The organism is Paenibacillus tepidiphilus, from assembly GCF_008635795.1.
Classification (GTDB): Bacteria; Bacillota; Bacilli; order Paenibacillales; family Paenibacillaceae; genus Paenibacillus_AQ; species Paenibacillus_AQ tepidiphilus.
Genome location: NZ_VWRQ01000011.1, coordinates 1 through 57,671, shown reverse-complemented (window position 1 = coordinate 57,671; position 57,671 = coordinate 1). Strand labels below are relative to the sequence as shown.

Here is a 57,671-nt window from a genome sequence, read left to right as displayed (position 1 = left end):
CGGTGAAGATGGCCGGCGGATAAGCACCGGGCTCGTCCGATACGGGACGCCCTTCATCCTGCCATTTCTTCAATCCGCCCTCCAGAACGGCGACCCGGTCGAAGCCTTCCAGGCGGAGCTGCCACCACAGGCGGGATGCCCAGGCGCTGGGACCAACGCCCTGGTCGTATACAACTACATAAACATCGTCGCCTCCGACGCCGAGCTGACCGATCTTCTCGGCGAAATAATCGTGGCCGGGAACGGTAAAGGGGTATGCGCCGTCCGGATCGGCCAATTCCAGATGCAGATCCGCAAACACAGCGCCGGGGATATGTCCTTGTTTATAGGTTTCCCGGCCGGAGTTGACTTTGTAGTAGCCTCCATCCTCCGGGAACTGCAGGTAGGTGGTCGCGTCGAGCAAGCGCAGTGCAGGATCTTCTAACCTCTCGGCCAACCAGTCCGTGTTTACTGTCAAAGGCAATGAGCTCATTCGTATAACCTCCTCAAGAATAGTAGAAAAGTGCTTATGCTTAAAATACCACATATCCTATCGGAAATAAAGTATATACCTTTCCGAACCCATCTTAATGCAATCTTAATGTTGCCATGCAAATCTTAACGCGGTGTTAATGCCACAGATGATATACTCGCAGCAATATGGCTTCTTGCGCCATTTAGCTGTATTAAATAAACAACAAGTGGTGAAACCCGTGATCTCATTTCTAAAAAGATTCTTGATCGGAAGGCCTTTAAAGTCCACAGAGCTGGGGGAGCAGAAACTAAACAAAAAGAAAGCCTTGGCCATTCTTTCATCCGATGCCTTATCATCCGTTGCGTACGGCCCGGAACAGATTCTGATTGTACTGTTCACCATCGGTGCAGCTGCCTTCTGGTATTCCATTCCGATTGCAATAGGCGTATTGGTGTTGCTGACCGCACTAATTCTATCCTACCGGCAAATTATCTTCGCCTATTCGCATGGCGGGGGAGCGTATGTGGTATCCAAGGAGAATTTGGGCCGCTACCCGGGGCTCATAGCCGGAGGGTCCTTGCTGGTGGACTACATTCTGACGGTAGCTGTAAGTGTATCGGCCGGAACCGATGCGATTACCTCAGCGTTTCCCGGTCTGCATGAGCATAAAGTAATCATTGCCGCCGGATTCGTGCTGCTGATTACCGTGCTTAACTTAAGAGGGGTAACGGAATCCGCTTCCGTATTGGCTTATCCCGTATATTTATTCGTCCTGGCCCTGGCCATCCTGATCGGTACAGGCTTGTATAACATTCTGACGGGGAATGTTCCGGCAGAGCTGCATACACCCATAGGTACTCCGGTGGCAGGCATTAGCTTATTCCTTCTGCTGAGGGCCTTTTCTTCCGGAAGCTCAGCGCTGACCGGCGTCGAGGCCATCTCTAATGCCATTCCGAACTTCAAGCATCCCGCAGCTTCCAACGCAGCCAAAACCCTGCTGGCCATGGGGGCAATCCTGGCGGTCTTGTTCTCGGGGATTGTGGTGCTGGCCTATTATTACGGGGTAGCCCCGCGCGGCGATGTCACTGTGGTCTCACAGATTGCAGAGCAGACCTTCGGACGGAACGCGATGTACTATTTCATCCAGGGTACGACGGCATTAATCTTGATTCTAGCCGCCAATACTGGCTATTCGGCTTTTCCTTTGCTCGCTGTAAACTTGGCCAAGGACAAGTACATTCCGCGAATGTTCACGGTGAGAGGGGACCGGCTCGGGTACTCCAACGGGATTATTATACTGGGGCTTCTCTCGATTGTCCTTATTTACGTCTTTGAGGGGGAAACTGAACAGCTGATCCCGCTTTATGCTGTCGGCGTGTTCATTCCCTTTACGTTATCGCAGACCGGCATGATGGTGAAATGGCTGCGGGAGAAGCCGGCCGGCTGGACGCAGAAGTTTGTCATCAACACGGTCGGCGCATTGATCAGCCTCATTGTGACGCTCATGTTCTTTTTGACCAAGTTCACACAGGTGTGGCCCGTGTTTGTGTTCTTACCGCTGCTACTGCTGATCTTCGACCGGATTCACAAGCATTATGAGGCGGTTGCCGATCAGCTCAGAATAACAACCTGCGAGGAAACCGCACGGATTGAGGGAAATGTAATTATACTGCCGGTAGCAGGGATTACCCACGTGGTTATGAATTCTCTGGAGTATGCCAAATCGCTGTCCCCGCAGCAGATTATCGCCGTTTATGTTCCTTTTGAACGAGAGGAAGAGGCTGCGTTTGAGGAGAAGTGGAACAGGGTTCTGCCGGATGTGCGTCTGGTGACGCTGTATACGCCTTACCGCAGTATTTTGCAGCCGCTGATCAAGTTTATTGATACGGTCCAGTGGAAGGCTGCCGAGTCGAATCACAAGGTAACTGTTATTATTCCGCAATTCATTCCGAAGAAAGGCTGGCAGAACATCCTGCATAACCAGTCCAGCCTGCTGATCCGTGCGCATTTATTATTCCGCAGAGATGTGATCGTTACGACCGTGCCTTATCATCTTAAAAAATAAAACAAAGGGCTTGCCTCAACCAACAGGATTGAGGCAAGCCTTTTATTATTGTCCAATCAAAGACTGCGGCGAATTAAGAAGATGCTGCCCCTCTAAGAAAGATATGGACCAGCCTTTGTGCAAATTCACGAAAGGACCCGTATTTCTGAGCGGGAATTTCCCGGTTCCCCATGAGCATTAAGGTAGAGAAGGTCTCCGCCAGGAACAGGGGATCGTCCTCGCGCAGCAGCTGCCGGTCCATCGCCACCCGGAAATGGGCGGCTAACACTTCGTGGATCTTAAGCTCGGCATCGCGGATTTGTTGAATTTGATCATATTCAAGGAAGGGCTCTGCCTTCTTGATCATCGTCTCCACTTCTGCATGAGGATTCGCCAAGCTGGCTTCGGCTAAGTTTATTAGCCCGGTCTCCAGAGTATCGGCTGAGTCAAGCATACTTGAGGTTAACTGGCGGATACTCTGAAACATGGTGATCATCGCTATCGTGAATAGCTCGGGTTTGCTGGCGAAATGATAGTATATGGTCGGCTTGGTCACCCGGCACCGCTCACCAATCTGTCCAAGACTTACAGCATCGTAGCCATTCTCCATGAACAATTGAGAGGCGGTCTGAATGATCGCGGCCTGAATCGAAAGCTTGTTATCCGCTTGCTTGGGCCTTCCGGGCAGACGCCTGGTGGGTTTCTCTGACATTGCACACTCCCCTTTACCATGATTTTATGACAAACCTTCCTCACAAGTAAATATAGCTTGTAAATATTATTACCGGTAAGTATAATTAATTTCAAATCTAAGATAAACAGTAAAGGTGGTATAACGGTTGAAAAGCACACAACGCAGAATAAACTGGAAGAAAGTAATGATATGGGCAGGTGCTTCTGTAGTTATTATTGCAGCTGGACTCCTTATATATCTGCAATCCATTATGTACAGTCCGTCCGAACGGGCTGAAGCCGCTATGCAGAGTGATGATCAGATCGAAGTCGCCAAGATCAAAGAGGGATACCGGTTTGAACCCGTGGAGGGAGAGACGACGGGGCCAAATATCATTATTTATCCTGGCGGACTGGTGGAGCCGTCAAGCTACTCTCCGATGGCCCGGAAGCTGGCAGAGAAGGGGCACAGAGTATATATAGCTGAGATGCCGTTCAATTTGGCCATGTTCGGCCAGAACAAGGCGGATGCTTTTATCGCAGAACATCCTGACGAGTCCTTTGTCATCGGCGGCCATTCGCTGGGCGGCGTCTTTGCCTCCAGGTATGCAGCGGAACACACTGATAGCTTGGATGGTGTCTTCTTCCTGGCCTCCTATGCGGATGACAGCGGAAGCTTAACGGATTCCAGCCTGTCCGCCCTGCAGATCACAGGGACAGATGACGGTGTGCTGAACCTCGAACGGTGGAAGGACGCCAAGAAGAATCTTCCGGAAGGCACGACCTATGTCAGTGTCGAAGGCGGAAACCATGGCCAGTTCGGTTCATACGGCAATCAAAAGGGAGACCGCGCGCCGGAAATTTCGGATGAGCAGCAGTGGGATGAAGTAGTGGATGCTCTGGAAGACTGGTTCAAGCAGTAAACCGTAAGTGCTCCATTTCCTCGACCGTTTCTGGGTTTTTGTCTACCGACAACCCCAAGAAATTAAACTATGATAACCCTATCAACTAATTTTAGGGTGAGCGAGGGATGAAGTTGCTAACAACCATCGATAAAAGAAACATTAAACTGCTTCCGGGTATCTTCCGGGAACGATTTAATAAGAACAGAGAATACCTGATGGAGCTGGATACGCAGTGCCTGCTGCAGAATTTCTATCTGGAAGCGGGAATTATTATGCCGGGGCTTCAGGTTGTCGATAATCCGGAAACCGCTAAATTGCATTGGGGCTGGGAAGCGCCGACCTGCCAGCTCAGAGGTCATTTTCTGGGCCATTGGCTCTCCGCTGCGGCATCATATGTGGCCACCGAGCGCGATATGGAGCTGAAGGCCAAGCTGGATAAAATCATTGCAGAATTAGCCAGATGCCAGGAATTGAACGGGGGAGAGTGGGTAGGCTCCATCCCTGAAAAGTACTTTCAAAAATTAGCCGATGATCAGCATATCTGGTCACCGCAATATGTAATGCATAAAACGATTATGGGGCTTACTCACGCCTATACAGACGCCGGCAATGAGCAGGCTCTGGACATCCTGGATCATCTGAGCGACTGGTATCTCCGCTGGATCAACGCAATGCTGAAGAAGAACCCACATGCCGTATACAGCGGGGAAGAGGGCGGCATGCTTGAAATATGGGTCACCTTGTACGAAGTCACCAAGAAAGATAAATATATGTTCCTGGCAGAGCGCTACCGCAATCCCAGCCTGTTCCGAAAGCTGCAGGAGGGCAAAGACGCGCTGACCAACTGCCATGCCAATGCGAGCATTCCTTTATCTCACGGTGCAGCCAAGCTCTATGAGGTCACCGGAGGGGAGAAGTGGCGCCATATCACGGAGCTGTTCTGGAAGAACGCGGTTACAGATAGAGGAACGTATTGTACCTGCGGCCAGAATGCAGGCGAATTCTGGGAGCCTCCGTTTATGTTAGGACAATTCCTCGGGGAGAGGAATCAGGAATTCTGCACCGTATACAATATGGTCAGAACAGCTTCCTATCTGTATAAATGGACAAGCAATACCGAATATGCGGATTATATCGAAAGAAGCCTGTATAACGGCTTCCTTGCCCAGCAGAATGCCGAAACAGGCATGCCTGCATACTTTCTGCCGTTGTCAGCGGGTAGCCGTAAACGGTGGGGAACTAAAACAAGAGATTTCTGGTGCTGCCACGGAACAATGGTCCAGGCCCAGGCTTTATATGGCGACTTAATCTATTTCGAGGATCGTGAAGCGGGCCAGCTGATTGTCAGCCAATACATTCCCTCAAGACTGGAATATCGCCGCGGGGAAACTGATATTTGCATTGAGCAGACTACGGATATGAAAACCTACAATGCCCAAGCCTTCTTCGACGAGCACGATGACAGCCAAATGTCGAGATGGTCCTTGAAATTCAGTGTGACCTCGTCAGCTTCAGAATCATTTACGCTGCGCTTCCGCGTGCCCGCATGGGTCAAAGGAACACCCGTGGTCCAAGTTAACGGGCAAGAGGTTGCCTCACCTGATATTCACGGCGGATATCTGAATATTACAAAAGAATGGCAGGATGATACGATCAACCTCTTCTTCCCGAGCACTCTTTCGATGGAGGCGCTGCCCGATATGCCTGAGCTTGCCGCCGTAGTTGACGGGCCAATTGTACTTGCGGGTCTAACGGACAGCGACTGCGGTCTTACGGGTGACTTCAGCAATCCGAAGACATTCCTGATGCCGCAGGCCGAACATACCTATGAAACGTATCCTTGGAAGCAGAACAGCTACCGGACACGCCATCAAGCGAAGAACATCATGCTGAAGCCGCTTTACGAAATTACCGATGAACCCTACACGGTCTATTTCAGCCATAAACCAAGCTAATTCATGATGAGCCTCACATTTTGTGAAAAGCATTTTTATACTGTAGGGGAGTCATCCCTTCATACATTTTGAACAGCTTCATAAAATATTTCTCATCCCGGAAGCCGCATGAATATGCGGCTTCTTTGATGCTGATATTATTGCTGGACAAGAGGTTCTTCGAAATTTCGATCCGCGATTTATTCAAGAAATAGATCAGCTTCATGCCGGTTTCTTTTTTAAAGAGTGAGGACAGGTATTCGGCATTATAGTGAAATTCTCCGGCAATGTCCTGTAAGGTGAGCGGCTGGTGGCAATTGGATTTAACCCATTCCATGATCGAATAAATAACAGGTGATATATGATTAGAGCGATTGTATAAACCATCGATAAATTGTTGTGTAATCTCCATAGCAAGCAGACTCATGGCGTAAGAAAGCATTGCTTCGGTGTAAAGATTCTCCTGGCGTGAGAAATCAATAAGCTGATGAAACAGCAGGCTAATGCGCTGCGGATTTCTTGAAGTACCATGTTCGGGAATGCAATAAGAATAGAAGGCAGAGGACTCAAAGCCGCTGCTGTTCAATCCGGTATGCCATGGCGTATCGGAAGAGAAATGGACCCACAGATAGGCCAGCTTCCCCGTTGATGGCTTATGCCCGTAATGCTCATCCCCCCCTCTCAGGAAGATATATTGCCCGGAAGCCACCGAATGCGGTACATCCGCCTGGGTAATATTCAAGGTTCCTTCAAGCACGAAAATCAGCACATGGTAGTCGAATATCCGCCTGTGGTGAAGAAACCCATCCTTGCTCAGCAGATTTCCGCAAGTAGAATAAGATAACGGCTTGGCTGTATATGTACAGAAATACTTCATTGCTAATCACCCGGAAATATATGAATTATAAATACCCTCGTAAACATAAGAGGATAATATCATATTGTTACCGGGCAAGCGAATACAACCAAGCGAATTGTACTTTGTTCCTTTCGTTTGGCGATTGGCGCATTCCGCCAGTCCGTTGTCACGCTCTGCTAGTTACTTCCCGGAGCATTAAGGGTATCATAATACCCGTAAGCCAGACCGAAGGAGGTGCACACCGATGAAACCCCATTATCTTGACCGCGTCAAAATGCCGGCGGGCTTCTGGGAAGGATTGCGGCAATTGGGGATCGCCCCCCATGATGTAGCCCGCAAAGCCGGCTTGCCGCTCACCATCATATCGGAGCCGGCTGTGACCACCGCCCAATATTATGCCATCTGGGAGGCCTACTCCAGCCTGGCAGGCGATATGGCCCATGGGATCATTAAACTGGTGACCATTTATGAAACCACCCAGTTTCCGCCTCCCGTTATGGCCACCTATCATGCCCGCGATTATCGCGATGCACTGCACCGGATGGTCCGGTATAAACAGCTTTGTCCTCCAGAAAGCCTGAGGATGCAGGAAGATGGAGAAGAATGTGCCATCGAGCTGGAATGGCTCGTGAACGGCCAATCCTGCCCGCCGTTGCTGGTAGGAATTACACTGGCATTCCTGCTTGAATTGGGACGGCGGGGCACAGGTCAGCACCTGACGGCCAGCACAATAGAATTCGCGCAGCCGATGGGCGATGTACAGGCTCTGGAAGCCTATTTCGGTTGCCGGGTCCTGACGGATGCCGGCCGCAACCGGCTGACACTACACCGGAAGGATCTGGATCGTCCGTTCCTTACCTATAACGAAGAGTTACTGGAGATTCTGACCCCTGCCCTGGACCGTACGCTGCACGAACATCAAGGCAACCGTTCCTTGCCGGAGAGGGTGAAATGGATCATGAAGCGCAGCTTCAGCGGCGGGCGTCCCGATATCCAGATGGTCGCCAAGGAATTAGGGATGAGCGACCGCACGCTGCAGCGCCGGCTGACCGGGGAGAACACAAGCTTCGTCCATCTGCTTACAGAGGCCAGACATGAACAGGCACGTATGTATCTGGCCGATCTTTCACTCGATATTAAGGAAGTGGCCTTCCTGATTGGGTATGAAGACCAAAATTCGTTCTACCGTGCATTCCGCATCTGGGAAGGCGACACGCCTGCCCACTGGCGCAGCGAGCATGCAGGCGTCTAACCGTAACCATCAGGCGAACACAAACTACAACTAGATTAAACCAAAGGAGAAATGCATCATGGATATGGGATTGATCAACAAGACAGCGCTGGTAACAGGATCAACGAAAGGAATCGGCAAAGCCATTGCCATTGAATTGGCCAAAGAAGGGGTCAACGTTCTGATCAATGGCCGGAATCACGAGGAGGCAGAACGCGTGGTTGACGAAATCAAGGCTGCCTATCCGAATACTTCACCCCAGAATGCGGTAGCCGATATCGTCAATGTCACGGAGCGGGAAGCTTTGTTCGCCAAGTTCCCGCAAGTGGACATTCTGGTAAACAACACCGGGATTTACGAAATCATGTCCTATGATGAAGTAGACGACGCCGTATGGGAGAAGTATTTTCAGACCAATGTGCTCGCCGCAAACGCGCTGTCCAAATTCTACATGCCGGGTATGCTTAGTGGCGGCTTTGGCCGGATCCTCTTTATTGCCAGCGAGGAAGCGGTGATGCCATCCGGACAAATGCCGCAATATGCGGTAACCAAATCCATGCTGCTCTCTTTGTCGAAGAGTCTATCGAAACTTACAGCTGGGACGGAGGTTACCGTCAATACGATTATGCCGGGGCCTACTCTATCGGAGAATGTACAGCAAATTATTGAGAGTGTCTTTCCGGACGTGAATATGACCTTTGAGCAAAAAGAAAAAACCTTCATGGCCGCCAATCTCCCGCAATCCGAATTACAGCGGTTCATCAGACCGGGCGAAATCGGCAGACTTGCAGCATTCGTATGCAGCCCTTACGCCACACCTTTCAAAGGTTCACCGATCCGTATGGACGGGGGAATGGTCCCGACGATTTACTAACCTCCAGATAAATTATGGAAACGTCTCTCTATTTATAACGTATAAATTTTAAACATTAAAAATGGAGGGATTTGTAACCATGAACGTTTCGGACAAGAAATGTACGGCATGCGGGGGGAGTTCATTCGTACAAGCTACGGATTTCATCAATCTCCGGCCGTTGGACAAGAAAATGGCTATAGGCTCTGAAAGGATCTACACGATTTGTCTGGATTGCGGAGAAGTAGCTTCAATCCATGTGAAGAACCCGGAGAAGTTATTGAAATAATTGCCAATCATCATAATCATGAATCATCTCATTCATAAAAGGTTAATAACTGGTATTAGGAGGAGCCCCGCAGCGCGGGCTCTTTTTGTTTGATAACAATCAGGGAGGAGCGATCATTATTTATGCCGGAAAATAGGCTGTTTCACGATCTGCCGAAATATTACAAGTTAAATTAACGCATACTAAGCAAGAGCTGTTAACAATTCAATGATTTATGGAGGTACATTGATGGTCTTCACCATTGCTATTACCATAGTGGCGCTATTTGCAATATGGGGAGCGGTCGCTCCTGACCAACTGGCGGATACGGCTAATGTCGCTTACAATTTCTCCATCCACAATTTCGGCTGGTTTTATTTACTGGCCACTTTATTCTTCTTAATATTCGCTTTCTACTTAGCATTCAGCAGGTTTGGCGGGATCAGGCTTGGAGATGACGATGATGAACCGGAATATTCCACACTTTCCTGGCTGTCGATGCTTTTTAGCGCTGGTATGGGGATCGGACTTGTATTCTGGGGGGTGGCGGAGCCCTTATCCCACTATTTATCTCCGCCGGAGGGCGTAGAAGGAGGTACAGCAGAAGCAGCAAGGCTGTCCATGCGGTATTCCTTTTTTCACTGGGGACTGCATCCGTGGGCTATATACACCGTCATAGGATTAGCGCTTGCCTATTTCCAGTTCCGTAAAGGATATAAAGGGTTGATCAGTTCAACGTTTATTCCTTTATTGGGCGAACGTCTAGCTTCCGGCTGGCTGGGCAAGACTATCGATATCCTGGCGGTGATTGCCACGATCTTTGGGGTTGCAACTTCACTGGGACTCGGTGCACTTCAAATCGGCGGAGGATTGGACTATTTATTCGGGATTCCGAACTCCGTTACAACCCAGGTTATAGTCATTGCTATAGTGACTGTGTTGTTTCTCATCTCAGCCACTACAGGCCTGGATAAAGGAATCAAAACCCTCAGCAACACCAATCTGGTTATTGCCATACTATTAATGCTATTCGTATGGGCAACTGGTCCGACTTCCTTTATTTTCGACACGTTTACAACAACGTTAGGCAGCTACCTGCAAAATATCATCAATATGAGTTTGCGGTTAACTCCTTTCTCAAGAGGCACTTGGGTCGGCGCATGGACGTTATTCTATTGGGCCTGGTGGATCGCCTGGGCTCCCTTTGTCGGGACTTTTATTGCAAGAGTATCCAAGAGCAGGACGATCAAAGAGTTTGTCATCTGTGTCATGATTATTCCGAGTCTGTTCGGGTTTATCTGGTTTTCGGTATTCGGAGGGACGGGACTTCACCTGGAATTGTTCGATGCCGCCGAACTGGCTCAAGCCGTTAAAGAAGATACCACTACCGCTCTGTTTATCACACTGGAACAGCTGCCCTTAGGTACGATCATCGCGCTTATTGCTACGCTCCTGATTATGATGTTTTTTATCACATCAGCCGATTCAGCTACCTTTGTGCTGGGCATGCTGACTTCGGACGGCAAGCTGAATCCCAGTGCAAGAGTGAAATTAACCTGGGGCATCCTGCAATCCGCCATAGCGGTAGTGTTGCTGATTAGCGGCGGGTTAAGCGGACTTCAGACGGCCTCCATTGTGGCCGCCTTACCATTTGCCATTGTTCTGATCGGCATGTGTATCTCCCTGCTTAAGGCTTTGCAGGCTGAGGACAAGGAGCGGCGGCAAAGGGAAAAACGTCAACGCCAAAAGCTGAAGCGATTGCTGGAGGAGCAAGAACCATTCAAGAATGAAATTCCAGCGAAGTGAGGGCGGGGGCAGGCTTTTTGACTTGCGGGTATTCTCTAATCCGCCATTCTGCGGATTCTTGCGTATTGCCGGGGCAGAAAAGGTTCTGTAAGGAACTGAATTTCCGTGTAACCACCTTCCATATATAGTTCATTTTCTTCGCCCGGGACCTGAGCCCGGGAAATCTTTACAGGGGAAGAGACCATCGCTTGCTCCAGACCCCACCCCAGCATTAACATTAGAACGAACAAAGCAGCACAGATCATTATTTTGTATCTTTGTACGAACACGGGAGACACCTCCTTTTACAACAGGCTCCTCTAATCATTTTCAGACTATACCCAAGCAGATCGCTTTACTTTCTTTACGGTTGACTATATAATGTCACTAATTGTATACGCACCAAACCGGAGGAGCCTGCCAACAGCAGGCTCTTTTTATTGTTTTTTAATGGAATAATTTAACTTTCAAGGAGGCTTCTAAATGGAAACACGCGCAGAGGGTATCATGGTATGTGTACACTACGGTCCCCATGGACAGCGGCTGATTCACCGGGGAGGGGAGCTCGCAAGACGACTACAGGCTCCGCTGATTGTACTTACGGTAGATGCAATTGGAGACAATGAATATAACATGCAAAAGCAGCATTACCTTTCCGCGTGGGAGAACCAGACGAAGGAAGCGGGAGGACAGTTTTTAATACGTAAATGTAACGGAAGAAAGACTGTGGATATTATTGTCGAAGCTGCCAAAGAGAACGGGGTTACTCAGATTGTACTCGGACAATCAATCCGGACTCTTTGGCAGGAAATCACCAAGGGTAATTTCATCAATGATTTAATGGAACAGGCAGGAACAATTGATCTGCATATCGTAGCAGTCCAGCGGTATCCGGAAATGCTGGAGCAAACCCATGAGCAAGGCTCCACTGCATATCTGGTCAAAGAGGGCGGGCGTTACATTCTCGCAGAGGAGGCTGCCGGCAGCGAAACGATCAAAGGCGTATTCTACCGCGAGCTGGACACGGATTTTAACACTGGCTTATTTAAGCTGGTAAAGAACGGTGAAGCACAATACTTAAGGATTGTTCAGAATGAATGGGTAAAGCCCGTTTAAATACACAGATCAGAATAGAGGGGGGACTAAGCTTTGCTGCATACAGCTGTTTTGCTTCCGTTTTTACTATCAATAATCATACTGCTCATCAAACGAACTAAGCTTGTTCATCCGGGGTGGGTTGTTCTACCGCTTCCGGCGGCCCTCTTCGTGTATTTCCTGACGGAGATTCATACGGTCCGGACGGAAGATAGCATAGTATCCACTATTGCCTGGATGCCGAAGCTGGGAATTGACATTACCCTGGTATTGGACGGACTGAGTCTGCTGTTTGTTCTGTTGATTACCGGGATGGGTGCGCTTGTTGTGCTATATTCTATTCATTATCTGGATAAGCATACCGAAGGGATTCACCAATTCTATATCTATCTGCTCATGTTCATGGGAGCGATGCTGGGCGTCGTCCTCTCGGATAACCTGATGGTGCTGTACGGCTTCTGGGAGCTTACGAGCATTTCGTCTTTCCTGCTCATAGCATTCTGGTATGGGCGGGAGAGATCCCGTTACGGAGCCCTGAAATCCATGCTGATTACCGTCTTCGGCGGTCTGGCGATGTTTGCCGGCTTCAATATGCTATATTTAATGACCGGATCATACAGCATCCGCGAAATTATTCCTCAGGTGGGAGCTTTAACAGAGCATTCGATGTTTATTCCGGCTATGCTGCTGATTCTGCTGGGTGCATTTACGAAATCAGCCCAGTTTCCGTTTCATATCTGGCTGCCTGATGCTATGGAAGCCCCGACTCCGGTAAGTGCCTATCTTCATTCGGCAACCATGGTGAAGGCGGGGATATATCTGGTTGCCCGATTGACCCCGGTATTTGCCGGTCAGGCCGGCTGGTTCTGGCTGGTTTCTGCCACTGGTCTGGTCACGCTGATTTACGGTTCCTTTAAAGCGATCCGGCAAACCGATCTTAAGGCCCTGCTGGCCTACTCGACCATCAGCCAACTCGGCTTAATTATGTCCTTGCTGGGGCTAGGGTCAGCATCCGCCTTTTTCAGTGGTAAAGAAGACGCCATATTCTACGCCATGGCTACTACGGCAGCGCTCTTTCATCTGATCAACCATGCCGTTTTTAAGGGCAGCCTGTTTATGGTGGTCGGCATTATTGACCATGAGACCGGAACCCGGGATCTCCGCAATCTGGGTGGACTCATGACGGTGATGCCGGTTACTTTCACCATTGCGTCAATCGGGGCTTTCTCGATGGCGGGGTTGCCGCCCTTCAGCGGTTTTCTGAGTAAAGAAATGTTCTTCACTTCCGTGCTCAATATCAGGGAGTTTGACCTCTTGAACTCAAGCTTCTGGCTGAGTCTCTTTCCGGTCATTGCCTGGATTGCCAGTGTATTCACCTTTGTATACAGCATGATTCTCGTCTTCAAGGCCTTCGGCGGCAAGCTCAAGCAGGATAAGCTGGATAAAGCACCGCATGAAGCGCCGCTGGGACTTTTATTGCCGCCGGTATTATTAATATCGCTGGCTGTTGTGTTTGCCTTCTTCCCTGAGCTTGTGTCTAGGGCGCTGATTGAACCGGCTATGGCCTCCGTTCATAAAGGAATGCTTGCGCCCGGAGAAACCTTCGAGGTTTCGATTCATTTCTGGCATGGCTGGACGGCCGAGATCTTTATGACACTCGGTGTTATAGCAGTGGGCATCCTTCTTTACAGAACCTATACCCGGCTGCGGCTGCTGGACCGGGAAGCAAAGGGGACCAATACTCTCAACCGCGTATACGACGCTTCTCTTCAGCTGCTTGAGCGGGGGTCGGGACGTCTGACCAATGCGTATATGACCGGCTCGAACCGCCATTACCTGATGTATATTTTCAGTTTCTTTGTCATTGCGCTGCTTACCGTTCTGGTACGGGAACCCGGTATAAGCTTTGGCATGGAGCAGTATGCTCCGCTGTCCATATACGAGGTGGCTGTAGTATTAGTCATGCTGCTGGCGGCTTTCGGGATTCCGTTCGCCAAGTCCCGTGTCAACGCCATCCTGTTCACCGGCTGTGTGGGGTACATGGTAACGCTGCTATTCGTTCTATTCCGGGCGCCGGACCTTGCACTGACACAAATGATCATCGAGACCGTATCGGTCATTCTGTTCCTGCTTTGCTTCCGGTACCTGCCGAAGCTGAAGCAGCAGAAGGAGACGCTGCGCTTCAAGCTGCCCAATCTGGTTATAGCCCTGGGCGTTGGCGTTACAATGACCTTAATCGCGCTGGCAGCGATAGGCAGCAGTCCATTTGAGCCCATATCCGAGTTTTTCCTGAAAGAAAGCTATAACCTGGCCGGAGGAAAGAATGTAGTCAATGTCATCCTGGTGGACTTCCGCGGATTCGATACCCTGTTCGAGATTATGGTGCTCGGCATCGCCTCACTGTCCATCTTCGCTCTGATCAAATTAAAGCTGGAGGGAGATGCGCAGCAAACACCGAAGCCGGGGAAACTGCGTGCAGCCTTGCCGGTGCGCAGCAATGACGTCATTCTGCAGACGATGTCGAGGGCGATTGTAGTCATTATTGTGATCTTTTCACTGTACCTGTTCTTTGCGGGGCATAACAATCCTGGGGGAGGCTTTATCGGGGCCTTGATGACCTCTGCCGCACTGGTGCTGATGGCCATCGCTTTTGGCATGGATCAGATCCGGCAGGCGGTACGGGTGAATTATCGGCTGCTGACTGCGGTCGGGCTCTTGATCGCTATACTGACGGCTTCTGGCTCATTCCTCTTTGGCGCTCCATTCCTGAGCCATGCCTTCGGCCATTTCCACCTGCCTATCCTTGGGGACACCGAGCTGGCAACGGCCGTATTATTTGACCTGGGGGTCTATCTGGCTGTAGTAGGTGTAACCATGAACATTATTTTAACGATCGGAGAGGATAAGCAATGGAACTCGTAATGGCGCTGGCCATAGGCATTTTATTTACGATAGGGGTTTATCTGATTCTGTCAAAGGTCCTGCTGCGGATTATACTGGGAACCTCTTTGCTGACGCACGGCGTTCATCTGCTGCTCCTGACCATGGCCGGACTCAAGCAGGGGGCCGCTCCTGTTCTCGGCGATGCGGATTCCTATGTCGACCCTCTGCCTCAGGCTCTGATCCTAACCTCCATCGTCATCAGCTTTGGCGTTACCGCTTTTTATTTTGTACTGGCTTACCGTTCTTATCAGGGGTTAGGTACGGACGAGATTGACAGCATCAAGGAGGTCAAAGAATGAGCAATGTTCTGGTGCTGCCTGTCCTGATTCCATTATGCACGGCTGTGATCCTGTTTTTCTTCAAAGAAAAGATCCGCCTTCAGCGTGGAATCAGTACGGTCAGCGGACTGCTGAATATGATTACTGCTATATTGCTCGTTTCCCGTGTTCACAAAGAGGGCATTCTAACCTTGGAGATGGGAGGCTGGGCTGCTCCTTACGGAATAGTATTTGTAGGGGATATGTTTGCCGCTTTACTGGTTATGATGACTGCTGTCGTCAGCTTTGCGGTTCTTCTGTATTCTTTCCAGAGCATTGAGGAGAAGCGGGAACGGTTTTATTACTATCCTTTCTTTCAGTTTCTGATGGTCGGGGTTACCGGTTCCTTTCTGACGGGAGATATCTTCAATTTATTTGTTTTCTTTGAAGTCATGCTGATTTCCTCATATGCTCTGATTTCACTGGGCGGGACAAAGCTACAGCTGCGGGAAACACCCAAGTATTTATTGATCAACATCGTGTCCTCAACGTTGTTTGTAGCAGCTGTCGCTTATCTCTATGCTGCAGTAGGAACGCTTAATATGGCGCATCTGTCCCAGCGTATTGCCGAATCCGGACAAGGCGGTGTGCTGAATGTAATTGCCGTATTATTCCTGATTGTATTTGCCTTGAAGGCCGGACTGTTTCTGTTCTTCTGGCTCCCTGGGTCCTACAGTGCTCCGCCGCCGGCGGTAAGAGCGTTGTTCGGGGCACTGCTTACCAAAGTGGGGCTTTATGCAATTATCCGGACCTTCACGCTGATGTTTGTTAACGATCCGGGGCTAACTCATACTCTGATCGCCTGGTTGGCTGCAGTAACTATGATTTTAGGCAGCCTGGGGGCCGTAGCCTATAAGGATCTCCCGCGCATCCTTAATTATAATGTGATCATCAGTGTAGGCTTTGTCGCTTTTGGACTTGCTGCAGGCACTGAGAATGCACTGAACGGGGCAGTCTTTTATCTGCTGCACGATATGCTGGCTAAGGGGCTTATGTTTATTCTCGGCGGGATCATCATATCCGCTGCCGGAACAGAAAGGCTATCCGGCATGGGAGGCCTCATTAAAAAATACCCGCTCATTGGCTGGATGTTCTTTATTCTGACGCTTGCTTTGGTGGGCATACCGCCGCTCAGCGGTTTTGCAGGCAAGGTTCTGATCATTCGGGGAGCGCTCGATGCGGGTATGCTGACATTGTCCCTTATTGCCTTGGGCTCAAGCTTAATGGTGCTGTATTCCCTGATCAAGGTGTTTCGGCTTGCCTTCTGGGGGAATGAACCGGAGACAGAGCTGCCTAAAGTGAACCTGAGAGGAGCTACAGCTGTCGCTGCCGTACTGGTTATACTTGTAATCGCTATGGGAATCGGAGCCGATTATGTATATGACTATGTAGCACAGGCAGGCGAGGTCCTGGCCACACCTGATATTTATATCCAAGCCATAATGAAGGAGTAGAGGAGATGGCCTTACAATTTCTGTTCAACCTGCTGATTGCCTTTCTATGGATGGCGATGAACAACAATGATTCCGTCTCAAGCTTTATTGTAGGATATCTGCTCGGGGTTGCTATATTAATATTCTTCCGAAGAACCAGACCGCAGAAAAAGCCGTTTTACCTGAGACGCCTATGGGCTATCCTGAAGCTGCTGCTGATCTTTATCCGTGAGCTAACCATTTCGAACTTTGTAGTCATAGCGCATATTCTTCGTCCAAAGCTGGCCATTAAACCCGGAATATTTGCATACGAGACAACTTTAGCTTCGGCATGGGAGGTCACCCTGCTGTCTTGTCTGATATGTCTCACGCCGGGAACGTTAACGCTCGATGTTTCCCCTGACAGAAAGACGTTATACATCCATGCCATTGATATTAAAGATGCTGAAGCGCTCGTTGCGCAGATCCGCGGCACCTTTGAACAAGCGATCGTGGAGGTGACCCGCTAATGGTTGCAGTGCTGTTAACGACTTCACTTATCATCCTGGGTCTGGCGATGCTGGCTTGCCTGTTCCGTCTGCTGAAAGGGCCGACCCGGTCAGACCGGGTAGCGGCACTGGATACCATAGGCATCCATGTACTCGCTATAATCACCGTTATCAGTATGCTGCTGGATACCCGTGATTTTCTGGAGGTCATTCTCGTCATCGGCATTCTGACGTTTATCGGAACAACCGCATTGGCCAGATACATTGAACGGGGCGTTATTATGGAGGAAGGAGGAGACGCAAATGACAGGTGAGTTAATTAGCTCCATTCTGGTGGTATGCGGCGCGATCTTCTGCGGAATCAGCGCTTTTGGATTAATCCGGCTTCCCGACGTGTACCTGCGCTCACATGCCGCCACCAAAAGCGCGACCTTCGGTGTGCTGTGTTTGCTGGGAGGAGGATTTCTGTATTTCCTGTTTAAAGACGGGGCGGTCAATGTCAAGCTGCTGCTCGCCATCCTGTTTGTATTTATCACGTCTCCTGTTGCGGGTCACTTAAACGGCCGGGCCGCTTACCGCTCGGGTGTTCCGCTATGGAAGGGAAGCGTGCGGGATGATCTGAAGTCCCTGTCAGAGGAAAAGCAGCAATCCCCAGCCAATAAATCATGACTCATGAATGGACGATCGCCGTTCAGCCGTACTACAAAGTCGAACGAATCATGACTGGCGAGAAACTCGAAATCATCAAGCAAAGACGGCTATTATGTTTATATCCGACTCAAATCCGTTCCGCTTACCGCCGGTTCTCCATTGAGGATGTCTTTGACATCTCTTTTAAAGACTATGGTCAAGGAGAGGGCGTATTGTATTTGCATACGAAACAAGGAGTTTTCCCTTATACTGTTGAAGAAGTGGACGAGGTGTTTATTGCAGAAGTAAAGCGGCTCATAGCTATATAATCCTATAAAATATTGGCTCAACAAAAGAAACCGCTCGTTGGTAACAGGGTACTTTGACACCACCCCAGCTTACCAATAAGCGGTATTTTGCCATATAAGGCTCCTACACAATCCGTTCCAACAGAATCCCCACTTGTTTGGCCATTTCCGGGGGCGGGCAGGGCATTCCGTTTATAATCCACCACTCGACCACGCCTACATATGCCGTCCCCATAAATGGCAGCATAACCTCTTTCGTTAATTCATGATTCCTCTCCTCGGATGGATCGACCTCCTCATTGAACTCCTCCATAATAAACTGCAGGAACAAACTGCGGAAGGAAGGGGCTCCCTTGCTTGATAACATGGTGGAAAAGAACAGGTAATTTTGCTCGAAGTATTCAAAATAAGCTTGGGTTGCAGTTCTCCAGTCAATTTCACAGGCCCAATCGCTAATCTCTCTCATAGCCTGGATATGCTCTTCAATGAGCTTATCCAAGAGATCAAACTTGTCCTGGTAATGGAGATATATGGTGGCGCGGTGAACATCGGCCTTGTCGGAGATGTCCTGTATGGTGATGTCATCGAAGCTCTTTTCGGACATTAACTGCATTAATGCTTGCTTAATTGCAAGCTGCGACTTAAGTATTCTCCTGTCGATCTTAGCCATCCCGGGTAACCCAGCCTTCCCTAAATAATTGACACATTTAAATGGTGTGTCGAGTAATGGACGAATCAGCCCATATTAACGATTGAACCTTATCGGATTTCATTTATTATATACATATGTCGTTTATTCGATCAACATCGATTATTATCCGGAAGGAGGGACTATCCATTGAAGCCTTAGCTCGGAACACATTGAAAATATATTTGCTCGCATTCATAAGCTTTGTGGTCAGCACCTCAGAGTATGTAATCGCCGGTATACTGGACAACATAGCGCAATGGGCACATGTATCAATGGCTGCAGCCGGGCAGCTGATATCTGTATTCGCCATAGCCAATGCTGTCGGGTCACCGCTATTCGTCATGATAACGGCAAAGATGGACCGGCGAAAGCTGATGATGTTCTCGCTCTGGATCGTTGTGCTGGGCAGCGTAATGTCCATCACACTTCCGGGGTTTGGCTTCCTCATCGTCTCGCGGATCATTTTGGCTGTCGGCGCCGGTGTTTTTGTTATCGCCTCCAAGACCATAGCTGCCAAACTTGCGCCCCCCGGAAAGCAAGCCGGAGCCATCGGTACAGTACTGATCGGATTTAGCGCCGCTTTAATCGTAGGCGTTCCCATCGGCAGGGTAATCGCAGCGGCATTCGATTGGAAGGTGATTTTCGCGGGCATCGGTATGCTTAGCATGTTGGCCGCATTCGCAGTGTACCGGATGATTCCTTCAACAGAGGGTGAGCCTCCAATTCCGCTTGGGAAGCAGCTTGCCCTTATACGCAGTCCCGTTATACTGACGGGCTTTGGCATCACTTTTTTCTGGCAACTGGGTTATGCCGTTCTGTACGCCTATATTGTTCCTTTCCTGCACGATGTCACACAGATAGGAGCGCATCACATTAGTCTGGCCCTGTTCGCCTTCGGCATAGCGACTTTAATCGGCTCTAAGGCCGGCGGTTTGTTGACAGACCGGATTGGAATTCCGCGCTCACTGGTGGGCGGGATGGCTGTCCATGCAGTTGCCCTTGTTCTGCTTGCGACGGTCGCCAAATCCGCAGCTGTCACCATTGCACTTCTTATGCTGTGGGGCTTCTCCGCCTGGTCGTCCGGGCCTGGGCTGCAGTTCAACCTGGTGAATCTGGCGCCGGAAGCCTCGGGAATCATGCTGAGCTTGTACGGCTCTGTCGTGCAGCTCAGCATTGCAGCTGCCGGAGGAATCGGGGGTCTCGTTACTGCCAGGTATTCTGTACTCGGGGTGAGCTGGACAGCCGCTATATCCGTTGCAGTTGCCTTGATGTTAGCAGTCATTCCCTTTAATCAACGTAGAGCTAATAATATAACCATGCAAAGGAGACAAACACATGTTTAACGAAACCCTTAGATTATCTAATAGTGTAACCATCCCTACATTAGGGCTGGGAACCTGGCTGCTTGACGATGGACAGGCAGAACAGGCCGTAGGGGATGCGGTATCCCTCGGCTATCGCCATATTGATACGGCTCAGGCATATCAGAACGAAGCGGGTGTAGGCAAAGGCATCCGCTCCTGCGGAGTGGCAAGAGAAGAACTGTTCATTACGACAAAGGTTGCCGCCGAAGCAAAGAACTATGCTGCAGCTGCGCATTCCATTGATGAGTCTTTAGCCAAATTGGGGCTGGACTACATTGACCTGCTGATTATTCACAGCCCGCAGCCTTGGAAGGAGTTCCGTGAGGAGAACCGTTATTTCCAGGAAAACAAAGATGTATGGAAAGCCATGGAGGATGCTTATACGGACGGTAAAGTAAAGGCTATCGGGCTGTCCAATTTCCTGCAGGACGATATAGACAATATTCTGGAGAGTTGTGAGATCAAGCCGATGGTTAATCAGATTCTGGCTCATGTAAGCAATACGCCGCTTGCGTTAATTGAATACTGCCAAAAGAACGGCATCCTGATTGAAGCCTATTCACCGATTGCCCACGGTGCAATTCTTGATCACGCAGAGCTTAAGGCCATTGCTGAAAAGTATGGAGTTTCTGTTGCTCAGCTTAGCCTGCGGTATGATATCCAGCTTGGTCTGGTTGTCATTCCAAAGACAGCAAATCCGGAGCATATGAGAGTCAATGCAGAGCTTGATTTTGTGATCAGCGATGCAGATATGGAGATACTCAAGAAGATTGAACCGATCCAGAATTACGGTGAGCATAGCTTCTTCCCGGTATTCGGTGGGAAAATGGCAAAACACCAAGAAGTCAAAGCTGGTGTAATCTTCCCTGCGGGCGAGAAGAATGAAGCCTTTGCACAATATTTCACAGGGCAAAGCTACCTGAAAACGTTGGTTGCCGATCCTAAAGTGAATGTTGGCGTCGGTAACGTGACCTTTGAACCGGGCTGCCGAAACAACTGGCATATCCACCGGGGTGGATTTCAAGTCTTGCTGGTAACCGGAGGTGAAGGCTGGTATCAGGAAGAAGGTAAGCCTGCACAGTCTTTGAAGGCCGGTGATGTCATTGTTACCCATGACGGGGTAAAACACTGGCACGGTGCAACCCAGGACAGCTGGTTCGAGCATATTGCCGTCACTGCAGGTACGCCGGAATGGCTGGAGCCCGTAGCGAATGAGGACTATGACAACCTTTAAGCTGCTTAATAGTACACATTTGAAATCTCCTAGCACCTGTGATAGGATGAATTTAATTAAATAATCCTTAAATACATCGTTTAATGGATTGTTACTGGGCGTCCAGGCAAAACCTAAACCGATGGTGAATGATTGGACCTTCTTCATGAAGGTCTCCACTCCTTTGCCAATGGTTTAGGTTTTTCTTGTTTTATTGGCCCTTTGGCTTTAACAACAACTACAGAAAAGAGGCAGAAACGATGACTACAGCCAAGGCAGGATTCTCCGAAAACTTCTTATGGGGCGGAGCTACCGCCGCCAATCAGCTCGAAGGAGCCTACGCCGAAGACGGCAAAGGCTTGTCAACAGCGGATATGATCGCCTATGTGCCGAAGGCCCAGCGCCAGGGGGATCATGCCATGGAGATTTCCAGCGAGCGCATTGCGCAGATTCTGGCCGGAGAGATTGAGGAACGGTTCCCGAAGCGGGAAGGCGTTGACTTCTACCACCGTTATAAGGAGGATATCGCACTCTTCGCCGAAATGGGCTTCAAGGTATTCCGCATGTCCATCAACTGGGCACGGATCTTCCCGAACGGCGATGATGCACAGCCGAATGAAGCGGGCCTGCAGTTCTACGACAATGTGTTCGACGAATTGCTTAAGTATGGCATCGAGCCGCTCGTTACGCTGTCACATTATGAGACACCGCTCGGCCTGACGCAGAAATACAACGGCTGGGCCAGCCGCGAGGTGATTGGCCATTATGTGAAGTATGCCGAAACCGTATTCACCCGTTACCGGAACAAGGTGAAATATTGGCTGACCTTCAACGAGATCAATGTGATGCTGTTCAGCCCGTACACCGGCGGCGGCGTGTTGACAGACCGCACAGAGCATAAGCTGCAGACGGTGTATCAGGCGCTGCATCATCAATTCGTGGCGAGTGCCATGGTGACGAAGCTTGGCCATGAGATCATCCCGGGATCGCAAATCGGATGCATGCTGGCCCGGATCGAATCGTACCCGCATACCTGCAATCCGGAGGATGTGCGCAAGAGCCAGCAGGAGAATCAGATGAACCTGTTCTTCACCGATGTGCATGCACGCGGCGAATACCCGGCTTATATGGACCGCTACTTTGCGGAGAATAACATTGTCATCGCGCGGCAGCCGGGGGATGACGAGATTCTTGCGGCACATCCCGTGGATTTCATCTCCTTCAGCTATTACATGACCATCGCGGTCTCCGCCGGACCGGAAGGCGAAGCGACGGCCGGCAATTTGGTCGGCGGCGTCAAGAACCCTTATCTGGAGTCTTCCGATTGGGGCTGGCAGATCGACCCTGTAGGCCTGCGGATTACCCTGAATACGTTATATGACCGGTACCGGAAGCCGCTGTTCATCGTGGAGAACGGACTTGGCGCCATTGACCGTGTCGAGGAAGACGGGTCTGTGCATGACAACTACCGGATTGAGTATCTGAAGAAGCATATTATCCAGATGAAGGAAGCCGTTAAGGAGGGCGTTGAACTGCTGGGCTATACTGCCTGGGGCCCGATTGACCTGGTCAGCATGTCCACCTCGGAAATGTCCAAGCGCTACGGGTTCATCTATGTCGATCTGGATGACGAGGGCAACGGAACCTTGAACCGCAGCAAGAAGGATTCATTCGCGTGGTACAAGCAGGTCATCGCCTCAAACGGTGAAATTCTGTAAATACAGAAGCTCATGAATGGACAAACTACAGCTATGAAAGGCGGGTTAAGATATGAAGACAGCATTTCCGGAAGGATTCTTGTGGGGCGGTGCCGTTGCGGCCAATCAGTGCGAGGGCGCTTATAACTCCTATGGTAAAGGGCTCTCCACACAGGACATTATGCCGCACGGGATTGCCGGTCCCATTACGGAGGAGCCGACAGAAGACAATCTCAAGCTGGTAGGCATTGATTTTTATCACCGTTATAAGGAAGATGTGAGGCTGTTTGCCGAGATGGGTTTCAAGGTGTTCCGTACGTCCATTGCCTGGTCGCGGATTTATCCGAACGGCGATGACCTGACTCCGAATGAGGAGGGTCTGCAGTTCTATGATGATCTGTTCGACGAGTGCCGCAAATACGGGATTGAGCCGCTGGTAACCTTGTCGCACTATGAAACGCCGCTTCATCTTGCCAAAGAATATGACGGTTGGGTCAACCGCAAGCTGATCAGCTTCTATGAACGGTATGTCACGACTGTGTTCAAGCGTTATAAAGACAAAGTGAAATATTGGCTGACCTTCAATGAGATCAACTCGATTCTGGAAGCGCCCTTTATGAGCGGAGGGATTTATACGCCGAAGGAGAAGCTGTCGAAGCAGGATCTGTACCAGGCCGTGCATCATGAGCTGGTAGCCAGCGCTCTGGCGGTCAAGCTGGGCCACGAGCTGATGCCTGGCGCCAAGCTGGGCTGTATGGTGCTGAGCATGCCGACTTACCCGCTCACGCCTAATCCGGATGATGTCATCGCCAGCATGCACTTCGAGCATAAGAATGACTTCTTCGCCGATGTCCATGCCCGGGGCACGTATCCGAATTATATGAAGCGGTATTTCCGGGAGAACGGCATCGAGATTCATTTTGCACCTGAGGACGAAGAGCTGCTGAAGCATACCGTTGACTTCATTTCCTTCAGTTATTATGTGAGCATCTGTGAGACAGGTGATCCGGATAAACGGAAGACTGGCCAGGGTAACTTGTTTGCCGGGGTACCAAATCCGTATCTACAGGCGAGTGAGTGGGGCTGGCAGATCGATCCGCAGGGGCTGCGATATGTGCTCAACCGCTTCTACGACCGTTACCAGAAGCCGCTGTTCATCGTGGAGAACGGGCTTGGAGCTGTTGATGAGCTGGTCGATGACGGTCATGGCGGCAAGACGGTCAACGACGATTACCGGATTGCATACATGCGCGATCACTTAATTCAAGTGGGCGAAGCCATCAAAGACGGCGTGGAAGTCATGGGATATACCTCCTGGGGCTGCATAGACATTGTCAGCGCCTCAACTGCCGAAATGAAGAAGCGCTACGGCTTCATCTATGTGGACCGCAACAACGACGGATCGGGCACCCTGGAGCGGTTCCGCAAGAAGTCGTTCCACTGGTACAAGGAAGTGATCGGCACCAATGGAGCCAGTCTGAACAAGGACCACAATTTGGAATAAAACGTTTTCATAAAAACGTTGTCATAGATATAGCGATATGCTAAGATGCTTGTAGAGGAAAACCTCACTGGATTGTTACTGTAATTAAGCAGGCAAAACCAGGAACCGGCATTCTTATGGAATGGCCAGTTTCGGGTTTTGCCTTTTTTCTACTCTGACGGTGTAAGGTGATGGAATGATAATTGCGAAGGTGCTGAATAACAATGTCGTAACCGTAATGGATGCCAGCCAGAAGGAGCTGGTCATTATGGGACGCGGAATCGCCTTCAAGAAACACGCCGGCGACGTCATTGATGAAGACAAGATTGAGAAGATTTTTTCGCTGGAGAACAAGGAAGTCTCGCAAAAGCTGATGTCGCTGCTGTCGGACATCCCGATGGAATATGTCGAATGCTCCGACGAAATTATCCGCTATGCGGAGACGGTGCTCGGCGAGAAGCTGCATGAGAGCGTCTATATCTCGCTGACCGACCATATCCACTTTGCCATCGACCGGCACCGCCAGGGACTGCAGATCCGCAATGCGCTGTTATGGGAAATCAAGCGGATGTACCGCAAGGAGTTCTCCATCGGCATCAAGGCGCTGCAGATCATTGAGGACAGGCTCGGCGTATCGCTGCCGGAAGACGAGTGCGCTTTCATTGCCATGCATCTGGTCAATGCGCAGATGAACGGAGAAATGCGGGAGACGGTAAGCATCACGAATATTGTGAAGGATATTCTCAATATTGTCAGACGGAGCTTCCTGATTGAGCTGGATGAGGAATCGCTCAGCTACTACCGCTTTCTGACCCATCTGAAGTTCTTTGCACAGCGGGTAGTGCAGGGAGCACCTATGGATGACAGGGACAAGGAGCATGCGCTGCATGATCTGGTCAAGGTTCAATACCCGGAGGCGCATGCCTGCGCCGTGAAGATTGCGGAGTATACGCGCAAAATTTACAAACGGCAATTATCCAAAGAAGAAATCCTATACATGACGATTCATATCGAACGGATTGTCCGAAATGAAGAGCCAACTGAATAACTGCGTGACGGGATTGTTACTCTTAGCAGGCAAAACCTAAACGCTGAACAGGAATGCGCGAATTTGGCATTGCTGCTCAGTGTTTGGGTTTTTTTGTACCACAAACCACTCTCAACCTCAAAGGAGCATGCCATATGGATAAGGCAGCATTGTCCAAAGAAATACTGAAGCTGGTCGGCGGAGAAGAGAACGTAGGCCAGGTTACCCACTGTATGACCCGCCTGCGCTTTAATCTGAAAGACAACAAACGGGCTGACAAGGAAGCCCTGCAGAAGACGCCGGGCGTAATGGGTGTAATGATCAACGGCGGACAGTTCCAGGTCATTATCGGCAACGACGTGCCTGTTGTATATAACGAGCTGGTTGCGGGTATGTCCAAGTCCCCGGATCAAATGGCTGCGGCAGCGGACAACGCCGAGAAGAAGAAGCAGAATCCGCTCAGCAAATTTATGGATTTCATCTCCGGGATCTTCACACCGATTCTGCCGGCCATTACCGGCGCGGGGATGATCAAAGGGATCGTGGCACTGCTGGTGGCACTGGGCTGGATGACCACAGACAATTCAACCTACATCATCCTGTCCGCCATCGGGGACGGCGCATTCTACTTCCTGCCGATTGTGCTGGCGGTAAGCGCCGCCCGCAAGCTGGGAAGCAACATGTATATCGGCGCAGCAATTGGCGCGGCCATCCTGCATCCGACGATAACGGCGCTGCTGTCTACCGGGGAGTCGGTTACGTTCGCCTCCCTGCCGGTCGTAGCGGCGACGTATTCCTCCTCGGTCATCCCGATCGTCATCGCCATCTGGCTGGCATCCTATGTGGAGAAGGCCGTAGACAAAGTAACCCATGCTTCGCTGAAGCTGATCGTCGTCCCTACGGTGACCCTGCTGGTCATCGTACCGCTGACGCTGATCGCTATCGGTCCGCTGGGCGTTATTATCGGGAACGGCCTCACAGGAGGTATCAACTGGCTGTTCGTTAACACCGGCTTGCTCGCAGGTCTGCTGATCGGCGGCACGATGTCGCTGCTCATCATTACAGGCATGCACTATGCGCTCATCCCGATTATGATCGCTTCCATTGCCCAGCTCGGATATGACTACATTATCCCGCTCATGATGGTGGCCAACTTCGCGCAAGGCGGCGCAACCTTCGGGGTATACCTGAAATCGAAGAACAAGAAGCTGAAATCCCTGGCCCTCTCCACAAGCATCACTGCCATGATGGGGATTACCGAGCCGGCGATGTACGGCGTCAACATGCGCTTCAAGAAGCCGTTTATTGCCGCACTGATCGGCGGAGCCGCTGGCGGGGCGTTCCTAAGCCTGTTCAAGGTTAAAGCCTTCGTCATCGGCGGCCTGGCCGGATTGTCCGGGATTCCAATGGTTCTGGGCTCGACCTTTGTCCTGTCCCTGATCGGTTTCGCAATTGGTATTGTTGTTGCCACTATTGTTACCTACGTTCTGGGCTTTGAGGATGTGCCGGAAGAGCAAGTACAGGCCACTCCGGCCGCCGCTCCGGCTGCTGTTACAGCAGAACCGGTTGCTCTGCAGGCTGCCGAGGAACAACCAAAGGTTACAGAGCAAATCTTCAGCCCGATTACCGGTGAAGTGAAGCCGCTGAGCGCGGTCAATGACCCGGCATTCTCCGAAGAAATCATGGGCAAGGGCTTGGCCATCCAGCCGGCCGAAGGACGGGTCGTATCGCCTGTCAACGGTACCGTCTTCTCCTTGTCGAAGAGCGGACACGCCATCGGTCTGGTCAGCGACAACGGGGCCGAGATGCTGATCCATATCGGCATTGATACGGTGAAGCTGAAGGGACTGCATTTCTCACCGAAAGTGACGGCCGGTACCAGGGTGACTGTCGGCGATCTGCTGATGGAATTCGACCTTGCCGAGATCGAAAAGGCTGGCTTCAGCACAATCACGCCGGTGATTATCACCAACATTCAAGAATACGATTCGATCCAGCCCGCCGGGCAAGCTACGGTAAAGACTAAGGATCTGCTCTATACGGTTAAAGCCTAAACAACAAGGCAAGCGGCTGCGGCCTTCAATAAGCAGCCCGGTATAAGCGTCAATGCATATGCTGCCATTCAGACGAATACTATACAAAAAAGAACTCCTGTAATAGAAGACTTGTTGGTGCCCAAGTACAAACAAGTCTTCTACAAAGGAGTTTTTGCTTTATGATAATAAATTTCCAGGCAGCGGGAAACCGGCTAAGCAGGCGCATACACTTTGCCGGTAATATTGGCAGGGCCGGTGATGAGGATGTCACCCTGGAGATCCTCCGGGTTGGAAACAAACACTTGAATTACGCGAAATCCTACCGGTACATTGGTAAGAATAGTCTGAAATGTTGTGGTCATTTCCAGCAATTCATCTTCATCATAGGAAACGGACTCTTGCTCTGCACTGCCCACAACAACGCCATCCATTAAGACTTGGATTAATAATTTAGGTTGCTCTGGCGGGGTTATAAAAACATTCGTCGCCTGCCAGCCTACCGTAGTTATGAGTTCCACATAGTTGATTGCGGCTGGAACATTAAGACCGAATTGTAAGAGCAGATAGGGTGTTGAGTTGATTGGAATATTAACGCCATTAGCCAGGTTGGTCTGAATGCTTCTACCGAATTCAACTAAGGTTTGTGCCATGTTGTCACCTCCACTTCACTTACAAGTCATTATATGGTTTGTTCGATCGTTGGCTTGTGGCAATATCCTATCAACTAAAAAATCCTCGATTTGATTAGGGAGGAAAAATATGAGAATCCTATTTATTGCTTCAGGCTTCAGTGCGGTATATTCCTTTTTTGAGCAAAGGATCATAGAAGCATTTCAGAACGCAGGTCACCATTGTGAGCCTTTTACGTTAAATCAGGGTTTAGCTGCCTTAACACAGCTGCAGCAATCGTTCCGGCCTGATCTTATCCTTGCCCTAACGGGTTTGAAAATCCCCAGACCCATACTGGAATTCTTAAAACATACGAAAGTAAGGACGGCTATTTGGCTGACGGAAGACCCTTATTATATGGATTTGACCCTGCCGCTAAGCACTAATTTTGACTACATATTTACCATAGATGAAGCAGCCATGGAACCCTATACAAGAGTAGGGCAACGACATGTATACCATCTGCCGCTGGGAACCGATCCCGAAATGTTCCATCCCGTACCCGTTTCTGAAGAGTTCTCAAGTGACATCTGTTTAGTAGGAGTGCCCTATAGTAACCGGATTGAACTTGCCGCTTTCCTGCTGGAGAATACCGGCTACCAGCTGCGGATCGTCGGAAAGGGATGGGGAAAGCAGCACAATGAATGGAGCATGAAGGAAAGCCGTCCCGTTCATTGGGTGAATGCCTGGGTACAGCCGGAAACCGTAATGAAATATTATAATGGCTCGCAAATCGTACTTAATATTCACCGCCCTTCGGATGAGAAATATAATAAGAACCGCATGGGCATCGTGGCCAAAGGCATCAACAACCGTACCTTTGATGTGGCCAGCTGCGGGGCATTTCAGCTCGTAGATACTAGGGAAGCGCTGGCGCAGCATTTTGAAGAAGGGGAGGAGATCGTTTCTTTCATAGATAAGCAGGATTTATTGGAGAAGGTTCATTATTATATGGCGCACGCCGAAGAACGCAAGCACATGGCCAGTCTGGCCAGAAGACGCGTACTGAGCTCGCATACCTTTCAGTACCGGATCGAATGCTTGATGAAGCAGATTCAAACCACTTGACTGGTAAATTTAGCCTTATATCCTATTACCTTTTGATATTCGATACATAGTATAGAAATTAAGCAGCGCAAAGGAGGTGTCCTATTGGCAAAGGTATCCATAATCATGACCAGCTACAATAAACCCGGTTATATTGCAAGGTCCATTCAATCCCTACTCAATCAGACGTTTACAGACTTTGAGCTCTTCTTGATGGATGATAACTCGAATGCAGAAACCCTCGCAGCCATTGAGCCCTTTCTTAAGGATAAGCGAATCAAATTCTATCAGAGCCATACTCAAACCATGGACGAAAGAGTGGAGAAGATCAGATACGCGGCCCTCATCAACCAAGCCTTGCCGGAAGCTTCAGGCGAGTACATTTCCTATGCAACCGATGATAACTGTTACCGGAATACTAGATTGGGGCAAATGGTAGATTATTTAGAGCTCCATCCGGATGTAATGGTCGTTTATTCCGCTTCTTTAGTCACTTACTTGAATGAGCAGCAGGAGATCACGAAAGAACAAGTAAGGCCGGCTAAGCGGATTGTTCCGGTGGCCCCCTGCCAGGTAGATCATTGCTCCATTATGCATCGAAGCTCCATTCTTCCTGTCATAGAGGAAAGGTTCGGATCTTATTGGGACGAGAACCCGGAGTTTTACCGGATCGGGGATGCCAGATTTTTTTGGCGGCTTAACCATTACTGGGATTTCTATCCGATCGAGGAGATTCTGGACGATAACTATATCACGGAATTATCCATCCATCATCAGCTGCAGCAGCAGGAAAAGTCGCAATTCATCCAAATGCTGCCGCCTCAAAGAACCTGCAAAGAGCTTCGGGAAGACCTCAGAGCTATGAAACAGAAAAGCCAAAATGCTTAACAGGAGGAGGGTTACAGCGGGGTGTCAATCTATCTGCACAATTACTGGTCTCTGTATAGTGAATTCATTCATGTATTAAAGGATGTAAAGTATAGAGAAATACCTGTTGCGGTAATGACGAACTTCTATCAGCAGATTAATGATGAGCTGAGAAGCGCTATGGAACACCAGGACTTTGAGAAGAAGCTGAGCAGTTCAGGCATTAAGCAGCCAAGTGGGATTCAACCCTTTTTCGAGTCGCTGTTAGCACCTGTTAAGCAACCGGCTCAGGGCAATCCGGACGGAAAGATATTGATAAATCTGGACTACACGAGAATTCCGGAAAAGAAATTAACTGAATATTTCAGCAGGGAGCATACGCTGATTGTGTCACGTTCCAGAGTTCCTGAATACTTCGGGATTCCCAACGTATGTATCGGAAATTTCAAGAGCGACACAAGCCAAGCCTCTGAAGCGTTAATCCGGAAGGCCACTGCAATGCTTGCCCAATACAAAGCACATCCGGCACTGGGCCATCCCGTGTTCATCGAGACGTTCCTGAAGCGGATTCCCGCTATCGTAGATGCCATAGAAACGGTTAATCAGCTCTATGATCAAATTCCGGTAACAACGGTACTGATAGGCACCTCAGAAGATGTGGCCAGCCGGTCGCTGGCGGTCGTTGCGGCGATGAGAGGCATCCCCAGCATTTGCTTGCAGCATGGAATATTGATGGGGGAGGAAGCCTTTATTCCTGTTTTCTCCAGCCATGTAGGGGTCTACGGCGAATATGAGAAAAGCTGGTTTATGGCAAGAGGTCTTGAGGAATACCGCATCGCTGTGACCGGTCACCCCCGGTATGATGAACTCTTTACGGATGAACGGAAAGCGCAGGATTCGTTTAGCGGCGAGCATGGCCTTGACCCCCACAAAATTACGCTGCTGCTTGCCACTGGGCCAAGCCTGGACGCAACCAAGATACAAGCTTTAGTTACTGACCTGGTTACGGATGGGAGATTTCAATTCATCATCAAGCCTCATCCCTGGGAGCTTTCCAAGAAGCTGATCTCACTTTATACGGAGCTGGAGACCAAATTGGAGGCTGTCCATGTGATCAAAGACCGCAAAACAGATATCCGTGACCTGATCAAGAATTCTGATGGTGTCCTCGCTTCACTTTCCACTGTTGCACTGGAAGGTCTATTAATGGATAAGCCGGTGTTTGTCTATCATTTCATCCAGGCCAACCGTGAATACGATTATTACAATGCCCTTGACCATTATATTCAGAACGAGCCGGCAGAATTAGTGAAGGCAGTCTCATTATATTATTCCAGCGATCAAGAAAAGTTACACTACGAAGCCGTGAAGAATAAGTTCCTGCTGCAAGCCTACCGGACAGAGCATTCCGGCAACATGCTTACCCGTTGGATCAGCCAATGGACTAATAGACGGGCTGAATACAAGGGGGGAGACAGGGATGTTCTTCAAGAATAGAAGAATCCTCGTGATCGGCGGAACAGGCACCGTTGGCAGAAGCATTGTGAAGCATATTTTACAGGAGGAACCTGAGGTCATCCGGGTATTCAGCAGAGATGAGCATAAACAATTCGAGCTGCAAAATGAACTGAACAGAGATGCAAGGATCAGCCTTCTGATCGGCGATATCCGTAATTATGACCGGGTGTCAGAGGCCATGGAGGGTATGGATTATGTGTTTCATACCGCTGCAATGAAGCATGTTTCCTTTTGTGAAAAGAATCCCCTTGAAGCGGTACTTACGAATATTATCGGCACGTATAACGTGATTAAAGCAGCGAAGCAGCATAACGTACAGAAAGTCGTGTTTACAAGTACGGACAAGGCTATTTCTCCGACAAACAATTATGGAGCCACAAAGCTGTCCGCCGAAAAGCTGATTTCCTCTGCCGAATACGCAAAGGGCCGGGGAGGAACGGTGTTCTGTGCAGTGCGGTTCGGGAATGTGCTTGGCTCCAGAGGCTCGGTCATCCCGTTATTTGTCAAGCAGGTCAGAGAAGGCAAAGCGATAACCGTAACCGATCTGTCGGTCACCAGATTTATGATGACACTGGACCAGGCAACTCAGCTTACGATTCAATCCCTGCAAATGTCTAAAGGGGGAGAGACGTTTATCTTAAAGATGCCCGTGATCAAGCTGAAGGACCTGGCAGAGCTTGTTGCCGAAGAAACGCCTAAGAAATACAGGATGGCCCCGTCCGGGGTGGATATCGTTGAAATCGGGTTAAAGCCCGGTGAAAAAAGATATGAAGAGCTGATGACGTATGACGAATCATTAAGCGCCTATGAGTTACCGGGTCTATATATTGTTCCTTCCCCGTTTGCCCCCAAGCAAACCTATAAGCACGCAAGCAGGCCGAAGCCCGGTACCTACAGCTCGGAAGGAGCGATCCCGCTGACCAAGGAGGAAGTGCGGAAGATCATCATGGAGCAAAATTTAATCTAGCGGAGGGATATGATGAACATACTCGTAACCGGTGGGACCGGCTTTATCGGCAGATGGGTCGTTGGACGGCTGTTAAAGGATGGGCAGAAGGTGTGGGTCATTGATAACTTAGCCAACTCATCCCTGGATAATTTGCAAGAGTATCAGGACAATGAACATTTGCAAAGGGTCAGCATTATGGATCTCAAAGACCGGGAGGCACTAACAGCGCTATTCCGGGATACGGCCTTTGATCTTTGCTACCATCTCGCGGCAAGCATCAATGTTCAGGACAGTATCGATGATCCGGAAACCACATTTAACAATGACACACTGGCTACCTTTTATTTACTGGAAGAGTGTAAGAAGCAGCAGGTGAAGCTGGTTTTTATGAGCACTTGCATGGTTTACGCCAGAGCAGACGATGAACTGGGAATCACGGAAGAGTCCCCGATCAAGCCCGCCTCCCCCTATGCCGGAGCCAAAATTGCTGCCGAAAATATGGTGTTATCGTATTACTTTGCCTACGGTTTACCGGTTGTGGTCGTGAGACCGTTCAATACGTATGGTCCTTACCAGAAGACCGGCGGTGAAGGCGGAGTGGTGGCCATCTTTATCCATAATAAATTGAAGAAGGAGCCTCTGAACATTTACGGGAACGGCACCCAGACACGGGATCTGCTGTATGTGGAGGATTGTGCTGATTTTGTGGTGGAGGCCGGGTACAGCGACCGGTTAAACGGAGAAATTGTAAACGCGGGTACAGGGAAGGATATTTCCATCAATCATTTAGCGGAGCTTATTTCGGGCGGACAGGCACCTATTCACCATATTCCCCATATTCATCCGCAAAGTGAAATCCAGAAGCTGCTCTGTAATTTCCGGAAGGCTGAGAAGACCCTGTCATGGACACCCAGGGTAACGATCGAAGAGGGGATCAAGCAGACGGAGAAATGGATCCAATCCAGCTTCCACAAAAAGGGCCGGGCTAAGTCATGAGCGGCGGTAAACTGGCCATCCATGGCGGAACGCCCGTGCGCAGCCGCTATTTGCCTTACGGCAGGCAGCTGATTGATGAGGAGGATATCCAGTCGGTCATCCAGGTGCTGCAAAGCGATTTCCTGACGACCGGTCCCGCCATTGAACAATTTGAAGCTGAAATCGCAAGCTACACAGGAGCAAAGTACGCTGTGGCATTCACTAGCGGAACAGCAGCATTACATGGCGCCTGCTATGCTGCCGGGATTGGTGCAGGCGATGAGGTGATCACATCCCCGATGACCTTTGCCGCCTCGGCCAACTGTATATTATACCAGGGAGCAACACCGGTATTTGCCGACATTGATCCGCGAACGTACAACCTGGACCCCAAACGGTTAGCGGAGAAGATCACAAGTAAGACAAAAGCAATCATCCCCGTCCATTTTACAGGCCAGCCGGCTGAGCTTGATGAAATGATAACCATCGCCAGGGAACTTAACCTGGTGGTGATTGAAGATGCAGCCCATGCACTGGGTGCTAAATATAAGCATTCAAGCATTGGTTCCATCGGTGATATGACGATGTTCAGCTTCCATCCGGTAAAGCATATAACAACGGGTGAAGGTGGTCTGATCACCACGAACAACCGGTTGTATTATGAGAAGCTGCGCCAATTCCGGTCGCATGGCATCACCCGTGATCCTGAGCATATGCTTGAGAATCATGGCCCCTGGTACTATGAAATGCAGTTTCTGGGGTACAACTACCGGTTGACGGATATCCAGGCGGCGCTTGGCATAAGCCAGCTCAAGAAAATAGAGCATTTCATAAATCTTCGAAAAAAATATGCGGCTATGTACAACGAGGCGTTCCGGCATTCCGATAAGATACAGATTCCTTACCAGAGCACGGAGAGTGAGTCCAGCTGGCATCTGTATATCATCGCTCTTCATTTAGAGAAGCTGAAGGGCAGCCGGAAAGAAATCTTTGAGGCCCTGCTGAAGGAGAATATCGGGGTTAACGTGCACTATATCCCAGTGCATCTCTTGCCTTATTATCAGGACCTCGGCTACAAGCGGGGAATTTGCCCGAATGCGGAACAATTGTATAACCGGATGATCACGCTGCCACTGTTCCAGGGAATGTCAGAGCAGGATGTGCAGGACGTGATCCGGGCTGTCAACAAGGTCCTGGACCATTATTCCAAATGATATGAAGGAGAGCCTATGCGGACAATAGCGATCATACAGGCCAGAATGCTATCGACCAGATTGCCGGGAAAAATTATGAAGCAGGTTGTAAATAAACCTCTGCTTGAATATCAGATTAACCAGCTCAGACGGGCCAAGACCATCGACCAGCTTGTTATTGCCACAACGACTAATGCTGCAGAACAGCCCATCATTGATTTGTGTACACGATTGTCAGTGGATTACTTCCGGGGGCCGGAGGAGGATGTCTTGTCACGGTATTATGAGGCGGCATGTCATTACGGAGCAGAGACTGTGGTCCGCCTTACCTCCGACTGCCCGTTACTGGACCCGGCCGTTGTAGACGAGGCAGTCTCTGAATTTCTGTCCAATCCAGAAGCATACGATTATGTATCCAATACCCTTGAGCGGACTTATCCCCGCGGATATGATGTTGAGGTCTTCTCCATGAAGGTGCTGGAGCAGGCGTATAAGCATGCGGCCCAGCCTGCTGAGCGGGAACATGTTACCCCTTATCTATACCAGCATCCTGAGTTATTCCGGCTGGGACAAGTTAAGCAGGTAAACGACTTCAGCTCTTACCGCATTACAGTGGATACGAAAGAAGACTTTGAATTAATAGCCAGACTGATAACCGCTCTGTCCGGGAAGGGAACAGAACAGTTCACGCTGGATGCTGTTGTCTCCATCCTGCAGGAGCATCCGGAATGGGCATCCATCAACGCCCATATTGAACAAAAGAACACAAACATTATCAGGGAATCCCAATGATGAACATCCTATTTCGGGTGGACGCTTCCCATGAAATGGGTACCGGTCATGTCATGCGTTGTCTGACTATTGCCAATGAGCTTAAGGCCAGGAACGCGGAGATCCAGTTCATCTGCAGGGATTTACCCGGGAATCTGGCAAGCTACATCCGGGAGCAAGGCTATCCTGTATTCTTGCTGCCTTTACCAAGTGACCGTACGGATTCCTCCTGGTTACGCGTGGACTTCCAAACCGATGCAATGGAAACCGCGCAAATCCTTATGGAGTCCTCACCTGTGGATTGCCTGATTATTGACCACTATGGCATTGATCAGAGATGGGAGAGAATCGTCGGAGAGCACGTGACTACCATGGCGGTGATCGATGACTTAGCCGACCGGCCGCATCTCTGCAGCATCTTGCTGGATCAGAACAGCTCTCATGGCGGGGACTGTTATCATCATCTGGCTCCGGCAAACTGCTCGATATTTGCAGGAACCAGCTATGCTATACTTCGGCCCGAATTCCGGTCCATGAAGAAGCAGTTAGCTGAGCGTGATGGCAGGATGAATAGAATTCTTGTGTTCTTTGGCGGCACGGACCCTACCAATGAAACCGCAAAAGCATTACAAATCTTAAGTAAAGCCCGGTTCTCCAAGTTAAGCATAGATGTCGTAGTAGGTGAAATGAACAAAAACAAGGCTCTCATAGAAGCTATCTGTAACCGCATGCCCAATGCAGCTTATCATTGCCAGATTGATTATATGGCTAAATTAATGCGGAGGGCCGACTTGTTTATCGGAGCAGGCGGAAGCTCCACGTGGGAGCGGTGTTATTTAGGTTTACCTTCCTTATCTGTAGTGACTGCTGATAACCAAAGGGAAATCACAAGACTCGCGCATGATCACGGAGCCACGATCTGCATAGGCGCCAGTGCTGAAGTCACCACGAAAGAGATCGAAGACGGAATAGATACCTTACTTGCCAACCCTTCATTGGTGAAAGAGATGTCTGAACGGGCTCTTCAGCTTATGGGAGAGGATCGATTAAATGAATTTATCGACAGGATTATAGGAGGGGACAATGGCGGCCATTAAGGATTACAGACTGGAGAATCTGGATGAGAAGCGATTACTGCTTGTATGGGAATGGCGTAATGCGGATCATATCCGCCGGTTTATGAATCATGATGATTTGATTCCGTTAGAGAATCATTACCGTTGGTGGGAGGCCGTGGTCCGGGATGCAAGTAAACAAGTAAAGCTTTGTTTCTATCAGGAGCAACCTATCGGTTTGATTAACTTTACCCAAATCGATCACCGGAACCAAACCTGCGATTGGGGTTTATATATCGGGGACCGTTCCAGTCCCTCCGGGTCCGGAAAGATTATGGGCATCCTGGCTTTGGATTACATTTTCAAAGAAAGACAGCTGCGGAAAGTATGTGCCCAGATCCTGGACTTCAACGGAAGGAGCTTATCCTATCACCAAAGATTAGGGTTTACGGAAGAAGGCAGGCTAAGACAACAAATTGTTAAGAACAATACCTATGCCGATTTGGTGCTAATGAGCATATTTCAGGAACAATGGGAGAACCACAGCTCTCTTCTGAAAGAGGAGGTCATGAGGGCCAATGAAAGAAATAGTGATCGGTAACAGATGTATTGGAAAGGGCCATCCGCCCTTCATCATCGCGGAAATGTCAGGGAATCATAACCAGTCCCTTGAACGCGCCCTCGACATTGTGAAAGCAGCGGCCAAAGCAGGAGCGCACGCCTTGAAAATTCAAACATATACCCCTGAAACGATGACCCTGCCAATTCAGGACGGAGATTTCAGGATTGACTCCCACGGACTCTGGAAAGGAAAGTTTCTATTCGAGCTCTATAAAGAGGCGTATACGCCTTGGGAGTGGCATCAGCCGATTTTTGACTGCTGCAAGGAGTTAGGAATGATTGCGTTCAGTACACCGTTTGATGAAACCTCGCTTGAATTTCTGGAAGCCCTGGAGGTTCCCTGTTACAAAATTGCCTCCTTCGAAAATAATGACATCCCTCTATTAAGGAAGGTCGCAGCCAAAGGAAAGCCGATGATTATTTCTACAGGGATGGCTTCGCTAGGTGAAATTGAGCTTGCGGTAAACACCATCACCGATGCGGGCTGCAAGGATTTCATTCTATTAAAATGCACGAGCAGCTACCCGGCTTCAGCCGACAACTCGAATCTGCATACCATTCCTTATTTAAGCAATGTATTTCATTGCCAGTCTGGCCTATCCGACCATACCTTGGGCATTGGGGCGGCTGTGGCAAGCGTGGCGCTGGGCAGCACCGTCATTGAGAAGCATTTTACACTTAACCGTGAAGAAGGGGGAGTGGATGCTGCCTTTTCCTTGGAGCCCGAAGAATTTGCCGCACTCGTGCAAGAGACGGATACAGCCTGGAGATCACTCGGCGGAGTCTCTGTAGGCCCCACAAAGGAAGAAGCAAACTCCCTTCAATTTAGACGATCCATTTATATTGCCCGGGATATCAGCGCTGGCGAAGTGCTGACCAAGGAGAATATAAGAGTGATTCGTCCGGGATTTGGCTTAGACCCCAAATACTATGATTTACTCTTGGGAAAACGAATACGAAGAAACCTAAAAAGCGGAACTCCCCTAACCTGGGAGCTGTTATTGGAATAAGAGCAAGAGGCTGTCCCTATAGCCATGTGGTGAAGTGGCTATAGGGACAGCCTCATTTGTTAGCCGGAGGCACCTTACTGATGATTTCATCTCTGCATGCTTTCACTCCAAAACGTGCAAACTTGGAACATATACTTATTTCACGTGAGGAGAAATGAAGGATGAGAGAAGACTTACTGTTGGAGTCGATACGCCAGGTATCTATCCCCTTTGGAACCCGGGATTCCATGGACCAGCTGATCAAGCATGCAGCCAAAGCCCAATATGTGCTTCTGGGCGAAGCCTCGCATGGCACCTCGGATTTCTATACCGTCCGCGCCGAGCTCTCCAAACGCCTGATTGCTGAGCATGGATTCCGTTTCATTGCGGTAGAAGGGGATTGGCCTGCCTGCTACACCTTGAACCGTTATGTTAAAGGGTACTCCGATGCCGCAGCAGACGCGGGCACAGCCCTGGACGACTTCAACCGCTGGCCAACCTGGATGTGGGCCAATGAGGAGATCCGGGAGCTTGCCGGGTGGCTGCGTGAATTCAACAAGGACAAGCCCGATGCGGAGAAGGTTGGGTTCTACGGGATTGATGTATACAGCCTGTGGGAGTCCATGGATGAGATTCTCAAGGTTCTGGAAACGCAGGACAAGACTGACTTGGAGGCTGCACGGAAGGCCTTTGAATGCTTCGAGCCCTTTGGCAGAGACGAGCAATCTTACGGAATTTCTGCTTCCCTGTATGGCGAAGGCTGTGAGGATCAGGTCATAGCTCTTCTGGGCAGGCTTCAGGACAAATGGAAGGATGCCCATCCGGGGGATCAGGAGCGTGCGCTCAGTGCCGAGTTAAATGCGATGGCAGTAAAAGGGGCGGAAGCCTACTATCGTACAATGATCCGCCACGACGCGGATTCCTGGAATGTCCGTGACCGGCACATGGTGTCTGCACTGGAGAAGCTGGTGGAATTTCACGGGGAGCATTCCCGTGTGCTGGTCTGGGAGCATAATACACACGTGGGTGACGCCCGGGCAACGGACATGGCGAGTGAAGGGATGGTGAACGTGGGTCAGCTCCTGCGGGAAAAGCACGGCAGCCAAGTATACGCTATCGGCTTCGGCACGTATGAGGGCACCGTGATAGCCGGCCGAAGCTGGGGAGCTCCCATGGAGGAAATGAAGGTGCCGCCTGCAATCAGGAACAGCTGGGAGGAGCTGCTGCACAGAAACACAGCGCAGGATCAGCTGCTGCTCATGGACCCGGAAGATCCGGCACTCGGCGAGATTACGGTTGGCCACCGGGCCATTGGTGTGGTGTACCATCCCGAACGGGAGAGAGGCAACTACGTGCCGACAGTGATCTCCAGGCGGTACAACGCTTTTATCTACCTTGATCACACCAAGGCTTTAAGACCCCTGGCTTTTTCGAATTCTCGTTATGTTAGCGGTAACGTCAAATAATAACCTTGCAGTAGGGGTTGTTCATCTAATCAATGCAAGGCTATCCAACATAAGCGGCGATTTTCTGCCGGTCGCCGCTGTCAACGCCGGGGAGATCCGATATACGCTATTTGTGGTCTCTACCGGTGCTACAATCTTAAGAGACTCCGCAGGATTTAATGGATCGGCAGTCGCCGGCCATAGCCAACTATGATATGCTTCTCAATAACATTCCGGAGGAGAATTCCAATGATATCCGCAGCAACGGCTAAAATGATAAACATCCTTCCAAATCAATGGGTCACATACATATCCCGTAAGATTATAAATCATTACCTGAAGAAATACGCTACCATGCACATAGTAGGCAGCGATAATTTAAAGGGAATCCAGACACCAACGATTTTCATATGCAATCATTTAAGCAATTCCGACGGATTAGTGCTGGACAGAGTCTTAAAAGACATCGATCCCACTTTTGTGGCAGGAGAGAAGCTGTCAAATAACGCCGTTACGAGTATAGGTGTTAATGTAATTAAGACTACAAATATAAAACCCAATACCGCTGATAAAGAGGGCCTTGAGCGAATCATTAAGCTTGTTAAACAAGGCGGGAGTCTATTGATTTTCCCGGAAGGGACCAGAAGCAGAGCGGGGAGTTTGATCGAAGCCAAGAAAGGAATCCTTCTTATCGCCAGAATGACGGGAGCTCCCATTGTACCTGTTGGCTTATACGGGACAGAGAAACTGTTACCTATACATATAGAAGGGGATATGAAGGCGGAAACCTTTACATATGCAGATATCCATGTCAACATTGGGACACAATTTGAGCTTCCGAAAAGAGACAAAGAACAGGATAAACAAGAATATGAGGAATTCGCTATGCAGTATATGATGAAGAAGATAGCGGAGTTGCTTCCTGAGAATTATCGGGGGGTATATAAATAGGCTGAAAGGAATAATTGGTTTTGTATGCGTTTTACATCCTATCACTTTCCTATTATCCATATATTGTATTACCAATGCAGTATGGTATAATCAGGTTAATAGCGCGCTAAAAATGAATAGAGGGTGTACAAATGAGAGTAAAGAAGACTTCTCTTGTATTAGTCGTGCTATTTCTTGTTTTTAGCGTTGGAATCGGTTCTAGTGTCTACGCTATGGAACCGTCTTCTTCCAAGAACGTTGATGAATATGCGGAACTTGGCAAGGAATTTCTGTATGATTATTATCATTCGGTTGACATGAAGCAAGATATGAATATATCCAAATATGTTAAAGACGACAACGTGCTGCAATATGTCGATTTGAAGCACGAGATTCTGACAAACAGAAAGGTCCGTTCCAATATTGATGTAACTAGCTTTTCGTTGGATGTAAGTATACATGACTATCAGGTATTAGATAATAACGTTGACATAACTTATAATGTGTTAGTTAAGCATCAATATAAAGGGCTTGATCAATTATCCGAATCCATGCGACAAGTCAAACTGGGTTTCACGAATGAAAATGAGACGATCGGTATTACAGATTATTTTGAATATACGGATTTTGACATTATGGTTAGTCTGAAACAGCAGAATGCTGATCCGAGTCAATCATTGAAGGTGAACACCAGCGACATTCGTACTTACCAGCTTGACTACAGTAAAAATCCAAATGAATTCTTAAAAACCACGTTGAGTAATGAAAATAAATTTTTTGACAAGCTTGATTCTGAGATTTCGCTGTACAAGCTGAACGGTGTGAGTCATAACGCAGCAACGACTAATTCTGTCAGTCTTGCAAGTGTAAGCAGTACTGCCAGAAGCAATATTGTTACATATGCAATTGCTAACAGCAGCAAGACGGAACCAAGTTCAGGAAATTCAAGCTACGCATCCTATTATGATTTTAGTGCCATAGCAAATGATTGCACCAATTTCGTATCCCATAGTCTGTTGGCCGGGGGAGCAAAGGAAAACCGCACCAGCTGGTATTATGATTCATTATCTGCACGTACCCCGTCATGGGCAGGCGTAAATGAATTTCATGATTTTATTACAAATAATACTGCGACAACGGGACCTAAGGCCGAATCCAAGCCGCTGGCTTACGCCTGTCCGCCCCAATATGTAAACTGGGAGAACGGGGATATTATTCAGATTAAATATTCTGTTTACGGATACCCTGGCTTCGGTCATTCTACCATCGTTACTGGTTCCTATGCTCCAAACTACAACACCCAATACCCCTTGATCACATCCAGAACCGGTGATTATTCGTATAATACCAATGAAGTTCTTACAAACGTATACCCCATTGATGGCGCAGATGTACTGGCTTACAGACTAATCCATTTAACTGCTATCCAATAACATTATCATGGGTAGACAAGCATGGTTTACTTGGAGGTTAAATGAATAAAAAAACAGTCATTCTTTCCTGCATTTCTGTTATTGCTGTCGTTATTATTCTTATAACCTCTCAGAGTGCCGCTAATCCAAACGAGATCGTTATCCCTGAGGTTGATTTAGAACAAATTGAAGATCTCATCATTGGCTCTGAGCCTCCCAAGCTTATTTATGCTGATAAAACACAGGTAATGTTTGAAACCACTGGTGGAGTATATGTTTATGATATGGAGGATAAGTCTGTGGTCAGATCTTTTGACACCGCATCATTCGCGTCAGAAAGATACCCCCATGTATTACAGAGTTCTTTTGCAACGCAGGACGGGAAACAGCTTATTTTTAACTTTAGAGATGGACCTGATTTGGTTGCTGCATACCGTTATTCCTTCGAAGACAATAGCATAAATAAACTAACCAAGAATGAATCAAGAGACTATCTTAACAAAAGATTCGAGTGCAAATACCCGGATCCCCAGGATGAACTGTACCACAAGGCTTCAGGCACCATAGCCACAATTTCCAGTCGGGAATATGTTTATTTAACCTTTCAGGATTGGAAGGTAAGTACAATCAACGTGGTTTATGTGCAGGATGACCAGGAAACAGTCTACAATGTGTTTGCCAGTAAATAATAACCATCATTCAAGAAAAGCGAGTCCTTGCGGCTCGCTTTTTTATGTTCAACTCAAACGAAAGGAATGGTTTTAGATGGAAAATAACACTGAGCCTGAACGGATTTGTGGTCAGGCTAGTGTTTTTAGGCGCAGTTTGGCAACAAGGGTTAACCCAAGTACAAACCACCCGTTGGACGGGTGCAGGCGCAGCCCGGCCGCTCACACCCTTCCCCGCTTGGCCTTCATGCATTTCAAATTATAGGTTCGTCCGTAAACCTTGCCGTATCTGACGATGCGCTCAAGCATACGGGTGTCCTGCAGCTTGGTGAACGGGCAAGGATCGGGGGCGGTATTGACCTCCAGAATCCATGGGGCCAGCCTCCGGTCGAGGGCAAGGTCCACACCGATCTCCTGCAGGCCGGGATAGGCGGTGCTTAGCTGCAGGGCAGAGCTAACGCCGATCCGCTTCATGGCGGCAATCAATGCTTTGCGTTTATCAGGGCTTGTATAGGGCTTCAATAATACTTCAACCGGATAAATCGTCCCGCCCTGGCTCCCGTTTGTTACAACCTTACGGGGATGTGCCACACGTCCTGCCACTCCTGTAGCCTCCCATTTCCCTTGAGGATTGCGCTGGACCATCACGCGGATATCAAAAGGCCGTCCGCCGTGAGTCAACAGCCGGATGCCCTTCTGCACCAAATAAGGTTTTCCCCGCGTCTCTCTCAAGATTGCCTGATAAGCCTTTTCGAAGTCTGCGAATGGATGGACCTGCATGCCGGACTGATAGCTATACTTCCCGGATTCACTATGAATAGGCGTGCTGCCACGCTTGCCGTTTGTGCTGCCGGACGCCCGTTCAACCCGAATCACACCCTGTCCCAATGATCCGCAGCAAGGCTTAATGTAGACCATGTTATATTTCTCCAGCATCTCATGGAGCACACTCTGGCTCATTCTTCGCGTTTCCGGGATATACCTCCCGAGGTCCGGGGAACCCAGTAACACCCTTGTCTTCGTCAGTTTATTGGACACCCGCCTGATCGGCTCATTCATTGGCGATCCTCCGTTTCAATGGACTCTATAGGCTATAGTACGTTGCGGTACGGATTTTGCCTGGGCAGAACCCCCTGGAGACTTTTACATATGATAATCGAAGTGGTGATCAACTAGGCTGCAGAGGCGGCCAACAGGAGGCGGCCATGATGCTGCTGGACAATTTGCGGGATACGGTGCTTGAAGCCGGCCGGAACTTCCCGTGGTACAAGGAACTGGTCGGTGATGTTACAGCGATGAATTACAGCCTGCAGAGCCTGCCGCTGATGACAGCGGAGCTTCTGGAAACCCATTATTATACCCATCCGCCGGACCCGACGCTGGCGGTGTACAGGACCTCAGGGACCAGTACAGGCCGCCGCAAAGCGATTCTGTACTCGAAGGAGGACGATGAGCGTTATATCGGGATTAAGACAAAGCTGTTCGGCGAGCTGATAGCAGGCAGCGGATGTGCGAGAGCCATGGCGGATATGGGTACCGGACATGCAGCACATACAGCCCTGACAATATTTGAACGGCTGGGACTGGAAGGGGCGGCCATCCCCTTTGAGCTGCCGATTGAACAGCATATCCAGCAGCTGCAGGCGTATAGGCCCGATCTGCTGTACACGATGCCTTCAATCCTGGACCATATTGTGTATGCCGCTGCTGATCCGCGTGCCTTCGGCATCCGCAAGATCATCCTGGTCGGGGAAGTTGCAGCGCAGGAGTGGCAGCGGAATATGGCCCGCCTGTTTGGACTGGCTCCGCAGGATATTACCGATACGTATGGCTCCATTGAACTGGGGACGATTGCTTATTATTCGCATGAGCTTGGCCGGTATATTATGGCCGAGGGAATCGTTGCCGAAGGAATCGGGACGCAGGAGTTAGGCGGGGGACTGGGGCCGCTGGGTACCGGCGAGAGCATCCTGGTGCTTACTTCAACCGTCCGCAAGCAGCTGCCTGCCATCCGGTTCGTCACCTATGATGTCGTAAGAGACTTCAGAAGGATGAAGGTCGGCGGTGTGGAGAGGCAGAGCTTTGCGTCCATCGTCAAACGGGTGGGGCGCGAGCTGAAGCATGGCGAGAAGATCAGCATCTACGATATTGAGCAGGTGATATACCGCCATCTGGAGGATGCGATGATCCGGGTCCAGGTCAAGAATAATGCCCTGACCGTGTATATTCAAAGTAAATCAGCGGCTCCCTCTGCAGTTCCTGCCATCAAAGAGGAGATCAGGGAGTGTATTCCGGAGATCGGCCTGATGATTCGCAATCATCTGCTTGACGATATTGATGTCATTCTGACCGATAAGGACGGGCTGCTTGAGACCGGACAGGTGAAGAACAAGAAGCTGTATTACCCGAAAGGTAAGATGGACAGCAGGTCGGAACTGCCCCTTGATGGCGGCATATTGTCGGCGATTGGAAATACACCCTTAATCAGACTCGGTAACCTGTTTCAGAGCAGCGGGCTGCAGGTCTACGGGAAAATGGAGCTGATGAACCCGGGGGGAAGCGCCAAGGACCGGCCTGCCCTGCGGATGATCCGGGAAGCGTGGAAGGAAGGCCTGATCGGACCGGGAACGGTCATTATCGAATCCAGCTCGGGAAATATGGCGATCAGCCTGGCGATGATTTGCAGCCGTCTCGGGATGCGGTTCATCAGCGTGGTGGACCCGAGGACAACGGAAATGAATCTGCAAATCCTCAGGTCACTGGGGGCAACTATCGACATGGTCACTGAGCCCGACCCCGGGACGGGCGAATTTCTGCCTGCCCGGCTGAGCCGCGTTCAGCAGCTTCTGGCAGAAATACCGGACAGCTACTGGCCGAATCAGTATGCGAACCCTAATAATTACTTGGCCCACTACCACACCACGATGAAAGAGATAACGGCAGCGCTTGACAGGGTGGATTATTTATTCTGCAGCGTCAGCACCTGCGGCACCATTCGGGGTCTTGCGGAATACGTGAGAGATCATGGGCTGAACACCCGGATTGTGGCCGTTGATGCGGAGGGCAGTGCCATCTTTGGCGGAAATCAGGAGAAGCGGCGTTTTCCCGGACTCGGGGCAGGAATGGTCCCGCCTTTTTGCCGGAGCGATCTGATCGACCACATTGTGCATGTATCGGACGTGGATATCGTGAAGGGCTGCCGGGCGCTTGCGCGGCACGAATCCGTGCTTGCAGGTGCATCCTCAGGTGGTGTCCTAGCCGCCGTGGGCCGCTTGAAGCAGAGCCTTTCTCCCGAAGCCGTCTGCGTAGCTATTATTCATGACAGGGGAGAACGTTATCTTGATACGGTATATTCGGACTCGTGGGTAGAGGCACAGTTCGGACGGAAGCCGCAGACGGCTGATGATGAATTCTATATCTGAACGGAGCAGGGAGGAAGCGCAATTGCTGTACTTAAGTGACCGGGATCTGCGGGCTGTCGGCCTGGATTGGCCTGCCTTTGTGGATACCGCCGAGGCTGCGGTGAGGCTCCTGGATTCCGGTGATTACGCACAGCCGGTAAAGCCTTATCTGCGGTACAAGAATCTCCAGAACCGGATCATTGCCATGCCGGCTTATTTAGGAGGAGAGGTGAATGCCGCAGGGATCAAGTGGATTTCGAGCTTCCCGGATAATCTCAAGGCAGGTCTTCCGCGGGCGCACAGCATCATCGTCTTGAATGATCCGGGTACGGGGCAGCCAGCCGCCGTTCTGAACTCGCCGGTTCCCAGCATCGTCAGAACGGCCTCCGTCAGCGGACTGATGATCCGCCACTTTCTGCAGGCACGGGCACGCGAGCGAATCCGGCTGGGCATTATCGGCTGGGGCCCGGTGGGGCAGTATCACTGCCGGATGGCGATGGCATTGTATGGAGACCGGATCGAGCGGATCACCATATTCGATCTCAAGGGAGCGGACCTGTCAGATTATCCGTCACCGGAGAGGGAGCGGATCGAAGTGGCCGAGACTTGGGGAGAGGTGTACCGGCATTCCGATATCTTCATCACCTGTACGGTATCCAATCACCGGTATATTGATATTCCCCCGGCAAGCGGAAGCCTGCTGCTGAATGTGTCGCTGCGCGACTTCAAGCCGGAGGCGCTTGCTGCGGTGAAGGCTATTGTTGTCGACGATTGGGAGGAGGTATGCCGCGAGAATACGGATATCGAGCAGCTTCATCTGGAGCAGGGGCTGGACCGTAACGGTACACAGGCTATTACAGACGTGGTCTGCCGCAGCGGCCTCACTGCATTCGCGGAAGATGAACCGGTCTTCTTCTGCCCGATGGGCATGGCTGTCTTCGATATAGCTACAGCGGTTTACTACGTGAAGAAGGCCAGGGAAGCAGGGATCGGGACAGAGCTTGCATAAGGAGTTTGTTTATCTAATAACTCTTGAATAATAACTGGAAACCCTTTTTCAGATTGTGTTAATCTGACTAATAGTGGACTCCATGTGGAGAGAGGGTTGTTACTTGAAGAGAAGCGTCTTATACATTGAAGATAATGAGAAGATAGGCAGCTGGGTCAAAGATGAATTGCAGCAGCGGGGATTCTCCGTTCAGTGGCTGCTTTCAGGTGAAGGAGCCGAGAATGAGATCCATCAGCATGAAGTCGTTATTCTGGATATCATGTTACCCGGTTTAGACGGATTTACGGTGGGAAGACGCTTGAAGAAAGCGGCTCCTGCCGTACCTATCCTGCTGCTTTCCGCCCGGACAGCAATAGATGATAAAGTAGAGGGCTTACAATTTGCCGACGACTATGTAACGAAGCCCTTCCATACGGATGAATTAGTGGCTAGATTAGAAGTACTAATCCGGCGAAGCGGTGGAACATCTTCCACACGCATCGCATTAGGAAACCATATTGAAGTAGATACGGAGCTCCAGATGGTGTATGACAAAGACACAGGAGCAGAAATTATTCTGACAGGGAAGCAGCATCAGATTCTAATGTACTTCCTGCGTCACCCCAACCAGGTCTTGCCGAAAGAACAAATTTATGAAGCCGTTTGGGGAGAAGCTTATATCACAGGCGATAAAACATTAATGGTACATATCCGCAGACTCCGCCAAAAGCTGGAACGCAATCCGGATGCCCCGGAGATTATTGAGACGTTAAAGGGGATCGGTTACCGGGTGAAGCTATGAAACAGACCCGATCCTTATTCCGCCGTTTTCTAAAAGTGCATTTTTTATTTATCTTTTTGCCTCCAATCGTGCTTATTTTCTTCTCTACCTTCTTTGGGCTTGAGGATTCACAAGGAGGAAATCTAGATACCTTAAATCTGCTATATATTACACTGCTTGTGTTTAGTTTTATTCTGGTTGCCTTTGTGGTGATATCCTGGCTGTTCTTCTTCAGGCTCCGCAAACGTCTCACCGGCTTACAGGAGGTCATGTCATCGCCGGCTAATGGTCACTCCTTCCCTGAACCCGTTAGTGTTCAAAGTGATCGTATGGATGAAATAGACCAGCTGGGAAGCTCCTTCAATAGGATGATTCAGCAGCTGGAGGACAGCCGTAAACGGGAGATGGAGGAGGAATTATTACGGCACCGGCTCATTGCCAATTTGTCTCACGACCTACGCACGCCGCTTACCATTCTCAGAGGACATGCCACCCGATTAAATAAAGAATCCTTGAGTATAGAAGGACAAGACTCCTTAGCAGAGATGGACCATACGATTACAAGAGTCGGAGAGCTGATGGATGATTTACTGTCCTATACCCTGCTTACATCAGGGAAATATCCTTATGAGCCCGCTTCAACCGACATTGTGCGTTTAGTAAGAGCCTCTGTCGCGGCCTGGTATCCTGTATTGGAAGCACAAGGAATTCAGATCGAGGCTGATTTACCGGCAGAGCAGACTTTTTATTGGGAAGCGGATTCGAAATGGCTAACGCGGGTGCTGGATAATGTATTCCAGAATATTCTGCGCCATGCGGCGGAGGGGAAATATGCAAGCATTACCGTTGATGTGGCTAAAGAACTGATTATTGTTGCAGACAGAGGTCCGGGTATGGATAGCGCTTCTGGTGAGCGCGGGGCGGGAATTGGCTTGTCGGCTGCAGCTTTTATGCTGGACAGAATGAAGCTGAAAGCTGATTTTACATCCACTGCAAAAGGCACAAGCGTAGCCATAGGCCGGGCTTAACCTAAAGTTAACCCAGAATTAAACGGGCGGATACCGGTGATGTAACCTTGACTCTTTATACTTAGAACCATAACAGAAAGGAAGTGTTATGGTTGCTTACCATCAATAACTTGGTCAAACGCCGAGGAGCTCAAGAAATTTTATCAGGGATCAGTTTTACAGCCAGACCCGGCAGGGTAACCGGCTTCTTAGGTCCAAATGGGGCCGGCAAAAGCTCCACACTCCGCATCCTGCTTGGATTAGACCGCGCCACCTCAGGAAGTGCGCTAATTGACGGAAAGCCATTCGCAGAATTGCTTAACCCTCTAACTACGGTCGGAGCCGCCCTTGACGGATCTGGAGCACACCGGATGCGGACAGGACGCGCACATTTGCGCTGGCTGGCCCGTGCCGCAGGCCTGTCCCGCTCGCGTGTCGAGGAAGTGCTGGACATCACAGGTCTGACGAATGCGGCAGGCCGAAGAGTCGGGAGTTATTCCCTTGGCATGGGCAGAAGACTTGGAATGGCCGCAGCTCTGCTTGGCGATCCCGAAATTTTGATACTGGATGAACCCGTTAACGGGCTCGATCCAGAGGGAATCCGCTGGATTCGGACATTGCTGCGAGAACGTGCTGCGTCGGGTAACACGGTGCTGCTATCCAGTCATCTCATGGGAGAACTTTCTGAGACTGTGGATGATGTGGTGATTATTCATCACGGCAAAGTGGTGGCGAATGGAACATTGGCGGAAGTCATAGGTAACCATTCCACACTGGAGAAAGCCTTTTTTGCCCTGACCTCTGAACGAGCGGGGGAAATGGTATGAGGGCATTCCAAGCCGAACTGTCTAAATTGTTGTCTCTGCCGGGCATTTGGCTGGCCGTTCTGATTGGAGCCGTTGCCCCGGCATTCATTGCTGCCTTGGACAGTACAGCACAGAAGGAGGATATTATAGCTGGAATTAGCACACGGCTATCCGAAGTTGGCTATATTGGATTAGCTGTTGGCGTGCAGGGTGTCATCATTCTTGGGGTGCTTGCTGTCAGCAGTGAGTATGTGACCGAGAGCAGTGAATCCGGCGGAGGACAACAGATAACAACCAGTTTAACTGCTGTTTCATCCCGGCTTCAGCTACTGCTGGCCAAAGCAGGCGCGGTGACAGTAATCAGCCTGCTGCTGTGTATGGTTGCTATTCTAACAACGGTGTCAACAACGCAGCTAATTCTTGGGGAATATGCCCCGGCATTTGCATGGTCCAAACTTACTGGTGCAGTTTGCTACTGGATATTTACGGCTCTCCTGGCATTTGGGATTACTGTTCTAACTAAGAATGGCGTGATCCCGCTTACTGTGCTCATTATGAATTCATCCGTTGTATCCTTTAGTTTCTTGCTTTCTAAGGTTACTACATTGGCGTTTTATTTACCGGACCGGGCTGGCACTGATATGTTTATGATCATGAGCGACAGAATACACACTCCGTTCACAGGCGGTTTGATCATGTTTTCCTGGGTAGCCGTACTTTTGATTATTGCAGCAATGGTATTCCATAGGAGGGACGTCGCAGCATGAGGATCACACCCGGTAGAAAGATCACAAATATCCTTGGCGCTGAACTGAATAAACTGGTTACATTACCGTCGATATGGCTCACTATTTCAGGGACGTTCATTCTTAATTTAGCTTTAGCCGCAGCGTTTACTTCAATTGGTCAACAAGGAGCAGCAGGCTCGCAAAGCATACTGGATATAGGACTTGCTACCATGGGATATCTTCAGGCAGGGTTCATTCTTCTTGGCATCTTAGCTGCTTGTTCAGAGTATACAGGCGGACAAATCCGGTCAACTTTAACGGTGATGCCTTGGCGGGGGCTTCAATTATCCGCGAAGCTGGCCGCACTGGCCACGATAACCGTTACTGCCGCGTTAATAATTGCAGCATCCGGAGTGCTGTATACCTTGTTTATGATGAGAGATACAGCAGCAGGAGCAGGCATTGAAATAGACACTATGTTAAAAGCATTAGCAGGCGCAACAGGCTACCTGACGTTAACCGCACTTCTCAGTGCAGCTATAGGTAGCTTGCTAAGACGAACCACTCCTGCGTTGGTGATATTGCTAGGTTATTATTTCGTTATCAGTCCTGTGTCGGGAGATGCTCTGCCCGGATACTTTCCGGATAAAGCTGGCTCCTATATGTACATGCTGTCTTCCGCGGATAAAAGTGATGTCCTTACCCCCATGCAGGGGACAGGCATTGTAATGTTATGGACGCTGCTCTGCATTACAGCAGCGATTGTATTGTACCGTAAGCGGGATGCCTGATTGCCCCTACATACAGATGCCAACCAGGACCTTAGGTCAAAGAGTCGCAGCATATCAAAAAAACCTGCACATAAATTGGGCAGGTTTTTTTGATGGGGAAGCACTGTTATTCCACTAAGACGTGCAGCATATCTCTTAATTGCCGCCGCTGCTCCACGGTCAGCTTCTCCATGAGCTTCTCGGAGATTTCCGCACTGATCGAGCGGATCGTCCGAATATGAGGCTTGGCATGATCCGTCAGCGATAGAATCGTTGCACGACGGTCTGCCGGATCGACGGTACGCAGAATAAGTCCCTTTTCCTCCAGGGCGTTCACGAAATCAGTGATGGTACGTGGTTTTAGGTCCATGACAGCAGCAAGCTCATTCATTCGTATATGCTCCGCTTTCCAGACCTCCATCAACAAGCGCAGACGGGCTCCGGAGAGCGGGATTGGCAGATCTAACGAAGCCAGACGTTTATCGAATTCGAATTTCAGAATACGGGAGGTGGTGATGAGTAAATAAAAAGTATCGGCAGCCTCTTCATCCGGGTAATCGTGCGGCGACATGTTCATATGCTTATATAGCCTCTTTTCGCAATAAGTCTACGCTTATTTTAGCGCAAATCGCTCCTTTTTCAAATTGCCGCCTATGAAAAAGCATTGACTTTCAGATAGTTAGTGAGTAAACTCACTATACACCAATAAAGTGAGGTTACTCACTATTATGAACACGCTGGAGGCTTCCCCATGAACAAGAATATATTCGTTAAGGCAAATCCAAGACTGGAAGAACTTGCACAGCAACAGCAGTCCCCAAAATTATGGACACTGGACTTTATACTGATTACTGCTGCCAGCTTCTTTTTGTTCTTCGGATTTCAGATACTGCTTCCTACGCTGCCGGTTTACATGCTGGACCTGGGCGGAAACAATACGGCGGTCGGCTTGATCATCAGCATATTTACCGTATTCTCCTTATTCACCCGGCCGTTGGTCGGCGCACTTATGAACCGGAGTAAGAAAGGTTGGCTGGTTGCAGGTCTCGTCCTTTGTTTTGTCATTATCGCTTCCTATAATTGGACAGTTTCCGTTGCACTGCTTCTACTGGCACGCTGCATTCACGGCGTTGGCTGGGGAATCGTCACTGTCACATCGAGCACAATCGCCACAGATATGATTCCGGCTAACCGGCGGGGAGAGGGGATCGGCTTTTTCGGCCTTGCCAGCACGCTCGCCATGGCGCTGGCCCCGGCAATCGGACTTGCTCTGCTGGACGGACAATGGCAGATGCACGGCGTCATTTGGGTTGCTGCCGGCAGCACGGCCCTGTCGCTGCTATGCGTATGGGGCGTTCAGAAACAGCGTAAATCACCCGGTTCCCGTTCCGGCAGCACAGATCAGGCAGAAGCGAAGCCTTCGTTCCGTTCACAGCTGTTCGAGCCAAAGGCGCTGTTTCCTTCGTTGCTCGGCTTGCTGATCGGGATCGTATACGGCGGAATCGTCAGCTTCATTACGCTGTTCGGTGAAGAAGCCCGGATAGGCAACGTTGGTTTATTCTTTACGCTGAATGCCGTTTGCCTGCTTATCGTGCGGTTCATCTCCGGACGGCTGTTCGACCGCAAAGGCCACGCCTGGGTCATTATTCCCGGCAGCATATTGCTGGCCGCTTCGCTGCTCGTGTTGTCTTATGCCCATAGCATGGCCATGCTGGCCATTTCGGCAGTGCTGTTTGGTTTGGGGTTCGGCGCAGTACAGCCATCGCTGCAAGCATGGATCCTAAACCGTGTGGAACCGGAATTGCGCGGACCGGCGAATGCTACATTTTATTCGGCATTTGACCTTGGCATCGGCGGAGGCGCGCTGATTCTGGGCCGTCTTGCTGAAGCGAGCAGCTATGCGGAAATGTATCGGTATTCGTTCTTCATCATCGTACTCTTCTGTATCGTCTATATAGCGTATAACAGGAAGAAATCATAGGAGAAGGAACATATATGTCTGTATCGTAAATGTATCTCGTATCCACCGCCCGGTAACAGCCGCAGAAGCCGACCATCACATGGCCGACTTCTGCGGTTTATTATTGCGCGGTAAGGATCTGCGGACCTTCAGCCGTAATGGCAATGGTGTGCTCGTATTGGGCGGCCAGCTTACGGTCCTGCGTCCGCGCCGTCCAGCCGTCCGGATCAATGGTCATGTAGTAGGTGCCTTCGGTGATCATGGGCTCAATGGTGAACACCATACCTTCCTTAATGCGGGGGCCCTTGCCGGGCTTGCCGACATGCGCGTAAGTCGGCTCCTCGTGCAGGTCGCGGCCGATGCCATGGGCGAGAAGGTCGCGCACGACGCCGAAGCCGTGCGATTCCGCATGCCGCTGAATCGCATTCGTCACATCACCGAGACGGTTGCCGGGCTGCGCCAGCTCAATGCCCAGATCAAGACATTCCTTCGTGACGCGCATCAGCCTCTCGGCCGCCGGCGAGATCTGCCCGACCGCATAGCTCCAGGCCGAATCGCCGAGCCAGCCGCCAAGCTCGGCGACCGTGTCGATGGTTACGATATCGCCTTCCTCAAGCGGCTTATTGCCAGGGAAGCCATGCGCGATCACGTCGTTGACGGAAGCACAGGTCGCATAGGGATAGCCATTGTAACCCTTCTGGTATGGCTTGGCACCATGTTTTAACATAATCTCCTCGAAGATGCGATCAATGTCGCTCGTGGTTATTCCCGGTTTGATAAGCGGGGCAATGGTACGATGGCATTCAGCCACCACTTGGCCCGCCTTGCGGATCGCTTCAATTTCATGCTTGCTTTTTAAGATGACCATGTTGGTATCAGGACTCCTTTGTAATTGCGTGAATTGCGAGTCGGGCGATTCGATCGACGTCCAGCCCCGAATTGCCTGCATAGTAGTACAGCCCGCTGCAGCCAACCAGCACCGCAAGCATATGATCGACGCTGTCGTCCTCACACTGGGCAATCGATTGCAGCGGAACGTATATCCCTTCCATAAATCGTCTCTTGGCGGTGTGCCGCGCTATCTCCGGCAAGCCTGCATAATGCTCTGCCGCCATCTTGAAGACAAGAAATGCGCGGGCGTCTGACTGCCACAGCCGGAGCAGCGCTTGGCAGCACCTGAGCAGGTGACTGGCATCGGGGGGACTGCCGCTTGTGTTCGCCAAATCAGCGACAGCCTGTTCACATCGCTCGAAGCCGCTGCCCAGTACATCCTCTATCAATAAATGCCGGTTAGGATAGTAATGATATACTGTGCCGTACCCAAGCCCTGCTTCACGGGCAACGTCGCGTACATCAAAGCTGCCGCCTGTGCGGAAGTAGGAGCGGGCGGCGACGTCAAGGATCTGTTCTCTGCGCTGCACGCGTATAAGCTCATTTTGTTCTTTGGTACGGGGGCACATGGTTATGTAGACCTCCTTGTTTAGACCTGCAAATTTGTCAACCTAAAAATAGTAACTCAGCGGGCAGAGAAATGCAAGGATCACTAATATAAGGCTCAGCCAGCACTTGTTGTGAATATAATCACTTGATTTATCCACAGGCGTGGTATTATATATGAGTTTACAGCAGCTCTGAAGTAGCATGATAGTTTTCGATTTCAGGCCGGAACAGGAGCTTAACTTATGTACAAAATATACATCGTCGAGGATGATGCCAAAATCTCCAATCTGCTGCACTCGTACATGTCCAGATACGGATTCGAGGCGAGGGAGGCGGCCGATTTCAGTCAGGTGGTGGAGGAGTTTCAGGAAGCAGGGGCGGACCTGGTGCTGCTCGATATCAATCTGCCCAAGTATGACGGCTTCTACTGGTGCCGGCAAATCCGAATGCATTCGCATTGCCCCATCTTGTTCATATCTGCCCGGGACAGTGAGATGGATCAGGTGATGGCGCTGGAGAACGGTGCGGATGATTATATCACCAAGCCCTTCCATTATGAGGTCGTTATGGCTAAAATACGCAGCCATCTGCGCAGAGCTTATGGTGCGTACGCTTCAAACCAGGAGGAGAAGCGGCTGGAATCCGGCGGGCTCATCCTGTATCCCGAGCGTTACATTGTAAGCTTCGCAGGTCATGAAGCCGAGCTGACTGTGAAAGAAAATCAGCTGCTGGAGGCGCTTATGCTGAAGCAGGGAAGGGCAGTGAGCAGGGAGAAGCTGCTGGATCTGATGTGGGAGAATCATCATTTTATTGATGACAACACCTTGAATGTGTACATTACGAGGCTGCGCAAAAAGCTGAAGGAGCTTGGCTCCGGCGATCGTGTAGAAACGGTACGGGGAGTGGGCTACAAGCTGGCGGTAAGGCAGGAGGACCTGCAATGAAGCTGTTCTGGAAGGAGCATGTGCCTCTTCTGCTGTTTTATTCGGTTCAGGCTGCATTGGTTCCTTTGCTGTATTGGCTTGCCGGAGAGGGACGGCCTTTGGCGATTGTGCTATACGGCTTCCTGTTAAGCACGGTTGTGCTTGCCTTATATTTGATTTACCGCTACTGCCAACACCGGGAGCTGTACAGACGTCTCGAATCGCCACTTACTGTGCAGGAAGAGCTGATCCAGCCTATGGATGAGGCGCCGCTGTCCGATGCGGTCCATAAGCTGCTGTGCAGCTATGACCGGCATTTCAAGGAGCAAATACTGCAGCTGCAAAGCGGAAACGAGCAGCAGCTCGTATTCATGAACCGTTGGGTGCATCAGATGAAAACACCGATCTCCGTGATTCAACTGCTGCTGCAGGAGCTGGAGGAGCCGGCGGCCGAGAGCATCCAGGAGGAACTGAACCGGTTGTGCAAAGGGCTGGAAATGGTCTTATACACAGCTAGGCTCGACCGGTTCGAGCAGGATTTCGCGGTCGAAGCCGTAGAGCTTCGTCTGATCGTCAGCAAGGTCGTGGCCGGCAACCGCAAGCTGTTTATCGGCAAGGGAATTACTCCAGTACTCCAGATTAGCGAGGGCCTCAAGGTGTATACCGATGCGAAATGGCTGCGCTTTATGCTCGATCAAATTGTGGTGAATGCCCTGAACTACACCGTCGGGACAGGCAAAGCGATTACGATTTCAGCGGAAGAACTGGGCAACTCATGTAAACTGACTGTACAGGATCAAGGGATCGGGATTGTAAAAGAGGACCTGAACCGCGTATTTCATCCTTACTATACAGGGGAACGCGGGAGAGAATATTCCGAATCTACCGGAATGGGCTTATATTTGGTTAAAGAGGTATGCGGCCGGCTTGGACACGAGGTGACGCTGCAATCGAAGCCGGGAGCCGGCACGATTGTAACTCTGTTGTTTCAGCATCGCACATAGCTTTAGCATACTAGAGTAAAGGGCTGGCATAACCCAGCCCCTCCTCATCAAACCGTACGTGAGGTTTTCCCTCATACGGCTTTCCGATGTTTGTCATTCATGGGCATGCAGATCACAATAGCGTTTTTAGTCCATACATGCTGGCTATATACTTGACTTCAGATCGTGAACTCATCCATCTCCTGCGTTGTCTCTTCTTTGCATACCACCGGGTGAACCGTTGCAGAATATACCAATCCAGCTTCGCTAATCTCTTTTGGCTATAGTTCGTGTAGTAATAATTTCTCCATCCTTGAATCTTTGGATTGAGCCATTCCACCTGTTCCGCAAACGATTTTGAACGCACACTTGGCGGTGCTAATCTTTCTTTGACCACACTTCGGATGCGTTCTTCAGCCTTCTTTGTTAGCCACTGTTGCGTGGTATAGTACACCTTCCCTTGAGAAGTTTCTGCTTTCGTTTTTCGGTGATGCATCCCTAAGAAGTCGAACCCTTCGTCTCCTGTCCACAGGCCTACAATGCGAGTTTTGGTCGGGTGTAAGGTTAACTCTAGACGTTCCATAATCCTGCTTATGAGTTCATAGGCATGTTCGGCGTCCTTTTTGGTTTTACAGACCACCACAAGGTCGTCTGCATACCTTGTCAATTCTCCCAGCCCACTTCCGTGTTTCTCCCATAGCCGGTCAAAGTAGTTCAAATAGATGTTCGACAAGAGCGGTGAGATGACGCCACCTTGTGGTGTCCCTAAATCGGACCGTCTTACGTTTCCTTCTTCCATGACTCCCGCTTGAAGCCACTTCCGTATTAACTTCAAGATCCGTCTGTCATTGATACGCATCTGTACCAGTTTCATGAGTTTCTCTTGATTAATGTTGTCGAAGTAACCTTGAATATCGACGTCGACTACCCAATTTCCTTTGCGGTTGCAAGCTTTCCGGATTCGATCCAGTGCTCCTTTGGCACTCCGTTTCGGACGAAATCCGAAGGATACTTCTTCGAAGTCTGCTTCAAAGATGGGTTCAAT

53 protein-coding genes and 1 pseudogene (1 of these 54 running past the window's edge) are annotated in these 57,671 nt (G+C 49.9%); 44 read left to right on the top strand and 10 right to left on the bottom strand.

The features are described 5' to 3' along the window. Positions 1 to 472, bottom strand: partial view of a sulfurtransferase gene (locus F1379_RS15350; protein WP_150271245.1) — the 5' portion only. 416 nt of this gene lie to the left of the window's left edge; the window shows 472 of its 888 coding nt (coding positions 1-472); the start codon lies at positions 470 to 472; its stop codon lies off the left edge, out of view. Positions 473 to 692: 220 nt separating this feature from the next. Here F1379_RS15350 and F1379_RS15345 point away from each other — a divergent pair, with 220 nt between their 5' ends. Next, a complete protein-coding gene (locus tag F1379_RS15345; protein WP_150271243.1) occupies positions 693 to 2,519 on the top strand; it encodes an APC family permease in 1,827 nt (608 codons plus the stop codon). Positions 2,520 to 2,592: 73 nt separating this feature from the next. On the opposite strand, the gene F1379_RS15340 is transcribed toward F1379_RS15345, so the two are convergent. Continuing rightward, a complete protein-coding gene (locus F1379_RS15340; RefSeq protein ID WP_150271241.1) occupies positions 2,593 to 3,210 on the bottom strand; it encodes a TetR/AcrR family transcriptional regulator in 618 nt (205 codons plus the stop codon). 127 nt (positions 3,211 to 3,337) lie between these two features. Between F1379_RS15340 and F1379_RS15335 the strand changes: the two genes are divergently transcribed. Further along, positions 3,338 to 4,093, top strand: a complete 756-nt coding sequence (locus F1379_RS15335) for an alpha/beta fold hydrolase (protein WP_239004685.1) — start codon at positions 3,338 to 3,340, stop codon at positions 4,091 to 4,093. Between the two features lie 107 nt (positions 4,094 to 4,200). Then, positions 4,201 to 6,030 carry a beta-L-arabinofuranosidase domain-containing protein gene (locus F1379_RS15330; protein WP_203457110.1) on the top strand — a complete coding sequence of 610 codons (1,830 nt, stop codon included), beginning with the start codon at positions 4,201 to 4,203 and terminating at the stop codon, positions 6,028 to 6,030. A gap of 13 nt (positions 6,031 to 6,043) precedes the next feature. Here the strand turns inward: F1379_RS15330 and F1379_RS15325 are convergent, their stop codons facing one another. Then, positions 6,044 to 6,886: a helix-turn-helix transcriptional regulator gene (locus F1379_RS15325; protein ID WP_150271239.1), complete on the bottom strand. Its 843-nt coding sequence runs from the start codon at positions 6,884 to 6,886 to the stop codon at positions 6,044 to 6,046. A 226-nt stretch (positions 6,887 to 7,112) separates the two neighbouring features. Here F1379_RS15325 and F1379_RS15320 point away from each other — a divergent pair, with 226 nt between their 5' ends. The 10 genes from F1379_RS15320 to mnhG all read left to right on the top strand — a co-directional run bounded on the left by F1379_RS15320 (position 7,113) and on the right by mnhG (position 17,950). Further along, the gene (locus tag F1379_RS15320) at positions 7,113 to 8,120 is read left to right on the top strand and encodes an AraC family transcriptional regulator (protein WP_150271237.1); all 1,008 of its coding nucleotides are present in this window, start codon (positions 7,113 to 7,115) and stop codon (positions 8,118 to 8,120) included. Positions 8,121 to 8,178: 58 nt separating this feature from the next. Continuing rightward, on the top strand, positions 8,179 to 8,973 hold the full coding sequence (locus F1379_RS15315) for an SDR family NAD(P)-dependent oxidoreductase (protein WP_150271235.1): 795 nt from the start codon (positions 8,179 to 8,181) through the stop codon (positions 8,971 to 8,973). A gap of 496 nt (positions 8,974 to 9,469) precedes the next feature. Further along, positions 9,470 to 11,026, top strand: coding sequence for a glycine betaine uptake BCCT transporter (locus F1379_RS15305; protein WP_150271231.1), 1,557 nt, complete (start codon positions 9,470 to 9,472; stop codon positions 11,024 to 11,026). 462 nt (positions 11,027 to 11,488) lie between these two features. Further along, a complete protein-coding gene (locus F1379_RS15300; RefSeq protein ID WP_150271229.1) occupies positions 11,489 to 12,121 on the top strand; it encodes a universal stress protein in 633 nt (210 codons plus the stop codon). Positions 12,122 to 12,154: 33 nt separating this feature from the next. Further along, complete coding sequence (locus F1379_RS15295) at positions 12,155 to 15,022, top strand: Na+/H+ antiporter subunit A (RefSeq protein ID WP_150271227.1); 2,868 nt, start codon at positions 12,155 to 12,157, stop codon at positions 15,020 to 15,022. Next, positions 15,010 to 15,342 carry a Na(+)/H(+) antiporter subunit C gene (locus F1379_RS15290; RefSeq protein ID WP_150271225.1) on the top strand — a complete coding sequence of 111 codons (333 nt, stop codon included), beginning with the start codon at positions 15,010 to 15,012 and terminating at the stop codon, positions 15,340 to 15,342. Before F1379_RS15295 ends, F1379_RS15290 begins: the two co-directional genes overlap by 13 nt. Continuing rightward, positions 15,339 to 16,814, top strand: a complete 1,476-nt coding sequence (locus F1379_RS15285; RefSeq protein WP_150271222.1) for a Na+/H+ antiporter subunit D — start codon at positions 15,339 to 15,341, stop codon at positions 16,812 to 16,814. Before F1379_RS15290 ends, F1379_RS15285 begins: the two co-directional genes overlap by 4 nt. Positions 16,815 to 16,819: 5 nt before the next feature. Continuing rightward, positions 16,820 to 17,302 carry a Na+/H+ antiporter subunit E gene (locus F1379_RS15280; RefSeq protein WP_150271220.1) on the top strand — a complete coding sequence of 161 codons (483 nt, stop codon included), beginning with the start codon at positions 16,820 to 16,822 and terminating at the stop codon, positions 17,300 to 17,302. After that, positions 17,302 to 17,595, top strand: coding sequence for a Na(+)/H(+) antiporter subunit F1 (locus F1379_RS15275; RefSeq protein WP_150271218.1), 294 nt, complete (start codon positions 17,302 to 17,304; stop codon positions 17,593 to 17,595). Before F1379_RS15280 ends, F1379_RS15275 begins: the two co-directional genes overlap by 1 nt. Further along, positions 17,585 to 17,950 (top strand): monovalent cation/H(+) antiporter subunit G, encoded by a 366-nt coding sequence (mnhG, locus tag F1379_RS15270; protein ID WP_150271216.1) that lies wholly within the window; start codon positions 17,585 to 17,587, stop codon positions 17,948 to 17,950. Before F1379_RS15275 ends, mnhG begins: the two co-directional genes overlap by 11 nt. Before the next feature lie 393 nt (positions 17,951 to 18,343). Here the strand turns inward: mnhG and F1379_RS15260 are convergent, their stop codons facing one another. Next, positions 18,344 to 18,889: a TetR/AcrR family transcriptional regulator gene (locus tag F1379_RS15260; protein WP_150271212.1), complete on the bottom strand. Its 546-nt coding sequence runs from the start codon at positions 18,887 to 18,889 to the stop codon at positions 18,344 to 18,346. Positions 18,890 to 19,080: 191 nt separating this feature from the next. On the opposite strand from F1379_RS15260, the gene F1379_RS15255 reads away from it, so the two are divergent. The 7 genes and pseudogenes from F1379_RS15255 to F1379_RS15230 all read left to right on the top strand — a co-directional run bounded on the left by F1379_RS15255 (position 19,081) and on the right by F1379_RS15230 (position 27,748). Further along, a complete protein-coding gene (locus F1379_RS15255; RefSeq protein WP_275262475.1) occupies positions 19,081 to 20,253 on the top strand; it encodes an MFS transporter in 1,173 nt (390 codons plus the stop codon). Further along, positions 20,246 to 21,034 (top strand): annotated as a pseudogene (locus tag F1379_RS15250) (aldo/keto reductase); the annotation flags it as partial. The gene F1379_RS15255 and the pseudogene F1379_RS15250, both read left to right, overlap by 8 nt. Before the next feature lie 66 nt (positions 21,035 to 21,100). Further along, complete coding sequence (locus F1379_RS30010; protein ID WP_203457112.1) at positions 21,101 to 21,508, top strand: cupin domain-containing protein; 408 nt, start codon at positions 21,101 to 21,103, stop codon at positions 21,506 to 21,508. Positions 21,509 to 21,747: 239 nt separating this feature from the next. Next, a complete protein-coding gene (locus tag F1379_RS15245; protein WP_150271205.1) occupies positions 21,748 to 23,205 on the top strand; it encodes a glycoside hydrolase family 1 protein in 1,458 nt (485 codons plus the stop codon). A 52-nt stretch (positions 23,206 to 23,257) separates the two neighbouring features. Continuing rightward, on the top strand, positions 23,258 to 24,688 hold the full coding sequence (locus F1379_RS15240) for a glycoside hydrolase family 1 protein (protein ID WP_150271203.1): 1,431 nt from the start codon (positions 23,258 to 23,260) through the stop codon (positions 24,686 to 24,688). Positions 24,689 to 24,863: 175 nt separating this feature from the next. Next, positions 24,864 to 25,715, top strand: a complete 852-nt coding sequence (gene licT / locus F1379_RS15235; RefSeq protein WP_150271201.1) for a BglG family transcription antiterminator LicT — start codon at positions 24,864 to 24,866, stop codon at positions 25,713 to 25,715. Positions 25,716 to 25,849: 134 nt separating this feature from the next. Beyond that, positions 25,850 to 27,748 (top strand): beta-glucoside-specific PTS transporter subunit IIABC, encoded by a 1,899-nt coding sequence (locus F1379_RS15230; RefSeq protein ID WP_150271198.1) that lies wholly within the window; start codon positions 25,850 to 25,852, stop codon positions 27,746 to 27,748. A gap of 194 nt (positions 27,749 to 27,942) precedes the next feature. Here F1379_RS15230 and F1379_RS15225 read toward each other — a convergent pair whose 3' ends face one another. Then, complete coding sequence (locus F1379_RS15225; protein WP_150271196.1) at positions 27,943 to 28,380, bottom strand: hypothetical protein; 438 nt, start codon at positions 28,378 to 28,380, stop codon at positions 27,943 to 27,945. Positions 28,381 to 28,819: 439 nt separating this feature from the next. Here F1379_RS15225 and F1379_RS15220 point away from each other — a divergent pair, with 439 nt between their 5' ends. The 14 genes from F1379_RS15220 (at position 28,820) to F1379_RS15155 (ending at position 42,860) form a co-directional block, all read left to right on the top strand. Continuing rightward, positions 28,820 to 29,467 (top strand): CgeB family protein, encoded by a 648-nt coding sequence (locus F1379_RS15220; protein ID WP_476739482.1) that lies wholly within the window; start codon positions 28,820 to 28,822, stop codon positions 29,465 to 29,467. Between the two features lie 84 nt (positions 29,468 to 29,551). Next, on the top strand, positions 29,552 to 30,334 hold the full coding sequence (locus F1379_RS15215; RefSeq protein ID WP_150271192.1) for a glycosyltransferase family 2 protein: 783 nt from the start codon (positions 29,552 to 29,554) through the stop codon (positions 30,332 to 30,334). A gap of 21 nt (positions 30,335 to 30,355) precedes the next feature. After that, a complete protein-coding gene (locus F1379_RS15210) occupies positions 30,356 to 31,810 on the top strand; it encodes a CDP-glycerol glycerophosphotransferase family protein (RefSeq protein ID WP_150271190.1) in 1,455 nt (484 codons plus the stop codon). Continuing rightward, positions 31,794 to 32,798 (top strand): SDR family NAD(P)-dependent oxidoreductase, encoded by a 1,005-nt coding sequence (locus F1379_RS15205; protein ID WP_150271188.1) that lies wholly within the window; start codon positions 31,794 to 31,796, stop codon positions 32,796 to 32,798. Before F1379_RS15210 ends, F1379_RS15205 begins: the two co-directional genes overlap by 17 nt. Before the next feature lie 12 nt (positions 32,799 to 32,810). Further along, positions 32,811 to 33,776 (top strand): NAD-dependent epimerase/dehydratase family protein, encoded by a 966-nt coding sequence (locus F1379_RS15200; protein ID WP_150271186.1) that lies wholly within the window; start codon positions 32,811 to 32,813, stop codon positions 33,774 to 33,776. Further along, the gene (pseC, locus tag F1379_RS15195) at positions 33,773 to 34,969 is read left to right on the top strand and encodes a UDP-4-amino-4,6-dideoxy-N-acetyl-beta-L-altrosamine transaminase (RefSeq protein ID WP_150271184.1); all 1,197 of its coding nucleotides are present in this window, start codon (positions 33,773 to 33,775) and stop codon (positions 34,967 to 34,969) included. Before F1379_RS15200 ends, pseC begins: the two co-directional genes overlap by 4 nt. 15 nt (positions 34,970 to 34,984) lie before the next feature. Continuing rightward, positions 34,985 to 35,740, top strand: a complete 756-nt coding sequence (locus F1379_RS15190) for a cytidylyltransferase domain-containing protein (protein ID WP_150271182.1) — start codon at positions 34,985 to 34,987, stop codon at positions 35,738 to 35,740. Next, a complete protein-coding gene (gene pseG / locus F1379_RS15185) occupies positions 35,740 to 36,816 on the top strand; it encodes a UDP-2,4-diacetamido-2,4,6-trideoxy-beta-L-altropyranose hydrolase (protein WP_162551173.1) in 1,077 nt (358 codons plus the stop codon). Before F1379_RS15190 ends, pseG begins: the two co-directional genes overlap by 1 nt. After that, on the top strand, positions 36,803 to 37,375 hold the full coding sequence (gene pseH, locus F1379_RS15180; RefSeq protein ID WP_150271178.1) for a UDP-4-amino-4,6-dideoxy-N-acetyl-beta-L-altrosamine N-acetyltransferase: 573 nt from the start codon (positions 36,803 to 36,805) through the stop codon (positions 37,373 to 37,375). Before pseG ends, pseH begins: the two co-directional genes overlap by 14 nt. Continuing rightward, positions 37,353 to 38,405, top strand: a complete 1,053-nt coding sequence (gene pseI / locus F1379_RS15175) for a pseudaminic acid synthase (RefSeq protein WP_150271176.1) — start codon at positions 37,353 to 37,355, stop codon at positions 38,403 to 38,405. The genes pseH and pseI overlap by 23 nt, the downstream gene beginning before the upstream one ends. 161 nt (positions 38,406 to 38,566) lie before the next feature. Next, a complete protein-coding gene (locus F1379_RS15170) occupies positions 38,567 to 39,850 on the top strand; it encodes an erythromycin esterase family protein (RefSeq protein ID WP_150271174.1) in 1,284 nt (427 codons plus the stop codon). A 228-nt stretch (positions 39,851 to 40,078) separates the two neighbouring features. Further along, the gene (locus F1379_RS15165) at positions 40,079 to 40,780 is read left to right on the top strand and encodes a lysophospholipid acyltransferase family protein (protein WP_150271172.1); all 702 of its coding nucleotides are present in this window, start codon (positions 40,079 to 40,081) and stop codon (positions 40,778 to 40,780) included. A gap of 131 nt (positions 40,781 to 40,911) precedes the next feature. Next, positions 40,912 to 42,192 (top strand): amidase domain-containing protein, encoded by a 1,281-nt coding sequence (locus tag F1379_RS15160; protein ID WP_150271170.1) that lies wholly within the window; start codon positions 40,912 to 40,914, stop codon positions 42,190 to 42,192. Between the two features lie 41 nt (positions 42,193 to 42,233). Continuing rightward, positions 42,234 to 42,860, top strand: coding sequence for a hypothetical protein (locus F1379_RS15155; protein WP_150271167.1), 627 nt, complete (start codon positions 42,234 to 42,236; stop codon positions 42,858 to 42,860). Positions 42,861 to 43,061: 201 nt separating this feature from the next. Here F1379_RS15155 and F1379_RS15150 read toward each other — a convergent pair whose 3' ends face one another. Continuing rightward, positions 43,062 to 43,898, bottom strand: coding sequence for a YheC/YheD family protein (locus F1379_RS15150; RefSeq protein WP_150271165.1), 837 nt, complete (start codon positions 43,896 to 43,898; stop codon positions 43,062 to 43,064). Positions 43,899 to 44,044: 146 nt separating this feature from the next. Between F1379_RS15150 and sbnA the strand changes: the two genes are divergently transcribed. The 7 genes from sbnA to F1379_RS15110 all read left to right on the top strand — a co-directional run bounded on the left by sbnA (position 44,045) and on the right by F1379_RS15110 (position 51,341). Next, positions 44,045 to 46,261, top strand: coding sequence for a 2,3-diaminopropionate biosynthesis protein SbnA (gene sbnA / locus F1379_RS30625; RefSeq protein ID WP_338046337.1), 2,217 nt, complete (start codon positions 44,045 to 44,047; stop codon positions 46,259 to 46,261). A 22-nt stretch (positions 46,262 to 46,283) separates the two neighbouring features. Beyond that, entirely contained in the window at positions 46,284 to 47,249 is a 966-nt protein-coding gene (locus tag F1379_RS15135) for a 2,3-diaminopropionate biosynthesis protein SbnB (protein ID WP_150271163.1), read from the top strand. A 103-nt stretch (positions 47,250 to 47,352) separates the two neighbouring features. Next, positions 47,353 to 48,030 (top strand): response regulator transcription factor, encoded by a 678-nt coding sequence (locus F1379_RS15130; RefSeq protein ID WP_150271160.1) that lies wholly within the window; start codon positions 47,353 to 47,355, stop codon positions 48,028 to 48,030. Next, the gene (locus tag F1379_RS15125; protein ID WP_150271158.1) at positions 48,027 to 49,037 is read left to right on the top strand and encodes a sensor histidine kinase; all 1,011 of its coding nucleotides are present in this window, start codon (positions 48,027 to 48,029) and stop codon (positions 49,035 to 49,037) included. Before F1379_RS15130 ends, F1379_RS15125 begins: the two co-directional genes overlap by 4 nt. Positions 49,038 to 49,120: 83 nt before the next feature. Further along, positions 49,121 to 49,843 (top strand): ABC transporter ATP-binding protein, encoded by a 723-nt coding sequence (locus tag F1379_RS15120; protein ID WP_239004684.1) that lies wholly within the window; start codon positions 49,121 to 49,123, stop codon positions 49,841 to 49,843. Next, entirely contained in the window at positions 49,840 to 50,589 is a 750-nt protein-coding gene (locus F1379_RS15115; RefSeq protein ID WP_150271154.1) for an ABC transporter permease, read from the top strand. Before F1379_RS15120 ends, F1379_RS15115 begins: the two co-directional genes overlap by 4 nt. Beyond that, the gene (locus tag F1379_RS15110; RefSeq protein ID WP_150271152.1) at positions 50,586 to 51,341 is read left to right on the top strand and encodes an ABC transporter permease; all 756 of its coding nucleotides are present in this window, start codon (positions 50,586 to 50,588) and stop codon (positions 51,339 to 51,341) included. The genes F1379_RS15115 and F1379_RS15110 overlap by 4 nt, the downstream gene beginning before the upstream one ends. A 106-nt stretch (positions 51,342 to 51,447) precedes the next feature. Here the strand turns inward: F1379_RS15110 and F1379_RS15105 are convergent, their stop codons facing one another. Then, positions 51,448 to 51,897 carry a MarR family winged helix-turn-helix transcriptional regulator gene (locus F1379_RS15105; RefSeq protein ID WP_239004683.1) on the bottom strand — a complete coding sequence of 150 codons (450 nt, stop codon included), beginning with the start codon at positions 51,895 to 51,897 and terminating at the stop codon, positions 51,448 to 51,450. A 174-nt stretch (positions 51,898 to 52,071) separates the two neighbouring features. Here F1379_RS15105 and F1379_RS15100 point away from each other — a divergent pair, with 174 nt between their 5' ends. Then, positions 52,072 to 53,301, top strand: a complete 1,230-nt coding sequence (locus tag F1379_RS15100) for an MFS transporter (protein ID WP_150271150.1) — start codon at positions 52,072 to 52,074, stop codon at positions 53,299 to 53,301. A 100-nt stretch (positions 53,302 to 53,401) separates the two neighbouring features. Here the strand turns inward: F1379_RS15100 and map are convergent, their stop codons facing one another. Together map and F1379_RS15090 are read right to left on the bottom strand one after the other, a co-directional pair. Continuing rightward, entirely contained in the window at positions 53,402 to 54,148 is a 747-nt protein-coding gene (map, locus tag F1379_RS15095; protein WP_150271148.1) for a type I methionyl aminopeptidase, read from the bottom strand. A 7-nt stretch (positions 54,149 to 54,155) separates the two neighbouring features. Next, positions 54,156 to 54,740 carry a TetR/AcrR family transcriptional regulator gene (locus F1379_RS15090; protein ID WP_150271146.1) on the bottom strand — a complete coding sequence of 195 codons (585 nt, stop codon included), beginning with the start codon at positions 54,738 to 54,740 and terminating at the stop codon, positions 54,156 to 54,158. A 222-nt stretch (positions 54,741 to 54,962) separates the two neighbouring features. Here F1379_RS15090 and F1379_RS15085 point away from each other — a divergent pair, with 222 nt between their 5' ends. Both F1379_RS15085 and F1379_RS15080 read left to right on the top strand, forming a co-directional pair. Further along, positions 54,963 to 55,664, top strand: a complete 702-nt coding sequence (locus tag F1379_RS15085) for a response regulator transcription factor (RefSeq protein WP_150271144.1) — start codon at positions 54,963 to 54,965, stop codon at positions 55,662 to 55,664. Next, positions 55,661 to 56,647, top strand: a complete 987-nt coding sequence (locus F1379_RS15080) for a sensor histidine kinase (protein ID WP_150271143.1) — start codon at positions 55,661 to 55,663, stop codon at positions 56,645 to 56,647. Before F1379_RS15085 ends, F1379_RS15080 begins: the two co-directional genes overlap by 4 nt. Before the next feature lie 112 nt (positions 56,648 to 56,759). On the opposite strand, the gene ltrA is transcribed toward F1379_RS15080, so the two are convergent. Further along, on the bottom strand, positions 56,760 to 57,671 hold a 912-nt coding region (gene ltrA, locus F1379_RS15075; protein ID WP_150271140.1), incomplete at its 5' end, for a group II intron reverse transcriptase/maturase.

Bases quoted from the DNA above. Each gene is read 5' to 3' on its own strand.
- F1379_RS15315 (WP_150271235.1), top strand. From the start codon at position 8,179: ATGGATATGGGATTGATCAACAAGACAGCGCTGGTAACAGGATCAACG.
- mnhG (WP_150271216.1), top strand. From the start codon at position 17,585: ATGACAGGTGAGTTAATTAGCTCCATTCTGGTGGTATGCGGCGCGATC.
- F1379_RS15305 (WP_150271231.1), top strand. From the start codon at position 9,470: ATGGTCTTCACCATTGCTATTACCATAGTGGCGCTATTTGCAATATGG.
- pseH (WP_150271178.1), top strand. From the start codon at position 36,803: ATGGCGGCCATTAAGGATTACAGACTGGAGAATCTGGATGAGAAGCGA.
- F1379_RS15155 (WP_150271167.1), top strand. From the start codon at position 42,234: ATGAATAAAAAAACAGTCATTCTTTCCTGCATTTCTGTTATTGCTGTC.
- F1379_RS15230 (WP_150271198.1), top strand. From the start codon at position 25,850: ATGGATAAGGCAGCATTGTCCAAAGAAATACTGAAGCTGGTCGGCGGA.
- F1379_RS15330 (WP_203457110.1), top strand. From the start codon at position 4,201: ATGAAGTTGCTAACAACCATCGATAAAAGAAACATTAAACTGCTTCCG.
- F1379_RS15115 (WP_150271154.1), top strand. From the start codon at position 49,840: ATGAGGGCATTCCAAGCCGAACTGTCTAAATTGTTGTCTCTGCCGGGC.
- pseG (WP_162551173.1), top strand. From the start codon at position 35,740: ATGAACATCCTATTTCGGGTGGACGCTTCCCATGAAATGGGTACCGGT.
- F1379_RS15090 (WP_150271146.1), bottom strand. From the start codon at position 54,740: ATGTGCCCCCGTACCAAAGAACAAAATGAGCTTATACGCGTGCAGCGC.
- F1379_RS15190 (WP_150271182.1), top strand. From the start codon at position 34,985: ATGCGGACAATAGCGATCATACAGGCCAGAATGCTATCGACCAGATTG.
- F1379_RS15160 (WP_150271170.1), top strand. From the start codon at position 40,912: ATGAGAGTAAAGAAGACTTCTCTTGTATTAGTCGTGCTATTTCTTGTT.
- F1379_RS15300 (WP_150271229.1), top strand. From the start codon at position 11,489: ATGGAAACACGCGCAGAGGGTATCATGGTATGTGTACACTACGGTCCC.
- F1379_RS30010 (WP_203457112.1), top strand. From the start codon at position 21,101: ATGGCAAAACACCAAGAAGTCAAAGCTGGTGTAATCTTCCCTGCGGGC.
- F1379_RS15260 (WP_150271212.1), bottom strand. From the start codon at position 18,889: ATGGCTAAGATCGACAGGAGAATACTTAAGTCGCAGCTTGCAATTAAG.
- F1379_RS15220 (WP_476739482.1), top strand. From the start codon at position 28,820: ATGGAACCCTATACAAGAGTAGGGCAACGACATGTATACCATCTGCCG.
- F1379_RS15290 (WP_150271225.1), top strand. From the start codon at position 15,010: ATGGAACTCGTAATGGCGCTGGCCATAGGCATTTTATTTACGATAGGG.
- F1379_RS15205 (WP_150271188.1), top strand. From the start codon at position 31,794: ATGTTCTTCAAGAATAGAAGAATCCTCGTGATCGGCGGAACAGGCACC.
- F1379_RS15165 (WP_150271172.1), top strand. From the start codon at position 40,079: ATGATATCCGCAGCAACGGCTAAAATGATAAACATCCTTCCAAATCAA.
- pseC (WP_150271184.1), top strand. From the start codon at position 33,773: ATGAGCGGCGGTAAACTGGCCATCCATGGCGGAACGCCCGTGCGCAGC.
- licT (WP_150271201.1), top strand. From the start codon at position 24,864: ATGATAATTGCGAAGGTGCTGAATAACAATGTCGTAACCGTAATGGAT.
- map (WP_150271148.1), bottom strand. From the start codon at position 54,148: ATGGTCATCTTAAAAAGCAAGCATGAAATTGAAGCGATCCGCAAGGCG.
- F1379_RS15110 (WP_150271152.1), top strand. From the start codon at position 50,586: ATGAGGATCACACCCGGTAGAAAGATCACAAATATCCTTGGCGCTGAA.
- F1379_RS15280 (WP_150271220.1), top strand. From the start codon at position 16,820: ATGGCCTTACAATTTCTGTTCAACCTGCTGATTGCCTTTCTATGGATG.
- F1379_RS15150 (WP_150271165.1), bottom strand. From the start codon at position 43,898: ATGAATGAGCCGATCAGGCGGGTGTCCAATAAACTGACGAAGACAAGG.
- F1379_RS15080 (WP_150271143.1), top strand. From the start codon at position 55,661: ATGAAGCTGTTCTGGAAGGAGCATGTGCCTCTTCTGCTGTTTTATTCG.
- F1379_RS15105 (WP_239004683.1), bottom strand. From the start codon at position 51,897: ATGAACATGTCGCCGCACGATTACCCGGATGAAGAGGCTGCCGATACT.
- F1379_RS15225 (WP_150271196.1), bottom strand. From the start codon at position 28,380: ATGGCACAAACCTTAGTTGAATTCGGTAGAAGCATTCAGACCAACCTG.
- F1379_RS15085 (WP_150271144.1), top strand. From the start codon at position 54,963: ATGTACAAAATATACATCGTCGAGGATGATGCCAAAATCTCCAATCTG.
- F1379_RS15240 (WP_150271203.1), top strand. From the start codon at position 23,258: ATGAAGACAGCATTTCCGGAAGGATTCTTGTGGGGCGGTGCCGTTGCG.
- F1379_RS15285 (WP_150271222.1), top strand. From the start codon at position 15,339: ATGAGCAATGTTCTGGTGCTGCCTGTCCTGATTCCATTATGCACGGCT.
- sbnA (WP_338046337.1), top strand. From the start codon at position 44,045: ATGATGCTGCTGGACAATTTGCGGGATACGGTGCTTGAAGCCGGCCGG.
- F1379_RS15170 (WP_150271174.1), top strand. From the start codon at position 38,567: ATGAGAGAAGACTTACTGTTGGAGTCGATACGCCAGGTATCTATCCCC.
- pseI (WP_150271176.1), top strand. From the start codon at position 37,353: ATGAAAGAAATAGTGATCGGTAACAGATGTATTGGAAAGGGCCATCCG.
- F1379_RS15100 (WP_150271150.1), top strand. From the start codon at position 52,072: ATGAACAAGAATATATTCGTTAAGGCAAATCCAAGACTGGAAGAACTT.
- F1379_RS15325 (WP_150271239.1), bottom strand. From the start codon at position 6,886: ATGAAGTATTTCTGTACATATACAGCCAAGCCGTTATCTTATTCTACT.
- F1379_RS15245 (WP_150271205.1), top strand. From the start codon at position 21,748: ATGACTACAGCCAAGGCAGGATTCTCCGAAAACTTCTTATGGGGCGGA.
- F1379_RS15200 (WP_150271186.1), top strand. From the start codon at position 32,811: ATGAACATACTCGTAACCGGTGGGACCGGCTTTATCGGCAGATGGGTC.
- F1379_RS15125 (WP_150271158.1), top strand. From the start codon at position 48,027: ATGAAACAGACCCGATCCTTATTCCGCCGTTTTCTAAAAGTGCATTTT.
- F1379_RS15320 (WP_150271237.1), top strand. From the start codon at position 7,113: ATGAAACCCCATTATCTTGACCGCGTCAAAATGCCGGCGGGCTTCTGG.
- F1379_RS15275 (WP_150271218.1), top strand. From the start codon at position 17,302: ATGGTTGCAGTGCTGTTAACGACTTCACTTATCATCCTGGGTCTGGCG.
- F1379_RS15340 (WP_150271241.1), bottom strand. From the start codon at position 3,210: ATGTCAGAGAAACCCACCAGGCGTCTGCCCGGAAGGCCCAAGCAAGCG.